Origin of the sequence: Streptomyces sp. 378 (genome assembly GCF_030124145.1) — a bacterium.
GTDB lineage: Bacteria > Actinomycetota > Actinomycetes > Streptomycetales > Streptomycetaceae > Streptomyces.
On sequence record NZ_JASKMS010000007.1, the window covers coordinates 115,344 to 172,787 of the forward strand.

The following is a 57,444-nucleotide window of genomic DNA, read 5'->3' on the forward strand; positions in this document are numbered from 1 at the left end:
AACTGGCCCGTGCCCGCCGGGTCGGCCGGTGTGGCCGGACCGGGCAGGGTGGGCCGGCCGGAGCCGTTGTCCTGGCGCGGCGCGGGGTAGTGGCCGGTCGAGCCGTTGTCCTGGCTGGGTGCCGGGTAGTGGCCGGTCGAGCCGTTGTCCTGCCGCTGAGCCGGGTACTGGCCGGTGGAGCCGTTGTCGTAGGACTGCGGTGCCGGGTACTGGCCGGTGGAGCCGTTGTCGTAGGACTGCGGTGCCGGGTACTGGCCCGTGGAGCCGTTGTCGTAGGACTGCTGAGCCGGGAACTGGCCCGACGTGGACGACGGGTCGGGGCGCCCGCCCGTGGTGCCGAAGACGTCCGGGCGGACGAACTGGCCCGGGCCCTGCGACGCGTTCGCGCCCGGGCCGAACGGGTCCGCGTGCTGCGGAGCGCCGAAGTCGGCCGGCGAGCCGGGACCCTGCCGGTCGTTGTCACGCGGGACGGCCGGCATCTCCGACGTCGAGCCGGGGTTCTGACGGTCGTCGACACGCGGCATGGACGCCGTGCGGGCGACGTCCGGCTCCTCGTGGCCGCGCGGGGCGTCCAGCGAGGCACGCGGCACCGGCGGCTGGGCGTTCTCGTCGCTCCAGCTCGGCACCCGCTGCTGCGCGTCACCCCCGGGCAGCTCGGCCCGCGGACCGCCACGCGGCGGCAGCTGCGGCCGGCGGCCCTTGCCCTGCTCGGAGTTGTTGCCCTGCTTCTTCCGGCTGCGGCCACCGCCGAAGGCGTCCTGGCCCTGCGGCCCGTTGGTGCCCGCGGCCTGCAGACCCTGCGGGGCACCCGGCGCCTGCTGGCCGAATCCGGCCCCGGCACCGGCCGGAGCCTGACGGCCCTGCGGGGCACCACCCTGCTCGAACGCGGAGGTGCCGGGACCCTGTGGTCCGCGCGCTCCGCCCGGACGGCCACCGTCCGCGTCCCGCCCGGGCAGCGCGGCCCGCGGACTCTGGCCGGGAGCGAGCCGGCCACCGCCGGACGCACCGCCGCCGAAGGCACCGCCGGACGCACCGGCCCCGAGGGCACCGGCGTTCTGGCCGGCACCGGCGGCACGCCGGGCCGCGGCCGCACCGGCGGCGGCCTGCGCGGCGGCGGGTCCGCCACCGACCGGCGGCTGACCGGGCTGCTTGGGCTGGGGCTTCCTGCCCCCCTGGGCGACATCGACGGGCAGCATGACCAGCGCGGTCGTACCACCGGAGTCGGACGGGCGCAGCTGGATGCGGATGCCGTGCCGCTGGGACAGCCGGCCGACCACGAACAGACCCATGCGGCGGGAGACGGAGACGTCCACCGTCGGGGGAGAGGCGAGCCGCTCGTTGATCGCGGCGAGGTCCTCGGGGGAGAGGCCGATGCCGGTGTCGTGGATCTCGATCAGCACACGGCCGTCGGGCAGCGCGTGACCGGTGACCTTGACCTTGGTCTGCGGCGAGGAGAACGAGGTCGCGTTCTCCAGCAGCTCGGCGAGCAGGTGCACGAGGTCGTTGACCACACGGCCGGCCACTTCGGTGGTCGGCACGGAGGCCAGCTCGATGCGCTCGTACTGCTCCACCTCGGACGCGGCGGCGCGGAGCACGTCGACCAGCGGCACCGGACGGGTCCAGCGGCGGCCGGGCTCCTCGCCCGCGAGGACGAGGAGGTTCTCGCCGTTACGGCGCATGCGGGTCGCGAGGTGGTCGAGCTTGAAGAGCGAGGACAGCTGGTCCGGGTCGGCCTCGCGGGACTCCAGCTCGGAGATCAGCGACAGCTGGCGCTGGATCAGACCCTGGGAGCGACGCGAGAGGTTGGTGAACATCGCGTTGACGTTGCCCCGCAGGAGGGCCTGCTCGGCGGCGAGGCGGACCGCCTCGCGGTGCACGTCGTCGAAGGCCGAGGCCACTCGGCCGATCTCGTCCCGGGAGTGCACACCGACCGACTCCACGGAGGTGTCGACATCCTGCGGGTCGGACTCGGACAGCTGCTTGACCAGCTCGGGCAGACGGTCGGAGGCGACCTTGGTCGCGGTCTCCTCCAGGCGGCGCAGCGAGCGGATCATGGACCGCGCCACGACGAAGGCGCCGACCAGTGACACACCGAGCACGATCAGGATCAGGGCACCGGAGATGATCGCGTCGCGCTCGGTGGCGCTGCGCAGCTCGCGGGCCTTCTGCTCCATCTCCTCGAGCAGCGTGTGCTCGATGTTCTTCATCTGCTGGATCTTGGTGGAGCTGTCGTCCAGCCAGTCGCGGTAGGACCGCTTGTCCTGCTGGGCGAGACCGCTCGCGGAGACCAGGGCGCGACCCGCGTAGGTGTCGGTCGCCTTGATCGTGGAGTTGCCGCCGTCCTCGATCGGCTTGAGCAGCTCGGCGGCGGCGTCCTCGCCGTAGATGCTCTTGAAGCTGCGGATCTCGGAGTTCTGGCTCTCCAAGGCCGACTCGGCGTAGAGCCGGTCGTTCGGGGAGAGCTTGCCGGTGGTGGTGTTGCTCGCGGGAAGCGCCGCCGCCAGGGCCGCGCGCTGGATCGAGGAGTACTCCTTGGCGGAGGAGAACGCCGCCAGCGCTCGCGTGCGCTGGATCATGTCCGGGTTGCTGGTCGCCTCGGCCATGTCCTGGGAGAGGTCGATCAGGTTCTCGATCAGACGGTGGTAGGCCTCGACCGTCTGCGTGGAGTTGCCCTCGGAGGCGTAGGCGCTCTTGCGGATCTGCTCCAGGTCGCCCAGCTCGCCGGCGAGCTGGACGAGGTACTCGCGGACGCCCTTGAGGTTGCCGTCCTTGCTGGTGTTGTCGATCTCCTCGGAGCTGTCGAGGAAGTTCTTCCGCGCCCGGTCGGTCTTCTCGCGCAGTCCCTTGACCGTGAAGTCGGTCGCCTTGCCGCCGTGGGCCAGCGGGCCGGCCGACTGGTCGCGCTCCTCCTGGAGGGCGGCCGACAGCTCGGTGGCCTGCTTGGTCAGGTCCGTCAGCAGCTTCATGTTGTCCAGCTGCTGGATGTTGTCCATGGAGTCGTTGATACGCAGGGCGCCCAACGACGTGGCGGCGACCACGGGAAGCGCGAGCAGCGAAACCAGACGGGTGGAGATGCGCCAGTTCCGCAGGGCTATTCGCGGGCCGGGGCCCACCGGGCCCGCCGGCGGCTTCAGGCCCTTGGCCGGGCTCGCGGTCCCGGGCGAAGCCGGACCGGAGCGCTCACCGCCGTCGCCGGCCGGGCCCTGGTTCTGGGCGTGCTGGGGCGAGGGGCCGCCATTCATGGGGCCAGTCCCGCCGTGCGGCTCCGGCCCCGCCGAAGCGTTGCCATCCCTCTTGAAACGTCCCTGCACTAGCGTCGCAACCTCTGGACCAGGCACCCCGTCGCCTGAACGGCGGGGCACGGTGTCGGCGTTCTGGGGACGCCCTGAAAAACGCCCCCGTGGTGGTAGAGAGTGACCGGCGCTGGTTCCCCCTTCTCACCGCCGCTCGGCGCGTCTGTGCGCCCCCTGTGCGCCGGCTCGATCCAGCGGCGGTCCGTGAGATTCCAGCACAGCACAGGATCTCCAACAAGGCCCGTAGGCCGAGCCGTGACTTAGGTGACACCACGTGAGTGCCGGATCACCTGACGTAGAAGGCGAGTTCACTCATTTCGGGCGTAAACCCGCGAGTCGCCGAGTCCGGTCAGGTGTCCCAGTCGCCATGATCAGGAGCGGAATGAGGGCTTCAGTGAGTCAATGTCCGTTTCGTTGGGGTGGAGTCCGAGTCCGGATTGACCGATTCGCCCTCTGATTCGTGAGGAAACTCACATGCCGATCGTGGCCTCCGGGCGACCGGGCCGGGGAATCGCATGTTTAGCCTGACGCTTTACAGCGATGGCACAACCGACAACCCGCGCCCGCAGGGGGTTCACACCCCTCCCGGCGCCCGTCACAGGACAGGGCCAAGTAAACAGTGAAGACGACGACGATGTTCCACAAGATCGCCAACCCGCGGCGCACGACGCTGGCGCACCTGCAGGACGCCGACGAACTGCGGACGCCGGAGCAGCCGGAGCACCCCGTCGACCTCCCGGCCCAGACCGCCAACCCCAAGCGCACCGTCCTCATGGAGATCCCCGTCGCGGCCGCCGCGGCCGCGGAATGACACCAGGTAGTACGCGGGCCGGCCGCCGGATGCTCACGGTGGCGGCACATGGATTTCGACGGGGCGCCCCCCGCGACGGGGCGCCCCTTCACCATGCGCGGGGCGGGGGACCTCCCCGCGTTAGCCTGGACCGTCAGACTCCAGCCGCTTCAGTCAAGGGGCCAAGCATCCCGTGCGCATCGCCAGATTCTCCATCGACGGGAACGTCGCCTTCGGTGCCATCGAGGGCGACAAGCAGGACGAACTCGTCCTGGACATCATCAAGGGCATCCCGTTCGCGGACTTCGAGCTCTCCGGCACGAAGGTGCCGGTGAGCAAGGTCAGGCTGCTGCCGCCGGTGCTCCCCAACAAGGTCGTGGCCTTCGGCCGCAACTACGGCGAGCACGCGCGCGAGCTGGGCCACGAGGTCCCCGACGCCCCCTTCGCCTTCTTCAAGCCGTCCACCTCGGTGATCGGCCCCGGCGACGAGATCCAGTACCCCTCCTTCTCCGAGGAGGTGCACCACGAGGCCGAGCTGGCCGTCGTCATCGGCCGGATGTGCCGCGAGGTCCCGCGCGAGCGCGTCAAGGACGTGATCTTCGGATACACCTGCGCCAACGACATCACCGCCCGCGACGTGCAGAGGCGCGAGAAGCAGTGGGCCCGGGCCAAGGGCTTCGACAGCTCCTGCCCGCTCGGCCCCTGGGTGGAGACGGACCTGGACGCGAGCGACCTCACCATCCAGCTCACGGTCAACGGCCAGCAGCGTCAGCTGGGCCGCACCAGCGAGATGATCCACTCGATCGAGGATCTGATCGTCAACATCACCGAGGCCATGACGCTGCTCCCCGGCGACGTGATCCTCACGGGCACCCCGGCTGGGGTCGGCCCCCTGAACGTCGGCGACGAGGTCGCCGTCACCATCGAAGGCATCGGCACTCTCACCAACAAGGTTGTCAAGCGTGGCTAGCGCATCCGGCTCCCCCTCCCCCAAGTCCTCGACTCCGCTCGGACAGGGGGTACCCCCACGCGTCCGTTTCTGTCCCTCGCCCACCGGTAACCCCCACGTGGGCCTGGTCCGCACCGCCCTGTTCAACTGGGCGTTCGCCAAGCACCACCAGGGCACCCTGGTCTTCCGCATCGAGGACACCGACGCGGCCCGCGACTCCGAGGAGTCGTACACCCAGCTGCTCGACTCGATGCGCTGGCTGGGCTTCGACTGGGACGAGGGCCCCGAGGTCGGCGGCCCGCACGCGCCGTACCGCCAGTCGCAGCGCATGGACTTGTACAAGGACGTCGCGGCCAAACTGCTCGACGCCGGCCACGCCTACCGCTGCTACTGCTCCCAGGAGGAGCTGGACACCCGCCGCGAGGCCGCCCGCGCCGCTGGCAAGCCCTCCGGCTACGACGGCCACTGCCGTGAGCTGACCGCCGCGCAGGTCGAGGAGTACCAGGCCCAGGGCCGCGAGCCGATCGTCCGCTTCCGGATGCCCGACGAGACGATCACCTTCACCGACCTGGTCCGCGGCGAGCTGACCTTCACCCCGGAGAACGTCCCGGACTACGGCATCGTCCGCGCCAACGGCGCCCCGCTGTACACGCTGGTCAACCCGGTCGACGACGCCCTGATGGAGATCACCCACGTCCTGCGCGGCGAGGACCTGCTCTCTTCCACCCCGCGCCAGATGGCCCTGTACAAGGCGCTGATGGAGCTGGGCATCGCCAAGGAGATCCCCTCGTTCGGCCACCTGCCGTACGTGATGGGCGAGGGCAACAAGAAGCTCTCCAAGCGCGACCCGCAGGCGTCCCTCAACCTCTACCGGGAGCGCGGCTTCCTCCCCGAGGGCCTGCTCAACTACCTCTCGCTGCTCGGCTGGTCCCTCTCGGCCGACCGGGACGTCTTCTCGATCGACGAGATGGTCGCCGCGTTCGAGCTCTCCGACGTGAACCCGAACCCGGCCCGCTTCGACCTGAAGAAGTGCGAGGCCATCAACGGCGACCACATCCGCCTGCTGGACGTGAAGGACTTCACGGAGCGCTGCCGTCCCTGGCTCCGGGCACCCTTCGCCCCCTGGGCGCCGGAGGCCTTCGACGAGGCGAAGTGGCAGGCCATCGCCCCGTACGCGCAGACCCGCGTCAAGGTCCTCTCCGAGATCACCGACAACGTCGACTTCCTGTTCCTGCCGGAGCCGGTGGAGGACGAGGCCAGCTGGACGAAGGCGATGAAAGAGGGCTCGGACGCCCTGCTGCGCACGGCCCGCGAGAAGCTGGAGGCCGCCGACTGGACCTCCGCCGAGTCGCTCAAGGAGGCCGTCCTGGCCGCCGGCGAGGCCCACGGCCTCAAGCTCGGCAAGGCCCAGGCCCCCGTCCGCGTCGCCGTCACCGGCCGCACGGTCGGTCTGCCGCTGTTCGAGTCCCTGGAGGTCCTGGGCAAGGACACCACCCTGGCCCGGATCGACGCGGCGCTGGCCAAGCTGGCCGCGTAACGCGACACACCCGCACGGTGAGGGCGGCGCCCGGTTCGGGCGCCGCCCTCACCGTCTCCGCACAGCCGTCACCGGGATTTCCACCATTACGGTCAACTCCCGTGCTCACAGGGGATGTTGGCCGCCGCTGCGCGCACGGTGCCCGTGTGCCCCCTGGCACAGGGGGCAGTGTGTGATCCGTTCCCGAAGACTCGTCCCCGCGGCCGTCGGCGGGGCGGTGGTCCTCTCCTGCGCCCTGCCGGCCGCACCCGCGCGGGCGGCGCCCCGGGCCGACGGGCCGGCCGGCACGGTGCGGCTCGTCACCGAGCGACGCGTGACCGTCGACGACCCGTGGGCCGGCGCGTCCGGTTTCCGCACGTACGGCGAGCTGTCGATCGTCCCCATCGGCATCCCCACCGCGCCCGCGGTGCAGACGGAGGCCCGGATCCCCTCGCCGTCCGTGATCGGCGAGGCGCCCCCCCGGCCACCGGCGTGGCAGCTCGACAAGCCCGTCACCCGGACCCTGCCCCTCTCCCACGCCTCCGGCGAAGTCGTCCGCACGCTGACCGGGGCTTCCACTGGCGTCGCCGTACGTCCCGCCCGGGACGGCACCACCGACAGCGGACGAGGCGCCACGGGCGGCCCCCACACCTGGAAGCTGGGCGCCCACCCCGGCGACGGCCGGGGCCCCGGCCTCGCCCTCTCCGGCGGCGCGGCGACACCCTGGGCTGAGAGAACGTCGCGGTGGGTACGGTCGGAGTATGAGCATCCAAGCCGTGGTCTGGGACGTCGACGACACCCTCTTCGACTACACCACCGCAGACCGCCTCGGCATGCGCGCCCACCTCACCGCCGAGGACCTGCTCCACCGCTACGACAGCGTCGAGCAGGCCATCGACCGCTGGCGGGAGGCCACCCACCTCCAGTGGGCCCGCTTCTCGGCCGGCGAGGCCACCTTCGAGGACCAGCGGCGCGAACGGGTACGGGTCTTCCTGGACCGGGACCTCACCGACACCGAGGCCGACGCGTGGTTCCAGCGGTACGTCACCCACTACGAGGCGGTCTGGGCCCTCTTCCCGGACGTCCTGCCCGTCCTCGACGCCCTCTCCGCCACCCACCGGCACGCCGTGCTCTCCAACTCCAGCCTCCACGTCCAGGACCGCAAGCTGCGCGCCCTCGGCGTCCACGACCGCTTCGAGACCATCCTGTGCGCGGCCGAGCTCGGCATCTCCAAGCCCGAGGCCGGAGCGTTCCTCGCGGCCTGTGAATTCCTCGGCCTGCCGCCGCACCAGGTCGCCTACGTCGGTGACCACCCGGAGATCGACGGGAGGGGTGCCGCCGACGCCGGACTGCTGTCGGTGTGGATCGACCGCGGCGGCCTGTACGCCACGATCGACCCGCCCGTCGGGCCGCACCGCATCGCCACGCTGGCCGAACTGCCGTCCCTGCTCGGCTCGGATACTCGTTTTGGAGCCCCGTCCACCTTCGGGTAATGTTCTTCCTGCGCCGCGGGAAGCGGGCCGGAAGGCCGGAACCCGAGGCGCACAGCTAGAACACAACCCCCCGGGGCTTGCGTTCCAGTGGCCTATGGTGTAATTGGCAGCACGACTGATTCTGGTTCAGTTAGTCTTGGTTCGAGTCCAGGTAGGCCAGCTCGCAGAGCTCATCTGCATCGCCCCCGTTGTGTAGCGGCCTAGCACGCTGCCCTCTCAAGGCAGTAGCGCCGGTTCGAATCCGGTCGGGGGTACTGGTTCCAAGTGATCGACGATCATCTCGGGACCGCTAGGGCCCCCGTTGTGTAGCGGCCTAGCACGCCGCCCTCTCAAGGCGGTAGCGCCGGTTCGAATCCGGTCGGGGGTACTGACTGGTCTATACCACATTGGTCTATGGTGTAATTGGCAGCACGACTGATTCTGGTTCAGTTAGTCTTGGTTCGAGTCCAGGTAGACCAGCTCGGACCTGCGGAAACGCAGTGTCCAGGCCCCCGTTGTGTAGCGGCCTAGCACGCCGCCCTCTCAAGGCGGTAGCGCCGGTTCGAATCCGGTCGGGGGTACACAAGAGAAAGGCCCTCCACTTCGGTGGGGGGCCTCTTCCGTAGGTCCGTCCCGGTGATGCGACACCTGCCCGGGAAGGCCTGCCGCGGCGTTGAGGCCGGCCTTCCCGGGAACGCGCCGCCGCTTCAGCCGGTGCGCCGCAAGGCCTCGGAGAGGCGCCCGGCCGCATCGATCACGGCCTGGGCGTGCATCCGGCCGGGATGCCGCGTCAGCCGCTCGATCGGCCCGGACACCGACACCGCCGCCACCACACGGTTCGACGGCCCCCGCACCGGCGCCGAGACGGACGCGACGCCCGGCTCCCGCTCACCGATCGACTGGGCCCAGCCCCGCCGCCGCACACCCGACAGCGCCGTCGCCGTGAAGCGCGCCCCCTGCAGGCCGCGGTGCAGCCGCTCCGGCTCCTCCCAGGCCAGCAGGATCTGCGCCGAGGAGCCGGCCTTCATCGTGAGCGTCGAACCGACCGGGACCGTGTCCCGCAGTCCGGACAGGCGCTCCGCCGCGGCGACGCAGATGCGCATGTCGCCCTGGCGGCGATAGAGCTGCGCGCTCTCGCCCGTGATGTCACGAAGATGCGTGAGCACCGGGCCGGCGGTGGCGAGGAGACGGTCCTCACCCGCGGCCGCGGCCAGCTCTGCCAGCCGAGGGCCGAGAATGAAACGGCCCTGCATGTCGCGCGCCACCATGCGGTGGTGTTCCAGGGCCACGGCCAGGCGGTGGGCCGTGGGCCGAGCCAGTCCGGTGGCAGCGACCAGACCCGCGAGGGTGGCCGGACCGGACTCCAGAGCGCTCAGGACGAGGGCCGCCTTGTCCAGAACGCCGACGCCGCTACTGTTGTCCATGAAACGATACTTGCGTCTCACTCTGTGAAACGCAAGTTCAAATTTCCGTGGAACGCGCCACCCTGGAATCACGAAGTCACAACGGCCCGTGACGTAAGGGCCTGGTGGTGTGTGCCCGGAGTCAGGGGTACGGGCACCGCCTCCTCAAGATCTCTAGTTGGGTCGGCGGATCGTCGCCGTCCGGAGGGAAAAGCGATGGGTAGGACACTCGCGGAGAAAGTCTGGGACGACCATGTCGTCCGGCGCGCGGAGGGCGAGCCCGACCTTCTCTTCATCGATCTGCACCTGCTGCACGAGGTGACCAGCCCGCAGGCCTTCGACGGCCTGCGCAAGAGCGGCCGCAAGGTCCGGCGCCTCGACCTCACCATCGCGACCGAGGACCACAACACCCCCACCCTCGACATCGACAAGCCGATCGCGGACCCGGTCTCCCGGATCCAGCTGGAGACGCTGCGCAAGAACGCCGCCGACTTCGGCGTGCGCCTGCACCCGCTGGGCGACGTCGAGCAGGGCGTCGTGCACGTCGTGGGTCCGCAGCTGGGCCTGACCCAGCCCGGCACCACCGTCGTCTGCGGCGACTCGCACACCTCCACGCACGGCGCCTTCGGCGCGCTGGCGTTCGGCATCGGCACCTCCCAGGTGGAGCACGTGCTGGCCACCCAGACGCTGCCGATGTCCCGTCCCAAGACCATGGCGATCACGGTCGACGGCGAACTGCCCGACGGCGTCACCGCCAAGGACCTGATCCTGGCGATCATCGCGAAGATCGGCACCGGCGGCGGCCAGGGCTACGTCCTGGAGTACCGCGGCGAGGCCATCGAGAAGCTCTCGATGGAAGCCCGCATGACCATCTGCAACATGTCGATCGAAGCCGGCGCCCGCGCGGGCATGATCGCCCCGGACGAGACCACGTTCGCGTACCTCAAGGGCCGCCCGCACGCCCCCGAGGGCGAGGACTGGGACGCGGCCGTCGCGTACTGGAAGACGCTCAGGACCGACGACGACGCCGAGTTCGACGCCGAGGTCGTCATCGACGCCGCCCAACTGTCGCCGTTCGTCACCTGGGGCACCAACCCGGGCCAGGGCGCACCGCTTTCGGCGTCCGTCCCCGATCCTGCTTCGTACGAAGACGCATCGGAGCGCTACGCCGCCGAAAAGGCCCTGGAATACATGGGGTTGGAGGCCGGGCAGCCGCTGCGCTCCATCAAGGTGGACACCGTCTTCGTAGGCTCGTGCACCAACGGCCGCATCGAGGACCTGCGCGCCGCCGCCGAGCTGCTGAAGGACCGCAAAGTCGCCGACGGCGTACGGATGCTGGTCGTCCCGGGCTCCGCGCGGGTCGGTCTGCAGGCCGTCTCCGAGGGGCTGGACGTCGTCTTCAAGGAGGCCGGCGCCGAGTGGCGGCACGCGGGCTGCTCGATGTGCCTGGGCATGAACCCCGACCAGCTGGCCCCGGGCGAGCGCTCCGCGTCCACCTCCAACCGCAACTTCGAGGGCCGGCAGGGCAAGGGCGGCCGGACGCACCTGGTGTCGCCGCAGGTCGCGGCCGCCACGGCCGTCCTCGGCCACCTGGCCTCCCCGGCCGACCTGTCCGACGCCGAGACCCGTACGCCCGCTGGAGTCTGATCAGTCATGGAAGCCTTCACCACCCACACCGGCCGGGCCGTGCCGCTGCGCCGCAGCAACGTCGACACCGACCAGATCATCCCCGCCCACTGGCTCAAGAAGGTCACGCGCGACGGGTTCGAGGACGGGCTGTTCGAGGCCTGGCGCAAGGACACGTCGTTCGTGCTCAACCAGCCCGAGCGGCAGGGCGCGACCGTGCTGGTCGCCGGCCCCGACTTCGGCACCGGCTCCTCCCGTGAGCACGCCGTCTGGGCGCTGCAGAACTACGGCTTCAAGGCCGTGATCTCCTCCCGCTTCGCCGACATCTTCCGCGGCAACTCGCTCAAGAACGGCCTGCTCACGGTGGTTCTGGAGCAGAAGATCGTGGATTCGCTGTGGGAGCTCACCGAGAAGGACCCGCAGGCCGAGATCACCGTCGACCTGGAGAGCCGCGAGGTGCGCGCCGAAGGCATCACCGCCTCCTTCGAGCTCGACGAGAACTCCCGCTGGCGGCTGCTGAACGGCCTCGACGACATCTCGATCACCCTGCGGAACGAGGCGGACATCTCGGCGTACGAGGCGAAGCGCCCGGCGTTCAAGCCGCGGACGCTCCCGGTCTGACCCCAGGCACGCTTCGCCGCCCGGAACAAGGCGACTTTCGGCCACCGCGACATCTCCTCTGTACCCCCGATCAGCCCGATCGGGGGTACAGCCGCGTCTGCACCCGAACGGCCCTGTCCACCCCCTGTTCGGCTGCCAACTTCCCACGTTAAGCCGGTGGTTGCCGGGGTACGCGAGTGGTACAGCCGTGACTTCCACGTGTGCCGGAAAGGCCGTCCGAGGCGGCAGTTGTCCCCTGCGCAGGCGACAACTCGCCCCAGATGGCACAATCTGTGCATGGAACACGACGGCCAACTCGAGCTCTATGCGGCGGTCGCGGACCAACTCAAGGAAGCGCACACAAGAGTGCGCGCACTGCAAGTCCCGGAGGGCGTACGGATGGCGCTGACCCGGAAGCTGCTGGTCATTACGGCCGCGGCCAAGCATGATCTCGCCGACGCGGCAAGGCGGCTGGAGCGGTTCACCGCGGACCTCGACGAGGGACGTCTCCCCGACGAGGAACGCTGAACCCGCCGACACCGTCGAGTTCGTTGCGGCACAAGGGTGATAAGCCCGTTTCGTGTTTGATTTGCGGTATATATCTGCCTAACGTGCGAAAAAGCTTGAACACTTTCGTTCTGGCGATGTCTCCGAAGGGGAAGACGTGAACAAGGCGCAGCTCGTAGAAGCGATTGCCGACAAGATGGGCGGCCGCCAGCAGGCTGCCGACGCTGTCGACCATGTCCTGGACGCCATCGTCCGCGCGGTCGTCTCGGGTGAGCGGGTTTCGGTCACCGGCTTCGGTTCGTTCGAGAAGGTCGACCGTCCGGCGCGGTACGCCCGTAATCCTCAGACGGGCGAGCGGGTTCGGGTCAAGAAGACCTCCGTTCCGCGCTTCCGTGCCGGTCAGGGCTTCAAGGACCTGGTCAGCGGGTCGAAGAAGCTGCCGCGCGGCGGCGAGGTCTCCGTCAAGAAGGCGCCCAAGGGCAGCCTGACCGGCGGTGCCGGCGCGACGGTCAAGAAGGCCGCCGCGAAGAAGGCCACGAAGTCGGCCGCCGCGAAGAAGACCACCGCCAAGAAGACGACGGCGAAGAAGACCACCGCCACGAAGTCGGCGGCCGCGAAGAAGAGCACCGCGAAGCAGGCGCCCGCCAAGAAGACCACGGCGACGTCCAAGACCACCGCCGCGAAGAAGACCACCGCGAAGAAGGCCCCGGCGAAGAAGGCCACGGCCACGAAGGCGCCCGCCAAGAAGTCGACGGCGCGCAAGACCACCGCCAAGAAGACCACCGCCCGCAAGAAGTAAGGGCGCTGGGGTACCCACGCGCCGGGCCGGACTCCGCATGGAGTCCGGCCCGCGGCGTGTTCAGGAAGTGGTCAGAGGGTCTGCAGGGTCACCAGTGTGATCCGCGGGGCGTCTTTCGCGCCCTCCACCTCGATGCGGACCCGCTGGCCCGGGCGCAGCAGCCGCAGGCCCCCCGCGTCGAACGCGGCCGCGTCGAAGGGCACCGGGGTGCCGTCGTCCAGGAGCACCTGCCCGCTGCGGCTTTCGGGGTCGTACGTGTACGCGGTCGCCTGCATGGCGGCAGCCTACTGCCCGGGTATCAGCAACCGCGCGGCGGCCGCGGCCGTATGCGGGCCGACCCCCAGGGCCAGCGCGCTGCGCAGGTCGGCGCCGGTGTCCACGTCCTGGCGCACGGAGTCCACCGCGGTGAGGGGCAGTTCCACGGCCCCGGAGGCACGGTGCCGGGCCCGGGAATCCGCACCGAAGGCCGGGCGCAACGCACAGCCCGGGGCGGCGGTCAGCAACGTCGTGCCGATTCCGGCCGCGTCCGGAAGAAATGCGCGCGGGAATTCGGCGGCGGTTTCGAGAACCCGGGACAATTCCGCGGGACGCAGTGCCGGCAGGTCGGCGTTCAGTGCGGCCACCGCGCCGGACGGGCGGACGGACCGTACGGCCCGCGCCGCGTGTGCGAGAGCGGCGTTGAGGCCACCGCCCGGCTCGTCGGGAATGATCGCGGCGCCCAGTGCGGCCAGCTCACGGCCCGCCCGGGAGTCGTCCGTGACGACTGCCACATCCCGCACCGCGGGGCAGGCCAGCGCGGCCGCCACCGTGTCCTGGGCGAAGGCCAGCGCCAGGTCCGGCCGCAGCCCGTCGTCCGCGGTGTCCGCGAGCCTGCTCTTGGCCTGGGCCAGGGGCTTCAGGGGTACGACCAGGGTCCACTGCACGGATTTTCCGTCCTCTTCTTGTCGCGGTCATTGTCACCCGGGGCATCGGGCGGGCGGCGTGCCGGGGCGTACGGTGTTCTCGACAGACCGGCGGCCTGGGGCGACACTTGTGCGGCCCCCCGTGGCCCCGGCTTCAGGCCCTAGAGGAAGGTGTCCGCGTGCCCCGCCGCAGAATCGGCTTCTGGTACCGCTTCGCCGCGGTGATCTGTAAACCGCCGCTGGTGGTTCTGCTCAAGCGGGACTGGCGCGGAATGGAGCACATTCCGGCTGAGGGTGGATTTATCACCGCGGTGAACCACAATTCGCACATCGACCCCTTCGCTTACGCGCACTTTCAGTACAACACCGGGCGCGTCCCGCGATTCCTCGCGAAGAGCGCTCTTTTCAAGAAGGGATTCGTCGGAGCCGCGATGCGCGGCACCGGGCAGATTCCCGTCTACCGCGAGAGCACGGACGCGCTGAGCGCCTTCCGGGCCGCGATCGAGGCCGTGCACCGCGGGGAATGCGTCGCCTTCTATCCCGAGGGCACCCTCACCCGCGACCCGGACGGCTGGCCCATGACCGGCAAGACCGGCGCCGCGCGCGTGGCCCTGCAGACCAGGTGCCCGGTGATCCCCGTGGCACAGTGGGGCTGCAACGAACTGCTGCCGCCGTACGCGAAGAAGCCGCATCTGCTGCCGCGCAAGACGCACCGCGTGCTCGCCGGGCCGCCGGTCGACCTCGCCCGGTTCTACGACCGTGAGATGACCGCGGACCTGCTGAAGGAGGCCACGGAGGTCATCATGGCCGCCGTCACCGCCCAGCTGGAGCTGATCCGCGGTGAGAAGGCGCCCGAGACGCCGTACGACCCGCGCCGGGAGCGGTTCGAGCAGCGGCGCCGCACCCAGGCGCAGACGAAGACGCACCAGAAGTCCGGGCAGACCGTGCAGGAAGAGGGGCTGGGCAAGTGAGCAAACCGGTCAAGGCGGCGGTCCTGAGCGCCGGTTCGTGGGGTACGGCCTTCGGCATGGTGCTCGCCGACGCGGGGTGCGAGGTCACCCTGTGGGCGCGCCGCCCGGAGGTCGTGGAGGCGATCAACTCCACGCGGACCAATCCCGACTACTTCCCGGGCGTCGAGCTCCCGGAGAACGTACGAGCCACCACCGACCCCGCCGAGGCCGCCGCGGACGCCGACTTCACGGTCCTGTCGGTCCCCTCGCAGACCCTGCGCGACAACCTCGCCGAGTGGAGCCCGCTGCTGGCCCCCGACACGGTCCTCGTGTCGCTGATGAAGGGCGTCGAACTCGGCTCCGCTATGCGGATGAGCGAGGTCATCGACGACGTCGCCAAGGTCGGCCCGGACCGCATCGCCGTGGTCACCGGACCCAACCTCGCCCGGGAGATCGCCGCGCGGATGCCGGCCGCGGCCGTGGTCGCCTGCACCGACGAGGCCGTCGCCCAGCGACTCCAGACCGCCTGCCACACGCCCTACTTCCGCCCGTACACCAACACCGACGTGGTGGGCTGCGAACTGGGCGGAGCCGTGAAGAACGTCATCGGTCTCGCCGTGGGCATCGCGGACGGCATGGGCCTCGGGGACAACGCCAAGGGCTCCCTCATCACCCGCGGCCTCGCCGAGACCACCCGGCTCGGCATGGCGCTCGGCGCCGACCCGCTGACCTTCTCCGGACTCGCGGGCCTGGGCGACCTGGTGGCCACCTGCTCCTCGCCGCTGTCGCGCAACCACACCTTCGGCACCAACCTCGGCAAGGGCATGACCCTGCAGGAGACCATCGCGGTCACCAAGCAGACCGCCGAGGGCGTCAAGTCCTGCGAGTCGGTGCTGGATCTGGCCCGCCGGCACGGCGTCGACATGCCCATCACGGAGACGGTCGTCGGCATCGTGCACGAGGGCAAGCCCCCGGTGGTGGCTCTCAAGGAGCTGATGTCGCGCAGCGCGAAGCCCGAACGACGCTGAGCGACGCGAGGCCGCACGCGCTTACTCGCGGCCCTACCAACGGGTACTCTCAACGCGATATGAGCACCGAGAACCTCCCCCAGAGCCCCGAGCAGCCGCCTCGCAAGCCGCGTGTGGCCGTCGTGTTCGGCGGGCGCAGCTCCGAACACGGGATCTCCGTGGTCACCGCCGGCGCCGTCCTCAAAGCCATCGACCGGACGCGGTACGACGTCCTGCCGATCGGCATCACGCAGGACGGGCGTTGGGCCCTCACGGCGGACGAACCGGAGCGGATGGCGATCGTCGACCGGCGTCCGCCCAGTGTCGACCTGCTTGCCGAGTCCACCGAGGGTGCGGTGATCCTCCCCGTCGACCCCGCCAGCCGCGAAGTCGTCTACAGCGAGCCGGGTTCGGTGCCCAAGGCCCTCGGCGAGGTCGACGTGGTCTTCCCGGTGCTGCACGGCCCGTACGGCGAGGACGGCACCCTCCAGGGCCTGCTGGAGCTCTCCGGCGTCCCGTACGTGGGTTCGGGTGTGCTCGCCTCGGCCGTCGGCCAGGACAAGGAGTACATGAAGCGGGTGTTCACCTCGTTCGGGCTGAAGGTGGGCCCGTACGTGGTGATCCGCCCGCGCGAGTGGGAGCAGGACGAGGCTGCCGCCCGCAAGAGGATCGTCGACTTCGCCGGCGAGCACGGCTGGCCGCTGTTCGTGAAGCCCTCGCGGGCCGGTTCGTCGATCGGCATCACCAAGGTCGACGACCTCTCCGGCCTCGACGAGGCGATCGCCGAGGCCCGGCGGCACGACCCCAAGATCCTCGTGGAGGCCGCGCTGCGCGGCCGTGAGATCGAGTGCGGTGTCCTGGAGTTCGAGGACGGCCCCCGGGCCTCCCTGCCCGCGGAGATCCCCCCGCCCGAGGCGCAGGCGTACTACGACTTCGAGGCCAAGTACATCGACTCCACCCCGGGTCTCGTCCCGGCGCCCCTCACCCCCGAGGAGACGGCCGAGGTCCAGCGCCTGGCGGTCGACGCGTTCGAGGCGGCGTCCTGCGAGGGCCTGGTCCGCGCGGACTTCTTCCTCACCGAGGACGGCGAGTTCGTGATCAACGAGATCAACACGATGCCCGGCTTCACGCCCATCTCGATGTATCCGCAGATGTGGCAGGCGAGCGGGGTGAGCTACCCGGAGCTGATCGACCGGCTGGTGCAGGCGGCCCTGCGGCGCTCGACGGGCCTGCGCTGACGCGACCCGCAAGGGGCGCGGGGAACTGCGCGATCAGCCACGAACGGCCCGCGGACTCAGGGCGGGAGCACCGGCGCGGCGCTCAGGAGGCGATCCCCTGGGGGATCGCCTTCTTCACGGCCGGGGCCAGGTCGATCAGCACGCCGGAGCCGTCCGGGCCCTCGGGCACCCGCACCTCCACGTAGGCCTCCCGGTTGGCGGTCGTGAAGACGTGCCCCCCGCCGTCCCGGCTCTCCATCAGCCAGTCGACGCCGTTCACACCCCCGGGGACCGCGTCCGGATCCCGTCCGTCCGCCACCTTCGGGTCGATCATCTTCGGCGGCTGCGGCACACCGCAGCGAAGTATGATCGCCGGGCTGCCCCAGCCCGCCGTCAGCGCCGACGCGGGCTCGGGATCCTCACGGCGCTCACCGTCCACCGTCGCGGGCAGTACCTTGTCCAGGTTCCGGCACAGTTCCGCGACCTTCGGGTCCGGACTGGGAACCGCCGCCGACGCGCTGTCGTCTGCTGAGGAGCAGCCCGCAGCAGTGATCAACAGCGCGAGAGCGGGCAGCCGGAACACGCGGAAGACACAACGGTGCCGGTGACGGAAAGAGTTCACCGGCACAGGGTAGACGGGGGCTACAGATGGACGACCGGACAGGTCAGGGTGCGGGTGATGCCGTCCACCTGCTGGACCTTGGCGACCACCATGCGGCCGAGATCGTCGACGGTGTCGGCCTGCGCCCGCACGATCACGTCGTACGGTCCCGTCACGTCCTCGGCCTGGATGACCCCAGGGATCTTGCTGATCGTCTCGGCGACGGTCGACGCCTTACCGACCTCCGTCTGGATCAGGATGTACGCCTGTACCACGGAACCTCCAGGGCGGCCACGAGGATCATGTGGGGAAAAGGAACGCCACGGTATCGCGTCGCCGCTCGCCGCGGGGAGACCTGCGGGGACCGGGTCTTGCGCGCCGGGGTGCAGGTCCGGCAGAACTTGACGGTCACCTCGACCGTAGCGAGGACTGAGATGCCTCGCGACCGGTCACGGACAGGGACAGAAGGGGCGAAAGGGCAATGAAGGGCACTGTTGGTGAGCTCGGTGAGTTCGGGCTCATCAGGGAGCTCACCTCCCGTCTGACCACCACCCCGGCGGTCCGGGTCGGCCCCGGCGACGACGCCGCCGTGGTGGCCGCGCCCGACCGCAGGGTCGTGGCGAGCACCGACATCCTGGTGGAGGGCCGGCACTTCCGCCGCGACTGGTCGACGGCCTACGACGTGGGTCGCAAGGCGGCCGCGCAGAACCTCGCCGACATCGCCGCCATGGGCGCCGTACCGACCGCGCTGCTGCTCGGCCTGGTCGTCCCGGCCGAGCTGCCGGTGACCTGGCCGAGCGAACTGATGGACGGCCTGCGCGACGAATGTCAGGTGGCGGGCGCCGCCGTGGTCGGTGGAGACGTCGTACGCGGCGACTCGATCATGGTGTCGATCACCGCGCTCGGTGATCTGCGCAACCAGGAGCCGGTGACGCGGGCGGGCGCCCAGCCCGGCGATCTCGTCGCCGTGACGGGCTGGCTGGGCTGGTCCGCGGCCGGGTACGCGGTGCTGTCCCGGGGGTTCCGTTCGCCGCGGGCGTTCGTGGAGGCCCACCGGCGGCCCGAGCCGCCGTACCACGCGGGTCCCGCCGCCGCCGGGCTCGGGGCGACCGCGATGTGCGACGTGAGCGACGGGCTGATCGCCGACCTCGGGCACATCGCGGAGGCCAGCAAGGTCCGCATCGACATCCGCTCCGGGGCGATCGACATCCCGTCCCAGATGAACGACATCGGGCAGGCCGTCGGGGTCGACCCCATGCAGTGGGTGCTGACCGGGGGAGAGGACCACGCGATCGTGGCGACCTTCCCGCCGGACGTGAAGCTGCCCGCCCGTTGGAAGGTCATCGGCGAGGTCCTCAACCCCTCGGCGCTGCCGCAGGTGACGGTCGACGGGGCGCCGTGGACCAGCAAGGGCGGCTGGGACCACTTCGGGGACATAGAGTCATGATCCCGAATGTTCTGACGGTGGCGGGCTCCGACTCGGGCGGCGGCGCGGGCATTCAGGCCGACCTCAAGACGATGCTCGCGCTCGGCGTGCACGGCATGAGCGTGGTCACGGCGGTGACCGCGCAGAACTCCCTCGGTGTGCAGGGGGCTTGGGAACTGCCCGTGGAGGCCGTGCGGGCCCAGTACCGCAGTGTCGTCGACGACATCGGCGTCCAGGCGGTCAAGACCGGCATGCTGGCCTCCGCGGAACTGGTGGAGGCGGTGGCGGCGTTGATCGCGGGGACGGACGCCCCGGCCGTCGTCGACCCGGTGGGCGTCTCCAAGCACGGCGACGCCCTGCTCGCCGCCTCGGCGCTGGACTCCGTCCGTACGAAGCTGCTGCCGGTGGCGACGGTCGCCACACCGAACCTCGACGAGGTGGCCCAGCTCACGGGCGTACGGGTCGAGTCGGAGGCGGAGATGCGGCAGGCCGCCTCGGCCGTCCTCGGGTACGGGCCGCGCTGGGTGCTGATCAAGGGCGGGCACCTGCCCGGTGACGCCGTCGACCTGCTCACCGACGGCTCCGAGGAGCACTGGCTGCGGGCGCCGAGGCATGACAACCGCCACACCCACGGCACCGGATGCACGCTCGCGTCCGCGATCGCCTCCGAGATCGCCAAGGGGCGGTCCGTGCCGGAGGCGGTGGCGGCGGCGAAGCGGTACGTCACCGGGGCGGTCGCGGCCGGGTTCGCGCTCGGTGGGGGAATCGGGCCCGTGGATCACGGCTGGCGCTTCCGCGGGGGCGTGTAGCCGCCGAGGCGCGGTGCCGAACTGCGACGCTCCGGCGTCAGGGCACCGTGCCGCCCGGGCCCGCCGGGCCGTGGGCCCGCGGGGGACTGCCGGTGCATGGGCCCGCGGGGAACGCTTGACTCGCCCGGGCAACGTCTGAGGAACGTCGTGAGGAACGTCTCGGGAACGGCAAAGAGCCGGCCCACCAGAAGGTGGACCGGCTTTGCAGCGAACCAGCAGTGGCCGCGCGCTAGCTGAGCGTCAGCGCGAGACCTTGCCGGCCTTGATGCACGAGGTGCAAGCGTTCACGCGCTTCGGCGTCCCGCCCACCACGGTACGCACACGCTGGATGTTCGGGTTCCAGCGGCGGGACGTACGGCGGTGCGAGTGCGAGATGTTGTTGCCGAAGCCCGGCCCCTTGCCGCAGACGTCGCAGTTGGCAGCCACGGGTCACTCCAAAGACTTCAGATGCACTTACGGTTGATCCCGGCAGGCCGGGATCGAGATTCTCGGGCTCCAGGAGCCCGCGAGATCTGAGTGGCGTTGCCAGGGGGAAGGCCCGATCGGATCGGGCAACCGGAGCAGCATACAACGGCTGCACCCGTGGAACGAAACTACCACGGCAGCTCAGGGGCCCGGTCCCCTCCCTCTTCCGGTGAAGACCGCCCCGGGGTCTACGCTGCGTGCCACGTCCAGCAGCTCAGGGAGGCGCGGTGGCGCAGGTGCCGCAGACATTCTTCGATGCTCTCGCGGTGCGCACCTGGTGCGGTCTCGCGCTGGAGACCCTGGGGCGGGCGCGTGAGGAGATCGACGCGATCAACGTCTATCCGGTCGCGGACGGGGACACCGGCACGAACCTGTATCTGACCGTGGAGTCGGCCGTCGCGGCCGTCGAGGCGGTCTTCACCGGGCACGCGGCGGCGTCCGGCCCGGACGGCCCGACGCTCGCCGACGCGACCCGGGCGATGGCGCACGGCGCCCTCATCGGTGCCCGCGGGAACTCCGGGACGATCCTCGCCCAGCTCCTGCGCGGCATGGCCCAGGTGCTGGCCGGCGACGGCGCCGCCCGAGCCGACGGGCAGGGCCTGCGGCTCGCCCTGCGGCACGCGGCCGACTCCGCCCGCCGGGCCGTGGCCCACCCCGTCGAGGGCACCGTCCTCACCGTCGCCTCGGCCGCCGCCGACGCCGCGGACAGCGCGGAGGGCGACTGCGGGGCGGTGGCCCGGGCGGCCTACGACGGGGCCACGGCGGCCCTCGCCGCGACCCCGGCCCAGCTGCCCGTCCTGGAACGCGCCGGAGTGGTCGACGCCGGGGGACGGGGACTGGTGGCGGTGCTCGGGGCGCTGGTGGAGACGCTCACGAGGGAGAAGCCGGGGGCGCTCGGGGGGAGTGCGCGCACCGGCCCCTTTTCGGTTCCCCACGCGCGCGTGGGACCGGGAGCGTGCCCCGCCGTGCCGGTCGAGGGCGAACCGGAAGCGCCGGAGCGTCCGGACGAGTGCGCCGACAGTGCCGCCGCACCGGGCCGGGACGGACCGGCGTTCGAGGTGATCTACCTCCTGGAGGCCGAAGACCGGGCCGTGGAGCGGCTGCGCGAGCGGCTCGACGCCCTCGGCGACTCCCTCGTCGTGGTCGGCGGCGACGGACTGTGGAACGTCCACGTGCATGTGGACGACGCGGGTGCCGCCGTCGAGGCGGGCATCGAGGCCGGGCGGCCCCACCGGATCCGCATCACGCACTTCGGCGCGGGCGACGTGCACACCACCGGCGCCGAGCGGCCGCCCCGGGAACGCGCCCAGCGGGCCGTCGTGGCCGTCGTGCCCGGCGAGGGCCTGGCCGGTCTGTACACCGAGGCCGGGGCGACGACCGTGCTCGCCCGCCCCGGGGAGCCGCCCGCGAGCGGCGAGCTCGTCCAGGCGCTACGGCGGGCCCACGCGCGCGAGGTCGTGCTGCTGCCGAACGACGCCGACCTGCGCCACACGGCCGCGGCGGCCGCCGAGCAGGTCCGCACGGAGGGCATCCGCGTGGCGCTGATCCCCACCCGCTCGGCGGTCCAGGGCATCGCGGCGCTGGCCGTGCACGAGCCGGACCGCCGCTTCGACGAGGACGTCGTCTCGATGACGTCGGCCGCCGGGGCCACCCGCTACGCCGAGGTCACCGTCGCCGAGCACCAGTCCTGGACGATGGCCGGCATCTGCCAGGCCGGCGATGTCCTGGGGCTCATCGACGGGGACGTGGCCGTGATCGGCGCGGACGTCGCCGAGACCGCCGAGACCGTCCTGGACCGGATGCTCTCGGCCGGGGGCGAGATGGTCACCCTGGTCCTCGGCGACGAGGCTCCCGACAGCGTCGCCGAGCATCTGGAGGGCCGGGTCCGCGAGAGGTACCTCGCCGTCGACACCGTTGTGTACCGGGGCGGACGGCAGGGGGCCCTGCTCCTCATCGGCGTGGAGTAGGCCCGGCCGCCTCAGTCCGGCCCCTCAGACCGGCCCCCTCAGTCCGGCCGCCGCCTCGGCAGACGGAGCAGCTCCTCCGCCTCCAGCCGCCGGGCCCGCACCACATCGTCCTCACCGGCACCGCGCCCCTCGTAGGCGGCCAGCACCGCACGCGCGCGTGCCATCGCGTCGGCCGTGCGGCCCAGGTCGGCCTCCAGCCGGCCCGCCGCGAGTTCCGCTCCGGTGCGGCTGTGCAGGGCGTCGTCCCCGAGAGAGGCGAACACCTCGGCCGATCGCGCCACCTGAGCCAGTGCCTCCTCGAACACGGCTCGATCCACGGGGCCTTCCGCGTCCTCGGAGACGGAGCGGACCAGCAGATCGCCGAACTGTCCGTGGGTATGACCCAGTTCGGCGACGAGCTGCTGCCGGGACTCCCCGTCGGACGCCGCGTCCCGGGCCGCCTCGCACTCCCGCACCGCGTCCGCCATCAGGTTCCGTGCCACTCCCGGCCTGTCCTCCGCGTCCAGCGCCAGCCAGGCGCGGGCCCGCAGGGAGCGGACCAGGCCGGTCGTGTCGCCGAGGTCGCGCCACAGGTCGCCCGCGCGCGCGTAGGCCCGGTCCGCCTCCGCGGGCAGCCCGGCCTGCCCGAGGGACTCCCCGGCCAGGTGGGCGAGGGTCGCGTGGTCGTGCTGCTCGGGCCAGTGGCGGGCGATCTCGGCGGCCCGCAGGCGCCGTTCGGCGGCCGCGCGGTGCTCGCCGAGCTCGCTCAGGCAGTCACCGAGCCACCACTGCGTCTGCACGACGGCCCCGTCGCCGTGAGTCTCCGCTGTCAGGTCCGGCAGCGCCGACTCCAGCACCTCCGCGGCCTCGGCCCACCGCCCCTGCCGCAGCAGATGGCCGCCGAGCTGCTGTCGCGCCCAGGCGCCCAGCGTCGCCGTCTCGCCCGCCTCGTCGGCCCAGTGCGCCGCCTCCAGGGCGTGCCGGGCGGCCTCCACGGCATCGCCCCGGCCACCGACGACCTCGGCGAGCTGGAGGTGCAGCTGGGCCCGTCCCGGCGCCTCCAGCTCCGCTCCGCCGTGCTCCAGGGCCGCCCGCAGCGCCCGCTCCGCCTCCGCCGTGTCGCCGAGATGGTGGGCCAGGGAGGCCAGCCGGGCCTCGTACTCCACCGCGAACCACGGCAGCCCCGCCGCGACGAACGCCGCCGCGCCCCGGGCGAACAGCTCCGCGGCCCTCTCCAGGTCCCCCGAGAGCCCCGCCAGCTCCCCGAGCATCGCCCGGGCCTCGGCGGCCCGCGCGGCCAGCCGCACGTCCTCCCCGGCCCGGCCGTCGACCAGCGCGAGGACCTCCCGCACGGCCGCCTCGGCCGCGGCCCGCACCGCGCTGTCGCCCTCGCCGGCGTGCGCCCGCCGCGTCAGGATCCGCGCCCGGCTCATCACGACGGCCGCGGTCTGCCGTATCCCCGTGCCGTCGGCGGCGTACAGCGCGCGGACCTCGTCGTACGGACCCGCCACCGCCTCGACGGCCCCGTCCACGTCGCCCGCGAGCGCGCGGACGTACGCCCCACGCGCGCGTGCCGCGAGGGCCTCACCCGGATCGCCCGCCTCCGAGTAGAGATCCGCGGCCCGTTCGAAGAGGGCGACGCCCTCGGGGCCGAGGGACATCGCCTCGTGGTCGGCCATCTCCGCACGGTCACGCGGATCCAGTTCGACACCCCGAGCGGTCTCGGCGACCGCCGCCCAGGCCTCCACGGCTCCCGGCCGCAGGGTGTCCGACAGCCGCCGCGCCTCGGCCAGGAGGACGGGCAGATCCGGCTGCCCGGTGACGGCGGCCGGAGCCGCGGGGGGAGCGGGCAGGGGCGACCGCCGCACCGACCGCAGCCCCAGCGGCAGCCGTTCCACCAGCGGTCGCCGCGCCATCCGCGCGCGTGCCCGTTCGCTCACGTGCGGGGTGCCGTTGCGCTCGTCGAAGCGCGCCGCCAGGGCAAGGGCCTCCCCGCGCGCGTGCGCGGCGAGTTCGCGGGCGGTCCACTCCCGGCCGGCCGGGCCCGGCACCTGCCGCTCGCCCAGCTCGAGCCCGGTGAGGCGGTCCATGAGCAGGGCCACCACGCTCATGAAGTCCAGCCTGCTCTGCGGATGCCCGTCACCGGTGAAGTACGCCGGCCGCTCCGCGAGCAGTTCGAGGCCCCGAGCCTCGTTGCCGGTCAGCGCGCAGAACTCCACGTGCTCCGCGTATGCCCCGCGCATGCTCTCCATCGCCCGGACGAGCCGGAAGCCCCGCAGGTGGTGGGCGCGGGCCTCGTCGAAGCGGCCCAGCCGCAGCAGCGGCACCAGGGACGACGCGAGGGCCGAGTGCGGTTCGTGGGCGCAGGCGTACTCGCCCTCCAGCACCGGCCGCCACAGCTCAAGGGCCTGCGCGTCCCGCCCCCGCTCCGCCTGCCACCAGCCCTGACCGTGCAGCTCGCAGGCATGGCAGTCCGCCATGCTGTCCCGGTCGGCGGCCAGCCACGCCGCGTACGCCCGCTCGGCCCGCGCCACGTCCCCGACATGCGCGGCCACACTGTGCTCGGCGCTGCGCACCGCCCGCTCGGAGTGCCCGGCCAGTCGGTAGCGGTGCTCCATCTCGCCGAGCCACTTCTCGATCGACGCGAGCGGGATGTGCGGCTGGTCCAGCATGCCGGCCGAGACCCATTTGAAGACCCAGTGCAGCGAGTGGGTCTCGTACGCGTCGAAGTCCTCGGGCCGTTCGTCCCACATGCGCAGCAGCCGGGCGAAAGGGACGAACATCTTCCCCTTCTCGGAGCTGTAGTTGTAGACCTTCAGCTGATGGCCGAGCGCCTCGATCACGGCGAGCGGGATGTTCAGCTTCTCGGCCGCCGTCAGCAGCTGCTCCGCGCGCGCGTTGCGGGCCGGCCCCTCCGGCCGCCCGGCGTTCTCCGCCATCGCCTCGCGCAACGCGTCGAAGTCCGGGATCTCGCTCATGCCCGACCGTCCTCGCTGTGTGTGGCCCACTCCAGGAGGCCGACGAACGCGCGGTTGAGCAGCGCCGAGTCGGCCGGCCTCAGCGGCCGCTGTGCCATCAGCAGTGCCTGCCCGTACAGCGACTCCGTGGCGGTGCCGATCAGCTCCGGGTCGGGCAGCGCGGCGATCCGCCGCACGAGCGGGTTGAGATGGTTCAGCACCAGACGCGCGCGGGGGGCGCTGCCGCGCAGGGAGCCGAGGATGCCCGCCCACAGGTCGTCGGCCTGCGCCTCGGCGTCCGCCCTGGCCTGCTCGTGCCGGGCGTCCCGGTCGTCGAGGTGCAGCGCGGGCAGGGACAGCGGGTGGAAGGCCCGCAGGACGACGTCACAGCCGAGCGGGTCGAGCCGGGCCCGGGCCGCCGCCAGGAAGCCGGACAGGCGCAGTTCCTCGGCCGGGTCGACCGCGTCCAGGTGCGAGGTCACCGTCTCCGCGTCCAGTTCGGCGACCACCGTGCCCGGCCGCACCGACGGCAGCGCCTGGATCAGCTCGCCGTCGTACGTGTAACCGCCGTTGATCACGCCGATGCCCTGCGCGGACGCGATCGGCGCGACCTGCCGGTATTCCTCGACGGTCCGCGTGAAGTGCACCACCGCGTACCGCTGCGCGAACTCCTCCAGGGACAGCCGCCCGCCGGTCGTCTCGAACGGAAGCCACGGCAGCATCGTGCGCAGCATCTCCCGGTCGTGCCGGGCCAGCGACTTCACACCCAGGTGGTGCACCGACAGGAACGCGGCCAACCGCTCCGGGTCACCGGCCGCCAGCCCCGTCAGCCAGGCCCGGATCCGCTCGCCCAGTGCCTCCCGCACACCGGCCAGCGTCTCGTCCTCGTACAGCGCCTCGCGTGACGCCGTGGGCCGCAGGCTGTCCGTGTCGAGCACGCAGCGCACGAAGAACGCCCAGTCGGGCAGCAGCTGTTCGGCCCGCTCGGTCAGCAGCATGCCCTTCAGATGCACGCGGTGACCCGCGCGCTGGGCCGGGTTCACCGCTGAGGGCAGCACGAAGGCCACCCCGCGGATGCCTGCCAGCGGCACGGACAGGTCGATCGTGTCCAGCGGGGTGAAGCCGAACAGCTCGTGGCAGTGCCGGGCGAGGGCGACGCGGCGGGCGGCCGGACCCGGGTACGGACGGTCCCACGGGGCCGGAAGATCGGTGACCGCCTCGTCTCCCACCCGCACGTCGTACGGCAGCAGCGAGCCGAAGTCCCGGGCCAGCGTCTCGACCCGCCCGGGCGCGAACCACTCCGCGGCGCCCGCCCGGGCCACCAGATGCACGGTGGTGCCCGGTTCGGGCCGCTCGGCGTCCGGCAGCGTCCGCACGGTGTACGAACCGTCCTCGGACGCCGTCCACTCCACCGGCGGCGCCCCGGGCGTACGGGCGCTGCGGCTGACGACCCGGATCCGCTCGGCGACGACGAAACAGGCCAGCAGCCCGATCCCGAACTGCCCGAGGAAGCCGGACCGGACCTCCTGAAGCCCCTCGGCGCGCTTCGAACTGCGCCCGATGGTGGCCAGCAGGCTGTGCACGTCCGCCTCGGTGAGCCCCACGCCGGTGTCCTCGACGCGCAGGGCGCCGCCCTCCGCGTACAGCCGGACCCGGGCAGGGGCGCCGGGCTCGTCCGCGCGTCTGGCCGTGATGGCGTCCACGGCGTTCTGCAGCAGCTCGCGCAGATAGACCTTCGGACTGGAGTAGAGGTGCTGGGAGAGCAGGTCCACCAGACCACGCAGGTCGACCTGGAACGTATGAGGTGGAGGGGACGGCGGGGAGGGCTGGGATGCCGGTGAGCTCTGGGAGTCCATCATCACGGCGCCGGTGGGGGACTCGCGACGGCGCGGGGTCGGGCGGTCCCGGTGGGGCGGTGACCGCGAAGAAGGGCCGGGAGCGCGTCATCCTAGGGCCCGAACGAGCCGCCTGACCAGGGGTTTCCGGGATCTTTACGGCGATCCGCCGCGGCCTGGAAGCCATTGTCAGTGCCGTGGTGTGCAATGGATCTCGTGCCCGCACTGGAAGAACCCCTGCGCCAACCGCTGAAGTCGGTGCTCGGCCCCGCCACCGCGAAGGTGATGGCCGAGCACCTCGGCCTGCTCACCGTCGGCGACCTCCTCCACCACTACCCGCGCAGATACGAGGAGCGTGGCCAGCTCACCCACCTCGCCGACCTTCCGATGGACGAGCACGTCACGGTGGTCGCGCAGGTCGCCGACGCCCGCCTGCACACCTTCGCCTCCGCCAAGGCCCCGCGCGGCAAGGGCCAGCGCCTGGAGGTCACGATCACGGACGGCAGCGGCCGGCTCCAACTGGTCTTCTTCGGCGCCGGAGTCCACAAGCCCCACAAGGAACTCCTGCCGGGCACCCGCGCGATGTTCGCCGGCAAGGTCTCCGTCTTCAACCGCCGCCTCCAACTCGCGCACCCGGCCTACGAGTTGCTGCGCGGTGACCCGGAGGAGTCCGTCGAGACCTGGGCGGGCGCCCTGATCCCGATCTACCCCGCCACCGCCAAGCTGGAGTCCTGGAAGATCGGCAAGGCGATCCAGACGGTCCTGCCCACCGCCCAGGAGGCCGTCGACCCGCTCCCCGACACCCTGCGTCAGGGCCGCGGCCTGGTGCCCCTCCCCGAGGCCCTCCTCAAGATCCACCGCCCGCACACCAAGGCGGACATCGAGGACGCCCGCTCCCGCCTCAAGTGGGACGAGGCCTTCGTCCTCCAGGTCGCCCTGGCCCGCCGCCGCCACGCGGACGCCCTACTCCCCGCCGTCCCCCGCAAGCCCGCCCCCGACGGCCTCCTCACCGCCTTCGACGCCCGCCTCCCCTTCACCCTCACCGACGGCCAGCAGCGCGTCTCCCGCGAGATTTTCGACGACCTGGCCACGAGCCATCCGATGCACCGGCTGTTGCAGGGGGAGGTCGGTTCGGGCAAGGCCCAGCCCCTCGACGCGCAGGTGCTCACGCCTTTGGGCTTCCGCCGCATGGGAGATCTGCGGGTGGGTGACGAGGTGGTGGTGCCGGACGGAGACATCGGGCTGATCGATGGCGTCTTCCCGCAGGGTGAGCGCGATGTGTGGCGCTTGGTCCTGTCCGACGGGAGTTCCGTCGAGTGCGACGACGAGCATCTCTGGATCGTCGGCACGAGCTGTGGTTGGCACCGTGGCCAGACTCCCAAGGTCATGACGACCCGGGAGATCCGTCTCGACACGTTCAAGGCCAACGGGTCCTCGAAGTGGTACATCCCGCCTGCGAAGCCGGTCGACCTCGGTCGCGACGCCGGGCTGCCCCTCGACCCTTATCTGATCGGGCTGCTGCTGGGAGATGGTTCATTCCGCCACAATCTCCGTCTTTCCACCATCGACGACGAGATCCGTGAGGCGGTGGCGGCGGCAGTGGCACCCGATTGCCTGCTGGTACCGGTGAAGGGCTCACACTGTGACTACACGATCCAGCTCAAGCAACGTGCCGGAGGTGTGCGCAACCCGGTGATCCAGGTCCTGCGCGAGTTGGGCCTCTGGGGAAGGACGTCCCACGACAAGTTCGTCCCTCCGGCTTTCAAGAACGCTTCGATCAAGGACCGTCTCGCCGTCCTGCAAGGGCTTCTGGACACGGACGGCACCGTCCAGGCCGATGGCATGAGCATCTCCCTCTGCTCGGCTTCACGCCGGCTCGCGGAGGACGTCGCATGGCTCGTGCGCTCTTTGGGTGGCCGGGCACGCGTGCTGCCGAAGAAGGCCGCGTACAACGTGCAGGTGTCCCTACCGGACGCGCACGCCCCGTTCCGGCTCACCCGCAAAGCCGAACGTGTATGCCCAAGGCCGAAGTACAACACGTTCCGGCGCGGCATCCGGGCGGTCGAGTACGTGGGGCGGAAGCCCGTCCAGTGCATCAGCGTCGCCCACCCCAGCCGTGCCTACGTCACGGACAACTTCACTGTCACCCACAACACCATGGTCGCGCTGCGCGCCATGCTCGCCGTGGTCGACGCGGGCGGCCAGGCCGCCATGCTCGCGCCCACCGAAGTGCTCGCTCAGCAGCATCACCGGTCCATCGTCGAGATGATGGGCGAGCTGGCCGAGGGCGGCATGCTGGGCGGGTCCGAGCAGGCCACGAAGGTGGTGCTGCTCACCGGTTCCATGGGGACGGCCGCCCGGCGGCACGCCCTGCTCGACCTCACCACCGGCGAGGCCGGCATCGTCATCGGCACGCACGCGCTGATCGAGGACAAGGTGCAGTTCCACGACCTGGGCCTGGTCGTGGTCGACGAACAGCACCGCTTCGGCGTCGAGCAGCGCGACGCCCTGCGCGGCAAGGGCAAACAGCCCCCGCACCTCCTGGTCATGACGGCCACCCCCATCCCGCGCACGGTCGCCATGACCGTCTTCGGCGATCTGGAGACCTCCGTCCTGGACCAGCTCCCAGCCGGACGCTCGCCGATCGCCAGCCATGTCGTCCCGGCCGCCGACAAGCCCCACTTCCTGTCCCGCGCGTGGGAGCGGGTCCGTGAGGAGGTGGAGAACGGCCATCAGGCCTATGTCGTCTGCCCCCGCATCGGCGACGAGGAGGACGACCCGAAGAAGGCCGGCCGGAAGAAGGCTCCGCAGCCCCCGGAGGACGCCGCGGAGAAGCGCCCGCCGCTCGCCGTCCTCGAGGTGGCCGACCAACTGTCCAAGGGCCCCCTCCAGGGCCTCCGGGTGGAGGTCCTGCACGGCAGGATGCACCCTGACGACAAGGACGCCGTCATGCGCCGCTTCGCCGCCGGCGAGACCCACGTCCTGGTCGCCACGACGGTCATCGAGGTCGGCGTCAACGTCCCCAACGCCACCGCCATGGTGATCATGGACGCCGACCGCTTCGGCGTTTCCCAGCTCCACCAGCTCCGCGGTCGCGTGGGCCGTGGGTCGGCCCCCGGCCTGTGCCTCCTGGTCACCGAGATGCCCGAGGCGAGCCCGGCACGCCAGCGCCTGGGCGCGGTCGCCGCCACCCTCGACGGCTTCGAACTGTCCCGCATCGACCTCGAACAACGCCGCGAGGGCGACGTCCTCGGCCAGGCCCAGTCGGGCGCCCGCACCTCCCTGAGGATGCTCGCGGTCATCGAGGACGAGGAGATCATCGCCGAGGCGAGGCAGGAGGCGACCGCGGTGGTGGCGGCCGACCCGGAGCTGACCGGCCTGCCCGGCCTGCGCACGGCGCTCGACGCCCTGCTGGACGAGGAGAGGGAGCAGTACCTGGACAAGGGGTGAGGGTGACCCACTCGCCTTCAGGGGCGCGGGGAACCGCGCGACCAACGACACTGATACGAAAGCCGCCCACGATCAAGGACCGAAAATGACCCGCGTGATCGCCGGCACAGCCGGCGGACGTCGACTCGCCGTGCCCCCGGGCACCGGCACCCGTCCCACCTCCGACCGCGCACGCGAAGGTCTCTTCTCCACCTGGCAGTCGCTCCTCGGCGGCCCCCTGGAAGGCGAACGCGTCCTCGACCTCTACGCCGGTTCGGGGGCCGTGGGCCTGGAGGCCCTGTCCCGGGGCGCCGGTCACGCCCTCCTCGTGGAGACCGACGCCAAAGCCGTCCGCACGCTCCGCGAGAACGTGAAGAGCCTCGGGCTCCCCGGTGCGGAGGTCAGACCAGGCAAAGCGGAACAGATCATCCGCACGCCACCCCCCGGTGACCCGTACGACCTCGTCTTCCTCGACCCGCCGTACGCCGTCCCGGACGACGATCTTCGGGAGATCCTCCTCACACTCCGCATGGAGGGCTGGCTCACCGGGGAAGCCCTCGTCACCGTGGAGCGCAGCACCAGAGGCGGTGCGTTCCGGTGGCCCGAGGGTTTCGAACCCCTCCGGGCCCGTCGCTACGGCGAGGGAACGTTTTGGTACGGTCGCGCCGCCTCTACGTGCGAAGACGCACGATGACCGGACCGGAGAGCGAGGGATCACAAGTGCGCCGCGCCGTCTGTCCCGGGTCGTTCGACCCGATCACCAACGGACACCTCGACATCATCTCCCGCGCCTCCAGGCTCTACGACGAGGTCTACGTCGCGGTGATGATCAACCAGGCCAAGAAGGGCCTGTTCGAGATCGAGGAGCGGATCGACCTGATCCGCCGGGTCACCACCGAGTACGGCAACGTCCGCGTGGAGGCATTCCACGGCCTGCTCGTCGACTTCTGCAAGCAGCGCGACATCCCCGCCATCGTCAAGGGCCTGCGCGCCGTCAGCGACTTCGACTACGAGCTGCAGATGGCCCAGATGAACAACGGCCTCTCGGGCGTGGAGACCCTCTTCATCCCCACCAACCCCACCTACAGCTTCCTGTCGTCCTCCCTGGTCAAGGAGGTCGCGACCTGGGGCGGTGACGTCTCCCACCTGGTCCCGGCGGAGGTCCTCCAGGAGCTCACCGAGCGCCTGCGGAAGGACTGAGGGCGCCCCGGCCCTCCCTCGGGGTCCTGACTGCCCGTCACCCGGTGTCCCGAGGCGGCCTCAGGGCCGTACAGTCGTCCCGTCCGTCTCCAACGCATCTGTAGAGAGTGGCGAGCACACGGTGGACGTGCAGAAGAAGCTCGACGAGATCGTCTCCGCGGTCTCCGGCGCCCGGTCCATGCCCATGTCGGCCTCATGCGTGGTCAACCGCGCCGACCTGCTCGCGATGCTGGAAGAGGTGCGCGCGGCCCTGCCCGACTCCCTCGCCCAGGCGCAGGAGCTGATCGGCGGCCGTGAGCAGATGGTCGAGCAGGCCCGCCAGGAGGCTCAGCGGATCATCGAGAGCGCGCACGCCGAGCGCGGTTCGTTGATCTCCGGCACCGAGATCGCCCGCCGCTCCCAGGCCGAGGCCGACCGGATCCTCGCCGAGGCCCGCCAGGAGGCCGAGGAGATCCGCGCCGAGGCCGACGAGTACGTCGACTCCAAGCTCGCCAACTTCGAGGTCGTCCTCACCAAGACCCTGGGCTCCGTCGGCCGTGGCCGCGAGAAGCTCCTGGGCACCGGCCCCGGCACCGACGAGCAGGGCTACGAGGACGAGGACGCCCCCGAGCGCAGCCACGACCCGGAGACCCAGCGCCGCAGCGCCGACGAGTACGTCGACGTCAAGCTCGGCGCCTTCGAGGCGGTCCTCGCCAAGACCCTGGAGGCGGTCGGCCGTGGCCGGCAGAAGCTGCACGGCCGGATCGCCACCGACGACCTCGGCGCCCTCGACACGAGCACCGTCCAGCACTCCAGCGACGCCGACTACCTCGCCGACCTGGCCGGACTCACGGAGAAGCCCCCGGCCGAGCGGCCCGCGCCGCAGGAGGACTACGCGCAGCCGCAGCCGGCGTACGGTTACCAGGACCAGCAGCAGGAGCCCGACCCGTACGCGGGTTACCCGCAGCAGGCCTACGCCGCGCAGCAGGACCAGTACGGCTACCCGCAGGCCGATCCCTACGCCTACCAGGGCTACGACCCCCAGCAGGCCGCCTACGACCCGCACCAGGCCCAGCAGGCCCAGCAACAGGCCCAGCAGCAGGCGCAGCAGGCCCAGCAGGGGTACGCCCTCGACGAGACCAGCCTCTTCGACACCGGCATGATCAGCGCCGAGCAGCTGCGCGCCTACGAGCAGGGCCGCGGCCAGGGCTGAGCACCGGATTGGGCCGACAGCGAATGGTCCAGTATCCTGGCTCTTCGGTCGCGCGTACGTCCGCGATCAAAGCTGCCCGGAACACCGAAGGGCGGCGGTTCCCCGAGTTTCACGGATCGAAAGCAGGAATGGCTCTGAACGCCCGCCTCGACCACCGCAACCCCCTCGTGTTCGACACACACGAGCTGGGCCGGCGGCCTGGTGCGCTGCAGCGCCTGACCCGCACGGTCGACGCCCCCAGCGACCTCGGTCTCAAGGGAGTCATCGGAGTGCCGGAAGGCGCCCCGGTGGAGCTCGAACTCCGCCTGGAGTCGGTCATGGAAGGGGTGCTCGTCACAGGCACCGCCCGTGCCGCGGCCGAAGGGGAGTGCGTAAGGTGTCTGGAGCCGCTCGAGCAGCAGCTCGAAGCGGATTTCCAGGAGATGTTCTCGTACCCTGACGCCGACGACCGGGGCCGCGTGATCGCGGAACCGGGCGACGACGCCGAGGACGACGAGGACATGCTCTTCCTCGAGGACGGCTTGTTCGACCTCGAGCCCGTGCTGCGTGATGCGGTGGTGCTCGCACTGCCGATGCAGCCGGTGTGCCGGGAAGACTGCCCCGGTCTGTGCGCCGAATGCGGCGCGCGGCTGGCGGACGACCCGGACCACCACCACGACGCCGTCGACATTCGTTGGGCGGCATTGCAGGGACTCGCCGGCACCATGAAGGACGGCGAGAAGGACGAGATGAGCGGCGCCGAAGCGGGCGTCGACGAGAAGCAGGAGAAGTAGCCGTGGCTGTTCCGAAGCGGAAGATGTCGCGCAGCAACACGCGCCACCGCCGGTCGCAGTGGAAGGCTGCGGTCCCCACCCTGGTTGCGTGCGAGCGCTGCCACGAGCCCAAGCTGCAGCACATCGCGTGCCCGTCGTGCGGCACCTACAACAAGCGCCAGGTCCTCGAGGTCTGAGCGGCTGGTGAGAGGCACTGTGTCCACGCCTAAGAACAAGTCTTCCCGTGTGAGCGGGAGTGCTCCGGCGGACAACAACCAGGCCTCGTCCCACACGCTTCTGGAAGGGCGGCTCGGCTACAAGCTCGAGTCCGCCCTTCTGGTGCGCGCACTGACCCACCGGTCGTACGCATACGAGAACGGCGGTCTGCCGACCAACGAGCGCCTGGAGTTCCTCGGGGACTCCGTCCTCGGCCTCGTGGTCACGGACACGCTGTACCGCACCCACCCCGACCTGCCGGAAGGCCAACTGGCCAAACTGCGGGCCGCGGTGGTCAACTCGCGTGCACTCGCCGAAGTGGGCCGCGGGCTCGACCTGGGCTCCTTCATCCGGCTCGGCCGGGGTGAAGAGGGCACGGGCGGCCGGGACAAGGCGTCCATCCTCGCCGACACCCTCGAAGCGGTGATCGGCGCGGTCTACCTCGACCAGGGCCTGGACTCGGCGGCGGAGCTCGTGCACCGCCTGTTCGATCCCCTGATCGAGAAGTCCTCGAATCTCGGAGCCGGCCTGGACTGGAAGACCAGTCTCCAGGAGCTCACCGCGACCGAGGGGCTCGGCGTTCCCGAGTACCTGGTCACGGAGACCGGACCCGACCACGAGAAGACCTTCACTGCTGCCGCCCGCGTCGGAGGCGTCTCGTACGGCACCGGCACCGGCCGCAGCAAGAAGGAGGCGGAGCAGCAAGCCGCCGAGTCCGCATGGCGGTCCATCCGGGCCGCGGCGGACGAGCGCGCCAAGGCGGCGAAAGCCGCGGAGGCGACGCAGGCGGCAGCCGCTCAGGCCGCCCACGAAGCCGTCGACGCCGCCGTCGACGGCTGACCCCGCCGCCCCGCACCGGGCGGCAGGTGTACAGCGCACCCGAGCGCCCGCCCCTGCCCGGGGCGGGCGCTCGCGTCATCCGCAGGCTTGTGACGGGGGACCCCATGCCCGAGTTGCCCGAGGTCGAGGTCGTACGGCGCGGTCTCGAGCGGTGGGTCGCCCACCGGACCGTCGCCGAGGCCGAGGTGCTGCACCCGCGCGCGGTGCGCCGCCACCTCGCGGGCGCCGACGACTTCGCGCACCGCCTGAAGGGCCACCGCATCGGCGTCCCCAGCCGTCGCGGCAAGTACCTGTGGCTGCCCCTGGAGGACACGGACCAGTCGATCCTCGCCCACCTCGGCATGAGCGGCCAGCTCCTGGTCCAGCCGCACACGGCCCCGGACGAGAAGCACCTGCGCATCCGGGTCCGTTTCACCGACGCCCTGGGCACCGAACTCCGCTTCGTAGACCAGCGGACCTTCGGCGGTCTGTCGCTGCACGAGAACACCCCCGAGGGCCTGCCCGACGTCATCGCGCACATCGCCCGCGACCCGCTCGACGAGCTCTTCGACGACGAGGCCTTTCACCAGGCGCTGCGCCGCAAGCGGACCACGATCAAGCGCGCCCTGCTCGACCAGTCGCTGATCAGCGGCGTCGGCAACATCTACGCGGACGAGGCGCTGTGGCGCGCCCGCATCCACTACGAGCGCCCGACCGCGACCTTCACCCGCCCGCGCACCCTGCTGCTCCTGGGCCATGTGCGGGACGTGATGAACGCCGCCCTCGCGGTGGGCGGCACCAGCTTCGACAGCCTGTACGTCAACGTCAACGGCGAGTCCGGCTACTTCGACCGGTCGCTCGACGCGTACGGCCGTGCGGGCCTGCCCTGCCGGCGCTGCGGCACGCCCATGCGGCGGCGGCCCTGGATGAACCGGTCGAGCTACTTCTGCCCGAGGTGCCAGCGGCCGCCGCGGGTCATGCCCTAGCGGAGTCGTACCGCTCGCGCGCGGCCAGGACGTCGTCCATGTTGCCCTCCACGAAGTGGATGAGGGCGAGCAGGCGTTCGGCCACGGCGCGTCCCAGCGGCGTCAGTTCGTAGTCCACGCGGGGCGGGTTCGTGGGCTGGGCCTCGCGGTGGACCAGCCCGTCGCGCTCCAGGGCGTGCAGGGTCTGGGACAGCATCTTCTCGCTCACCCCGTCGACGCGGCGGCGCAGCTCGTTGAAGCGCAGCGAGCCCTCGTACAGGGCGCCGAGCGTGAGGCCGCCCCAGCGGCCCGTGATGTGCTCCAGCGTGCCGCGCGACGGGCAGGCCTTGGCGAACACGTTGTACGGGAGGTCGTCGAGTCCTTCGGCGAGCTCCTGGGTGGTGGTCATATGCCCAGCCTACGCCAACACAGCGCTAACCAACAGGTTGCACTAACTAGAAGTTAGTGCTTCCCTTTGGTTGTTGTCAGCGACCTGCCTCTTTCAGGAGTTCTCACGTGACCACCCCCGTTGTCTCCCTCGCCTACCACTCCGGCTACGGCCACACCGTCGTGATCGCCGAGGCCGTCCGCGCCGGTGCCGTCGAGGCCGGTGCCGAGGTCCATCTGATCAAGGTCGACGAGATCACCGAGGAACAGTGGGCGATCCTCGACCGCTCGGACGTCATCGTGTTCGGATCGCCGACGTACATGGGCACCGCGTCCGGTGCCTTCCACACCTTCGCGGAGGCCACCTCCAAGCGCTGGGCCACTCAGGCCTGGAAGGACAAGCTGGCCGCGGGCTTCACCAACTCCGCGTCCAAGAGCGGCGACAAGCTGCACACCCTGCAGTACTTCCAGATCCTCGCCGCGCAGCTCGGCATGCACTGGGTCAGCCTCGGGCTGCTCCCGGGCTGGAACAGCAGCACCGGCTCCGAGCACGACCTGAACCGTCTCGGCGTCTTCCTGGGCGCAGCCGCTCAGACCAACGCCGACGAGGGCCCGGAGGCCGTCCACAAGGCCGACATCGCCACCGCCGAGCACCTGGGCCGCCGCGTGGCGGAGACGGCCGGCGTCTTCCTCAAGGGCCTGGCCGCCGCCTGAGCGTCGTCGCGGGACCTAGTAGCCGAAGTTCTGGGTCCACCAGGGGCCGCCCGAGCCGAGCTCGACTCCGACGCCCAGCGTCTTGAAGTCGCAGTTCAGTATGTTCGCGCGGTGGCCGGGGCTGTTCATCCAGGCGTCCATCACGGCCGCGGCGTCGGCCTGGCCGCGGGCGATGTTCTCACCGCCCAGGTTGGATATCCCGGCCTTCCCGGCCCGGTCCCAGGGCGTGCGCCCGTCCGGGTCGGTGTGGTCGAAGAAGCCCCGCGCGGCCATGTCCTCGCTGTAGCTCTGGGCCAGGTCGGTCAGGGCGCTGTTGGCGGCGACCGGGCTGCAGCCGACCTTGGCCCGCTCCTCGTTCACCAGGCTGAGGACCTGGGCCGCGGCGGCGGATTCGCCGGACAGGGCGGCGGAAGCGCTGGGCTTCCTCGGCGCCTTCGTGGCCGTGCGCGAGGGGGTGTCGTCCGGCTTCTCGCTCGGGGTGGCCGCCGGCTTCTTCTTCTCCGGAGTCTTCTCCCGCGACTTCTCCGGCTTCTCCGGCGTCTTCGTCGGCGCGGCCGACGACTTGGATGAGGACGGCGACGGCGAGCCGGACCGCTCGGCGTTCCGGCTGGTCGACGCCTCGTCGCGGCTTTCCGCGCTGCCGGAGGTGCCGCCCTGCTCGATCGGGGTGTTCGTCGGCGTGTCCCCGGCCTGCACCTTGTCGGCCCCGCTGTTGCCGCCGAGCTGGTAGTTCTCGAGGCCGGGCACGGCGCCCGTGGCGACCGCGACCGTGCCGAGGGCGACGGCGGCGGAGACACCGAGCAGTCCGGTGCGCACGGGCCGGGCGGTCTTCTTGGGGCGGCGGTGCGAACCCGCGCGCCGGGCGCCGCCGTCGGGCGCGAAGCCGTCGCTCGCGAACACGGCCGTGTCCTCGTGGCGGTCATCCGCGGCGGCCGCCTCCGCCCCGAACAGGTAGGCCTCGCTCCTCGCGTGGCTGTGGGCGTACGCCTCCGGGTTCAGATAGGGCGCGATGCCCATCGTCGGGGCGTCGTCCGTGCCGGAGTACAGCGGATCCTGGCCCTCCGCGAAGCCGTCGGCGTGGGTGGTTCCCGTGGCGCGGCCCGTGGCGGCGCGGCCGGCGTCGGAGCGTCGGTGGCGTCCCATGTCCTGGCCTTCCTCGTCCTGGCGGTCGACTCGTCCTCGAGATCAACACCAAACTCACTCGATCGTGTGAGTTTCATATGAGATTCGTTGAGGGGGGACGGTACCGCATGGCGCAAGGGGAGGAAGTGCCCGGAGGGAGAATGGGCGGTTAGGTTGCAGTCATGAGCGAGGATGTGCGATTGGTCGCCTGGGTACGCGGACGTGTCCAAGGTGTGGGTTTCCGCTGGTTCACGCGGGCCAAGGCGTTGGAGATCGGCGGCCTGAGTGGTTTTGCTCTCAATTTGGGCGACGGACGGGTCCAGGTGGTCGCCGAGGGCGGGCGCGAGGGCTGTGAAGGGCTGCTGGAGTGGCTCCGGAGTGACGACACGCCCGGCCGCGTGGACGGCGTCACCGAGATCTGGGACACACCTCGCGGCGGTTATGACGGCTTCGCCATCCGGTGATCACCCGCAGCGGACGGTTGCCGAGACCGCCCGTGAACGGCTCGCACACGACCGCCCCGGAGCGAAACTCCCTGGTGATTGCCAGAACCGCTTGCCTTGGCCCGCTCCACACGCAAGGATGATCGCCACGCCCCGAGGGCCCCGCAGAAGCCGCAGTACGGCCGTTCCAGGCCGCACGCGCCCGGGTCGCCCCCAATACGGGGCGTGATCGTGTTGACCGTCAAACTTTTTGGTGAGACGCTGAAAGCCCCGCGCACCTTAGCTGTTTGGCATGGCTGAACGGCAGTACAACTCCAGGCCCTGCCAAGACCGCGGGTGCGAATCCCTCACGACCCACACCGCAGCGGTCGGTCACGCATTGTGGAGGACCATCCATCATGGCAAAGGCGCTTCTCGGTTACGTCGGCGGCTCCGACCCGCGACTCCTCGCCGAGATGCGACGGCTCCAGCAGCGCGTCCAGGACCTGGAATCCGAGCTCGGACGAATCCAGGCCGAGAACGAAGCGCTGACGGCTGCCGCTTCTCACGACAGGATCATGGAGAGCGTTGACGCACACCAGGCGGAGCCTGCGCTCACCTGATCACTGCATCGCTCCACAACAGCACAGCAGTGGTTGGGCCGCCCGTCACAACCGCCTAGTTGTCAGAAGTGCAAGGGACGCCCTGTCGGCGTCCCTTCTTTCTTGCCCCCGCATCCTTTTACCGTCTTCAACGTCTGATGTGCCCTGCGTGTTCAACGGCGAAACCGCGGGTTCATGGAGTGAGACCGACCCGGGCGGTAGAGTCCGGCGGCGTGCACCTCAAGGCCCTGACCCTCCGCGGGTTCAAGTCGTTCGCCTCTGCGACCACCCTCCGGTTCGAGCCGGGGATCACGTGCGTCGTCGGACCGAACGGCTCGGGCAAGTCCAACGTCGTCGACGCGCTCAGCTGGGTCATGGGCGAGCAGGGCGCCAAGTCGCTGCGCGGCGGCAAGATGGAGGACGTCATCTTCGCCGGCACCACCGGCCGCCCCCCGCTGGGCCGTGCCGAGGTGTCCCTGACCATCGACAACTCCGACGGGGCCCTGCCCATCGAGTACGCCGAGGTCACCATCACGCGGATCATGTTCCGCAACGGCGGCAGCGAGTACCAGATCAACGGGGACACCTGCCGTCTCCTCGACATCCAGGAACTCCTCTCCGACTCCGGCATCGGCCGCGAGATGCACGTGATCGTCGGGCAGGGCCAGCTCGACTCCGTGCTGCACGCCGACCCCATGGGCCGCCGCGCCTTCATCGAGGAGGCCGCCGGGGTCCTCAAGCACCGCAAGCGCAAGGAGAAGGCGCTGCGGAAGCTGGACGCGATGCAGGCCAACCTCGCGCGTGTGCAGGACCTCACCGACGAACTCCGACGCCAGCTCAAGCCGCTCGGCCGCCAGGCCGCCGTCGCCCGCAGGGCCGCCGTCATCCAGGCCGACCTGCGCGACGCCCGCCTGCGCCTCCTCGCCGACGACCTCGTACGGCTCCGGGAAGCCCTGGACGCCGAGGTCGCCGACGAGGCCGCGCTGAAGGAGCGCAAGGAGTCCGCGGAGCAGGAGCTGCGCAAGGCGCTCCAGCGCGAGGCCCTGCTGGAGGACGAGGTCCGGCAGCTCACACCGCGCCTCCAGCGGGCCCAGCAGACCTGGTACGAGCTCTCCCAGCTCGCCGAACGGGTGCGCGGCACGATCTCGCTGGCCGACGCCCGGGTGAAGAGTGCCACCTCCGCGCCCCCCGAGGAGCGGCGCGGACGTGACCCCGAGGACATGGAGCGTGAGGCCGCTCGCATCCGTGAGCAGGAGGCCGAGCTGGAAGCGGCTCTGGAGGCGGCCGAACGCGCCCTGGAGGACACGGTCGCCCACCGCGCCGAGCTGGAACGCGCGCTCACCCAGGAGGAACGGCGTCTGAAGGACGCCGCCCGTGCCATCGCCGACCGGCGCGAGGGGCTGGCCCGGCTCGGCGGCCAGGTCAACGCCGCCCGCTCGCGCGCGGCCTCCGCCCAGGCCGAGATCGAACGCCTGGCCGCCACGCGCGACGAGGCGCAGGAACGTGCCGTCGCCGCCCAGGAGGAGTACGAGGCACTCAAGGCCGAGGTCGACGGCCTCGACGCCGGCGACGCGGAGCTCGCCGAGCTGCACGAGGCGGCGAAGCAGCGCCTGGCCGAGGCGGAGGCCGCCCTCACGGCAGCGCGCGAGGACGCCACGGCGGCCGAACGCAAGCGGGCCGCCACCCAGGCCCGTCACGAAACCCTGGCACTCGGTCTGCGCCGCAAGGACGGCACCGGGATACTGCTCGCGGCGAAGGACCGCCTCTCCGGCCTGCTCGGCCCGGCGGCGGAACTGCTCACGGTGACCCCGGGGCACGAGGTCGCCCTGGCCGCGGCGTTCGGGGCGGCGGCGGACGCCATCGCGGTGACGAGCCCGGCATCGGCGGCGGACGCGATCAGACTCCTGCGCAAACAGGACGGAGGCCGGGCGGCACTGCTCCTGGCGGGAGACGCTCACCCCGGAGGTGCGGCGGACCCCGACGGGCCCGCGGACGCCGGCCACCTCTTCGCCGCGGAACTGGTCCGCGGCCCTTCCGACCTCATGCCGGCCGTCCGCCGCCTCCTGCACGGCATCGTCGTCGTCGGCACCCTCGAAGACGCCGAAGACCTCGTCTACGCCCATCCAGGCCTCACCGCCGTCACCGCCGAGGGCGACCTCCTGGGCGCGCACTTCGCCCACGGCGGCTCGGCCGGCGCCCCCAGCCTCCTGGAGGTCCAGGCCTCCGTCGACGAGGCCGCCGCCGAGCTCGAAGAGCTGGCGGTCCGCTGCGAGGAGCTCACCGAGGCCCAGCACACGGCCGTCGAGCGGCGCGCGGAGTGTGCGGCGCGGGTCGAGGAACTGGGGGAGCGGCGCCGGGCCGCCGACCGGGAGAAGTCGTCCGTTGCCCAGCAGCTCGGCCGGCTCGCCGGACAGGCGCGCGGAGCGGCGGGAGAGGCCGAGCGGTCCGCCGCCGCCGCGGCCCGGGCGCAGGAGGCCCTCGACAGGGCGCTCCAGGAGGTGGAGGAACTCGCCGAGCGGCTCGCCGTCGCCGAGGAGATGCCGATCGAGGAGGAGCCCGACACCTCCGCACGGGACCGGCTCGCGGCCGATGGTGCCAACGCCCGCCAGACCGAGATGGAGGCACGCCTCCAGGTCCGTACGCACGAGGAACGTGTCAAGGGCCTGGCGGGCCGGGCCGACTCCCTGGACCGGGCCGCCCGTGCGGAGCGCGAGGCACGCGCGCGTGCCGAGCAGCGGCGGGCCCGGCTGCGGCACGAGGCGGCCGTCGCCGAGGCCGTCGGCTCGGGCGCCCGGCAGCTGCTCGCGCACATCGAGGTCTCCCTGGCCCGGGCCGACGAGGAGCGCACCGCCGCCGAGGCGGCCAAGGCCCGCCGGGAGCAGGAACTCGTCCGCGCCCGCACGGAGGGACGCGACCTCAAGGCCGAGCTCGACAAGTTGACGGATTCGGTCCACCGCGGCGAGGTACTCGGCGCCGAGAAGCGGCTGCGCATCGAGCAGCTGGAGACCAAGGCGCTGGAGGAGCTGGGTGTCGAACCGGCCGGACTGGTGGCGGAGTACGGGCCGCGCCAGCTCGTGCCGCCCTCGCCCCCCGCCGAGGGCGAGGAGCTGCCGGAGGACCCGGAGCACCCGCGCAACCGCCCCCGGCCGTATCTGCGGGCCGAGCAGGAGAAGCGTCTCAAGGCCGCCGAGCGGGCCTACCAGCAGCTCGGCAAGGTGAATCCGCTCGCCCTGGAGGAGTTCGCGGCGCTGGAGGAACGCCACCAGTTCCTCAGCGAGCAGCTCGAGGACCTGAAGAAGACGCGAGCGGACCTCCTGCAGGTGGTGAAAGAGGTCGACGAGCGTGTCGAGCAGGTCTTCACCGAGGCCTACCGCGACACGGCCCGGGAGTTCGAGGGCGTCTTCAGCCGGCTGTTCCCCGGTGGTGAGGGGCGGCTGGTGCTGACCGACCCCGGCAACATGCTCACCACGGGCGTGGACGTCGAGGCGCGGCCGCCGGGCAAGAAGGTCAAGCGGCTGTCCCTGCTCTCGGGCGGGGAGCGGTCGCTGACGGCGGTGGCGATGCTCGTGTCGATCTTCAAGGCGCGGCCCAGCCCGTTCTACGTCATGGACGAGGTCGAGGCCGCCCTCGACGACACCAACCTCCAGCGGCTCATCCGGATCATGCAGGAGCTCCAGGAAGCCTCCCAGCTGATCGTGATCACCCACCAGAAGCGCACGATGGAGGTCGCCGACGCGCTCTACGGCGTCTCCATGCAGGGCGACGGTGTGTCGAAGGTCATCAGCCAGCGCCTGCGCTAGATGTGTGGGCCGTACACCTGTCTCACCTGCGGCTCCGCGGTGGCTTCATTTCTTGAACACATACCTGACACACTCTTGCGCCTTTTTCACAGAGATCGACTATTGACTTCGAAACTTGAAGGCATAGTCTCGGCAACGTTCCTTTTACCTTCAGGTACCTTCAGGTGGCACCTCGAAGGGCTGATCCCCTCCGGCAGCGTTGCCGGTGGCCGAGGAGTACACGTGACCAGCACAGCGCAGGCATCCAAGTCAGGAGCCGGGACGGCTCACCCCGATCATCTCGGGCACGTCATCTTCATCGCCGCGGCGGCCGCCATGGGTGGTTTCCTCTTCGGCTACGACAGCTCCGTGATCAACGGTGCCGTCGAGGCCATCCGCGACCGTTACGACGTCGGCTCAGCAGCCCTGGCCCAGGTCATCGCCATCGCTCTCATCGGCTGCGCCATCGGCGCCGCCACCGCCGGCCGCATAGCCGACCGCATCGGCCGTATCCGGTGCATGCAGATCGCCGCGGTCCTCTTCACCGTCAGCGCCGTCGGCTCCGCGCTGCCCTTCGCGCTGTGGGACCTCGCCTTCTGGCGCGTCGTCGGCGGCTTCGCCATCGGCATGGCCTCCGTGATCGGCCCGGCCTACATCGCCGAGGTCGCCCCGCCCGCCTACCGCGGCCGGCTCGGCTCCTTCCAGCAGGCCGCGATCGTCATCGGCATCGCCGTCTCGCAGCTGGTCAACTGGGGTCTGCTGCACGCCGCCGACGGTGACCAGCGCGGCAAGCTGATGGGCTTGGAGGCCTGGCAGGTCATGCTCGGCGTCATGGTCGTCCCGGCCGTCCTCTACGGGCTGCTCTCCTTCGCCATCCCCGAGTCCCCGCGCTTCCTGATCTCCGTCGGCAAGCATGAGCGCGCCCGGGAGATCCTCGTCGAGGTCGAGGGCAAGGACGTGGACCTCGACGCCCGGGTCGCCGAGATCGAGGGCGCCATGAAGAGCGAGCACAGGTCGAGCTTCAAGGACCTGCTGGGCGGCAGCTTCTTCTTCAAGCCGATCGTCTGGATCGGTATCGGCCTGTCGGTCTTCCAGCAGTTCGTCGGCATCAACGTCGCCTTCTACTACTCCGCGACGCTGTGGCAGTCGGTGGGTGTCGACCCGACGGCCTCGTTCTTCTACTCCTTCACGACGTCGATCATCAACATCCTCGGCACCGTCATCGCGATGATCTTCGTCGACCGCATCGGACGCAGGCCGCTCGCGATCGTCGGCTCGGTCGGCATGGTCGTCGGCCTCGCGCTGGAGGCCTGGGCGTTCTCGTACCACCTCGTCGACGGCAAGCTGCCGGCCGCGCAGGGCTGGATCGCCCTGATCGCCGCGCACATCTTCGTCCTCTTCTTCGCCCTGTCCTGGGGTGTGGTCGTCTGGGTCATGCTCGGTGAGATGTTCCCGAACCGGATCCGTGCCGCCGCGCTGGGCGTGGCCGCCGCCGCCCAGTGGATCGCCAACTGGGCCATCACCGCGAGCTTCCCGTCACTGGCCGACTGGAACCTCTCCGCGACCTACGTGATCTACACCGCCTTCGCCGCGCTCTCGATCCCGTTCGTGCTGAAGTTCGTCAAGGAGACGAAGGGCAAGACCCTGGAGGAGATGGGCTGACCCGTTCCCCCGACTCGGGGAGAAGGGCCAAGTCCCCGCTGCCCCTCTCCCCGTAACCCGCCACCGCCCCGGTTCGGCCACTGCCCGAGCCGGGGCGGTGGTCCGTCGGGTCACCAGACGAGGACGCCGCCCCCGATCACCCCGGCGTGCAGGGCGGCCACCTCCAGATTGCGCAGGCGACGCACCAGCCCCTCCCGGTGATCGTCGCGCCCCCGCGGGCGGCGTGTGGTCGCGGCGACGGCATCGAGGTGATCACGCAGCAGCGTCACCTCGCGCAGGAACTCCGCCACGTCCCCGGCCTCGACCTCCAGGTCGTGGTCGGCGAGCACCGGCAGGAACCGGGCCCCCAGCGCGCGCACCGGCGGCGATCCCCACACCGTTTCGCGCCAGGACTCGAACCCGGCCGAGTCGTCGCGCCCCTCGGGGACGTCGAGTATCCGCCGTTGTCCGTCCGGTTCGCGCAGGAACACGTCGACCGAGAGACTCACGGCGTCAGTGCATCACCGGAGCATCCGGGCCGGCCACCGGATATCCGTGGGCGTCAGCTCCCCACCCGCGGCAGCACCTGCTCGCAGAAGAGCCGCAGACTGCGCCACCCCTCCTCCACCGGCATCCCGCCCGCCAGCGGATGCAGCACATAGGAGTCCAGTCCCAGCGCCACACACGCGTCCGGGGTGAGGATCCGGTAGACGCCCTCCGCGCGCAGGTCCTCCACGGTCGTGGCGGCCGACTTCACGGCGGAGCGCACCGCGCCCGACTGCCAGGAGGCGTACGTCCGCGCCTCGTGCAGGAAATGCCGGCCGTACCGCGCCCAGGCCCGGTCCGGATCCTCGGCCACGTGCAGCAGCGGAGTCTCGGCGGCGGGCATCATGACCCAGCCCTCGGTGCCGTACTCGACGAGCAGCTCCTTGTAGTACGTCTCCAGCTCCGGCAGATGCGCGCTCGGGAAGAAGGGCAGACCGAGCCGAGCGGCCCGGCGCGCGGCGGCCCTGGAGGAGCCGCCGACCAGGAGCAGCGGGTGCGGTTCGGTGAAGGGGCGCGGGGTGATGCGCACCGTGCGGCCCCGGTAGGAGAAGGGTTCGCCGGTCCACGCCTTCAGCAGGGTCTCCAGCAGCTCGTCCTGGAGCGCGCCGCGCCGGGCGAAGTCCACGCCGAACAGGTCGTACTCCTGCGGCCGGTACCCGATGCCGGCGACCGTCACCAGCCGGCCGTTGCTCAGCAGGTCCAGCACGGCCATCTCCTCGGCCAGCCGCAGCGGGTCGTGCAGCGGGCCGATGATCGCCGAAACGGTGACCGCGACGCGCCGGGTGGCGCCGAAGACGGCCCCCGCGAAGGCGAACGGCGACGGCAGCCAGTTGTTGTCCGCCCCGTGGTGCTCCTCCGTCTGCACCGTCGTGACGCCCCGGTCGTCGGCGTACGCGGCCATCTCCAGGGCCGCCCGGTACCGGGCGCCGAGCTCGGCGGGGCCGGCCCCGGGAGCGACGAGGTTGAAGCGTGCGACCGTGACGGGCATGGGGCGTCTCCCTCCGCCGGGCGGGTGTCCGGGGGACGTTAGCTGACGATGCGTCAGACATCCAGGGCTGTGGAGATCCGGCGGCCCGCGGCGTCCCGGGGCGGTGCGAGCAGGGTGACCCGGGGTCCCATGACTGATACTGGACGCGTTATGGACATCGTCATCCTTGCTGTAGTCATCGCCGTGGTCGTGCTCGGCGCGCTCGGCGGGCTCATCGTCGGCAGCCGGCGCAAGAAGCAGCTGCCCCCGCCCCCGCCCGCAGCGCCCGACATCACCGCCCCACCGGCCGAGCCGCACGTCGGCGAAGAGGCCGAGACGCCGCGGGAGGAACCGCGGCGCACGATAGAGGAGGTGGATCTCCCGGACGGCTCGGCTCCGGTCGTAGTCGAGGAGCCGCCCGCCGAAGCTCCCGCGATCGAGATCCCGGAACCGACCGCCGGCCGCCTGGTCCGGCTGCGGACCCGGCTCTCCCGCTCGCAGAACGCCCTCGGCAAGGGACTGCTCGTCCTGCTGTCGCGCGAGCACCTCGACGAGGACACCTGGGAGGAGATCGAGGACACGCTGCTCACCGCCGACGTCGGCGTGCAGCCCACCCAGGAGCTGGTCGAGCGGCTGCGCGAGCGGGTGAAGGTGCTCGGTACCCGCACCACCGAGGAACTGCGCACCCTGCTCCGCGAGGAACTGATCACGCTGGTCGGCCGTGACCTGGACCGCGCGGTCAAGACCGAGCCGGAGGACCGCAAGCCGGGCATCGTCATGGTCGTCGGTGTCAACGGCACCGGCAAGACCACCACCACCGGCAAGCTCGCCCGTGTCCTGGTGGCCGACGGCCAGAGCGTCGTCCTCGGGGCCGCCGACACCTTCCGGGCCGCCGCGGCCGACCAGCTGCAGACCTGGGGCGAGCGCGTCGGCGCCCATACCGTGCGCGGACCCGAGGGCGGCGACCCGGCCTCCGTGGCGTTCGACGCGGTCAAGGAGGGCAAGGAGATGGGTGCGAACGTCGTGCTCATCGACACCGCCGGCCGCCTGCACACCAAGACCGGGCTCATGGACGAGCTCGGCAAGGTCAAGCGGGTCGTGGAGAAGCAGGCCCCGGTCGACGAGGTGCTGCTCGTCCTGGACGCCACCACCGGCCAGAACGGCCTGGTCCAGGCGCGGGTCTTCTCCGAGGTCGTCAACATCACCGGCATCGTGCTCACCAAGCTCGACGGCACGGCCAAGGGCGGCATCGTGGTCGCGGTCCAGCGCGAGCTGGGCGTCCCGGTCAAGCTCATCGGGCTCGGCGAGGGCGCGGACGACCTGGCGCCGTTCGAGCCGGAGGCCTTCGTTGACGCCCTTATCGGGGAGTGACCTCCCCTCGGCCGTACCACGCGATCCGCGCGTCGCAAAGGCGCCCGTCCCCAGACGCGGTCGGGGACGGGCGCTTCGCTGTGTACGTTCGCGGCGTGGTCAGGCCCGCGACCGGTGGGCCACATACGCCAGGGTGCCCAGCACCAGGCGGGCCTCCGGCGGGTGGGACGCCGAGTCCAGGGCGGGGGAGCGCAGCCAGCGCACCGGGCCCAGACCGCCGCGGTCGGACGGCGGTGCCGTGATGTGCGTGCCGGGACCGAGGCCGCGCAGGTCGAGGGAGTCCGGGTCGTCCCAGCCCATGCGGTAGAGCAGGCCGGGCAGATCGGCGGCGGCGCCGGGGGCGACGAAGAAGTGCGCGCGGCCGTCCGGGGTCGCCGCGACCGGGCCGACAGGCAGGCCCATGCGCTCCAGCCGGGTCAGCGCACGGCAGCCGGCGGGCTCCGCCACCTCGATGACGTCGAACGCCCGGCCCACCGGCAGCATCACCGAGGCGCCGGGGAACTCGCCCCAGATCTCGGTCACGTCGTCCAGCGTGGCGCCGGCGGCGAGCATCGGCGCGAAGTCCAGCGGGTGCGCGCCCGGCGCCGGGCAGTCGCCCCGGCCGCAGGAACAGGCGCCCGCCGAGGCCCGGGCCCCCGGCACCACGTCCCAGCCCCACAGTCCTGTGTACTCGGCCACGGCCGTGCCGTCCGACGCGCGGCCGCGGCGGCGTGAGCCGGACCGGATGTCGCGCATGCCCCGGCTGATGCCGATCGTGAAGCCCATGCCCCCTCCAACGGGTCCGACGCACCGGTGGTTACGCTGCGGACGCGATGCGTGACTCTCCGTTTCCGCCTTCCCGGTGGCGGTCGGTTCATTCAGCGCCCGGATGCGTCCGGGGTGGCGCGCCCGGCGACGCGCGCCCCTGAGTGCGTCGCTGCACCCGCTCCCGGTTGTGCTGTGTCAAGTGAATCGCGCCCAGGCGTACAGGAGTTCATTCGATGGGGTGGCGAATGGTGGCGTTTCCGTGTGAGCCGTGGCCGGACGGGTGATCGTAGGATTACTTTGTGTGCACGAGGCCTGGGGGCATCTGCGCTCGCGGGTATGCCGGAGGCAAGTCGTCATTCCGTTCGAAGGGTGACAAGGGCCGGACGGACGGCAGTGCGAACCGGCATGCTGATAGGGCTTGGCGCACTCGGCGACAAGTGGTCTCAGGGATGGGGGCGTTCCAGTGAGCGGCAACGGCGGAAGCGGAACGAACGCTGCGAGCGCGACGCACGCTGACAAGCGCCCGAACGAGCTGCTCACCTCCTGGTTCGCGCGCAGCGGCTGGTCCAAGGGCGAGCTCGCCCGCCAGGTCAACCGCAGGGCACGGCAGTTGGGCGCCAACCACATCTCCACGGACACCTCCCGTGTACGTCGCTGGCTCGACGGCGAGAACCCCCGCGAACCGATCCCCAGGATCCTGTCCGAGCTGTTCTCGGAGCGCTTCGGCGTCGTCGTCTCCGTCGAGGACCTGGGGCTGCGCACCGCGCGCCAGTCACCGTCCGCGACCGGCGTCGACCTGCCCTGGACGGGCCCGCAGACCGTGGCCCTGCTCAGCGAGTTCTCGCGCAGCGACCTGATGCTGGCGCGGCGCGGCTTCCTCGGGAGCTCGCTGGTCCTGGCTGCGGGCCCGACCCTCATCGAACCCATGCAGCGCTGGCTCGTCCCCTCGCCGCCGGCCCCCCGTTCCGAGCCCGACGCCGGTTCCGGGCGGGCCCGCGGCCGGCTCTCCAAGCCGGAGCTGGACCTGCTGGAGTCCACCACGGTGATGTTCCGGCAGTGGGACGCCCAGTGCGGCGGCGGCCTGCGCCGCAAGGCGGTCGTCGGGCAGCTGCACGAGGTGACGGACCTCCTCCAGGAACCCCAGCCCGAGGCCACGACCCGGCGGCTGTTCAAGGTCGCCGCCGAACTCGCCGAACTGGCCGGCTGGATGTCGTACGACATCGGGCTCCAGCCGACCGCGCAGAAGTACTTCGTCCTCGCGCTGCACGCCGCCAAGGAGGCCGGTGACCGGCCCCTCGGCTCGTACGTGCTGTCCAGCATGAGCCGCCAGATGATCCACCTCGGGCGGCCCGACGACGCGCTGGAACTGATCCACCTCGCGCAGTACGGCAGCCGGGACTGCGCGAGCCCGCGCACCCAGTCGATGCTGTATGCGATGGAGGCCCGCGCCTACGCCAACATGGGGCAGCCCGGCAAGTGCAAGCGGGCGGTCCGGATGGCCGAGGACACCTACTCCGAGGCCGACGAGTGGGACGAGCCCGACCCCGACTGGATCCGCTTCTTCTCCGAGGCCGAGCTGTACGGCGAGAACTCCCACTCCTACCGCGACCTGGCCTACGTCGCCGGGCGCAGCCCCGCCTACGCCTCACTGGCCGAGCCGCTGATGCAGCGAGCGGTGGAGCTCTTCGCCGAGGACGGTGAGCACCAGCGGTCGTACGCACTGAACCTCATCGGCATGGCCACGGTGCACCTCCTGCAGCGCGAGCCCGAGCGGAGCACGGTCTTCGCAGCCGAGGCCATGCAGGTCGCCAAGAAGGTCCGCTCCGAGCGCGTCAACACCCGCATCCGCAAGACGGTGGACACGGCCGCCCGCGACTTCGGCGACCTCGGTGAGGTCGTCGACCTCACCGAGCGGCTCGCCGCCGAACTGCCCGAGACCGCCGCCGAAGCGGTCTGATCAAGCCGCACGACCCACCCCGGAACCCCGGCCGCGGCCGGCCCTCCCGAACTGCCCGACTCGGCTCCCCCATGCCAGGTCATCGGAAGGCCGACCGCGGCCGGTCTGTGTGCCCACGGCTGCCTGGAACCGAAGGTTGCGCCACGATAACGATCGGCGCGCTCGCAATCCGGCAGTTCATCGACGCGTAACACAGCAGGCGCCTTCGTCACGGCCGCGAAACAACGAGGGGCTTCCACCGAAACCGCGCTGCGCCAATCTCGTGGCGCATAACCGGCCCACCCCTCATACCGCTCGAGGCTTCGCCCGCACGGGGCCGTACCAATGACGAGGAGACGCCGATGGCACCAGCCATCACCCTTGCCGCAGAAGCGCCCAAGCTCTCTGCCGCGAACACAGGGTTCATGCTCATCTGTTCCGCCCTGGTGATGCTCATGACGCCGGGTCTGGCCTTCTTCTACGGAGGCATGGTCCGCGTCAAGAGCACCCTGAACATGCTGATGATGAGCTTCATCAGCCTCGGGATCGTCACCATCCTGTGGGTGCTGTACGGCTTTTCCATGGCGTTCGGCACCGACTCCGGCAGCCTCATCGGCTGGAACTCCGACTGGGTCGGCCTCGGCAACATCGGCCTGACGGAGCTGTGGCCCGGCTACACGATCCCGGTGTTCGTGTTCCTGGTCTTCCAGCTGATGTTCGCGATCATCACGCCCGCCCTGATCAGCGGTGCCCTCGCGGACCGCGTCAAGTTCAGCGCCTGGGCGCTGTTCATCGCCCTGTGGGCCACCGTCGTCTACTTCCCGGTCGCGCACTGGGTGTGGGGCGCCGGCGGCTGGGCCTTCGAACTGGGCGTCATCGACTTCGCCGGTGGTACGGCGGTGCACATCAACGCCGGTGCCGCGGCGCTCGGCGTGATCCTCGTCATCGGCAAGCGCATCGGCTTCAAGCGGGACCCGATGCGCCCGCACAGCCTGCCGCTGGTCATGCTCGGCGCCGGTCTGCTGTGGTTCGGCTGGTTCGGCTTCAACGCCGGCTCCTGGCTCGGCAACGACGACGGCGTCGGCGCGCTGATGTTCGTCAACACGCAGGTCGCCACCGCCGCCGCTGTCCTGGGCTGGCTCGCCTACGAGAAGATCCGCCACGGCGCCTTCACCACTCTGGGCGCCGCCTCCGGCGCGGTCGCGGGCCTGGTGGCCATCACCCCGGCCGGCGGCTCGATCTCCCCGCTCGGCGCCATCGCCGTCGGTGTCATCGCCGGCGTGCTGTGCGCCATGGCCGTCGGGCTGAAGTACAAGTTCGGCTACGACGACTCCCTCGACGTGGTCGGCGTCCACCTGGTGGGCGGCATCCTCGGCTCCCTGCTCATCGGCTTCTTCGCGACCGGCAAGGGCCAGTCCGACGTCGCGGGCCTGTTCTACGGGGGCGGCCTGGAGCAGTTCTGGAAGCAGTGCGCCGGAGTCTTCGGTGTCCTCGCCTACTCCCTGATCGTCTCCGCGATCCTCGCCTTCATCCTCGACAAGACCATGGGCATGCGGGTCCCCGAGGACGACGAGGTCGCCGGCATCGACCAGGCCGAGCACGCCGAGACCGCATACGACTTCAGCGGCGCCGGTGGCGGTGCCGCCAAGACCGCCGCCACGGCCCCGGTCGCCGCAGCCGCGAGCAAGAAGGTGGACGCATGAAGCTCATCACCGCCGTCGTGAAGCCGCACCGGCTCGACGAGATCAAGGAGGCCCTGCAGGCCTTCGGAGTACACGGCCTGACGGTCACCGAGGCCAGCGGCTACGGTCGTCAGCGGGGCCACACCGAGGTCTACCGCGGTGCCGAGTACACCGTCGACCTGGTCCCCAAGATCCGCATCGAGGTCCTGGTCGAGGACGACGACGCCGAGCAGCTGATCGACGTGGTGGTCAAGGCGGCCCGCACCGGCAAGATCGGTGACGGCAAGGTCTGGTCCATCCCGGTCGACACGGCCGTACGGGTGAGGACCGGCGAGCGCGGTCCCGACGCGCTCTGAAGGCCCTTGAGGCAGGCGAACAGAACAGGAGCCACTGGGTGACGGGTACGGACGTGCAGAAGGAAGCAGAGGACTCGGGACCCAGCGGCTACGCGGCGGCCCGGCTGCGTCTCCTCACCGAGGAGACGCGGTCCGGGCCGCCGCGCCGTGCGGCCCTCGCCGAACTGACGGACGACTGGCTGACCGGTCTGTTCAGCGCGGGCGCGGAGGGGCTGCGGGGGGCCTCCCTGGTCGCCGTCGGCGGCTACGGGCGCGGAGAGCTGTCCCCGCGCAGCGACCTCGACCTGCTCCTGCTGCACGACGGCAGCGACGCCAAGGCGGTCGCCGCCCTGGCCGACCGGCTCTGGTACCCCGTCTGGGACCTGGGCCTGGACCTCGACCACTCCGTCCGCACACCCGCCGAGGCCCGCAGGACCGCGGGTGAGGACCTCAAGGTGCAGCTGGGCCTGCTCGACGCCAGGCACATCGCCGGCGACCTCGGGCTCACCGCGGGACTGCGCACCGCCGTCCTGGCCGACTGGCGCAACCAGGCGCCCAAACGCCTCCCCGAACTCCAGGAACTGTGCGCCGAGCGTGCCGAACGCCAGGGCGAGCTGCAGTACCTGCTGGAGCCCGACCTGAAGGAGGCCCGCGGCGGGCTGCGGGACGCCACCGCCCTTCGGGCCGTCGCCGCCTCCTGGCTGGCCGACGCCCCGCGTGAGGGCCTCGCCGACGCCCGGCGCCGACTGCTCGACGTCCGGGACGCCCTGCACCTGGCCACCGGGCGCGCGACCGACCGGCTCGCCCTCCAGGAGCAGGACCAGGTGGCCGCCGAGCTCGGCCTGCTCGACGCCGACACCCTGCTGCGGCAGGTGTACGAGGCGGCGCGGCTCGTGTCGTACGCCAGTGATGTCACCTGGCGCGAGGTGGGGCGCGTCCTGCGGTCGCGCGCCGTGCGGCCCCGGCTGCGCGCCATGCTGGGCGGCGGGAAGCCGACCGCCGAGCGGTCCCCGCTGGCCGAGGGCGTCGTCGAGCAGGACGGCGAGGTGGTGCTCGCCCGGGCCGCGCGCCCCGAGCGCGACCCGGTGCTGCCCCTGCGCGCCGCGGCCGCCGCCGCACAGGCCGGACTCCCGCTCTCGCTGCACGCCGTACGGCGCCTGGCGGCCACCGTGCGCCCGCTGCCCGCGCCCTGGCCCGCCGAGGGCCGCGAACAGCTCGTCACCCTGCTCGGCTCCGGCCGCCCCACCATCGAGGTGTGGGAGGCGCTGGAGGCGGAAGGGCTGATCACTCAGCTGCTGCCCGACTGGGAGCGGGTCCGCTGCCGCCCGCAGCGCAACGCCGTGCACCTGTGGACCGTCGACCGGCACCTGATCGAGACGGCGGTGCGCGCCTCCGAGTTCACCCGCCGGGTCAGCCGCCCCGACCTGCTGCTGGTCGCCGCGCTGCTGCACGACATCGGCAAGGGCTGGCCCGGCGACCACTCGGTCGCCGGCGAGATCATCGCCAAGGACGTCGCCGCCCGCATCGGCTTCGACCGCCACGACGTGACCGTCATCGCCACCCTCGTACGGCACCACCTCACGCTCATCGACACCGCCACCCGGCGCGACCTGGAGGACCCGGCCACCGTGCGCGCGGTCGCCGAGGCCGTCGGCTCCCAGGGCACCCTGGAGCTGCTGCACGCGCTCACCGAGGCCGACGCCCTGGCCACCGGCCCGGCCGCCTGGTCGTCCTGGCGCGGTTCCCTCGTCGCCGACCTGGTCAAAAGGGTCTCGGCGGTGTTCGCCGGAGACGCCCCGGACGACCCCGAGGAGGCCGCGCCGACCGCCGAGCAGGAGCGTCTCGCCCTGGAGGCGGCCGCGACGGGCAGCCCGGTGCTCGCCCTGCGGGCGCAGACCGAGCCACCCGCCGGGCAGGAACCGTCCGGCGACCCCGAGCCGCTCGGTGTGGAGCTGCTCATCGCCGTTCCCGACCAGCCCGGAGTGCTGCCCGCGGTGGCCGGTGTCCTCGCCATGCACCGGCTGACCGTACGGACCGCGGAACTGCGCTCCCTGCACCTCCCGGACGGTGTCGAGGGCTCCGTCCTCCTGCTGGACTGGCGGGTCGCCGCCGAGTACGGCTCCCTGCCGCAGGCCGCCCGGCTGCGCGCGGACCTCGTCCGTGCCCTGGACGGCTCCCTGGACATCGCCGGCCGCCTCGGGGAACGGGACGCGGCCTATCCGCGCCGCCGGGGCGTGATCGCGCCGCCGGCCCGGGTATCGGTCCACCCGGCCGCCTCCCGGCTGGCCACGGTCATCGAGGTCCGCTCCCAGGATGCCCCGGGCCTGCTGTTCCGCATCGGCCGCGCCCTGGAGGACGCGAGCGTGCGGGTACGCAGCGCGCACGTCTCCACCCTCGGCGCCAACGCCGTCGACGCCTTCTACGTGACCGGCCCGGAAGGCGCGCCCCTGCCCGGGGAGGAGGCGGCGTCCGTGGCGCGGAAGCTGGAGGAGACACTGCGGGGGTGAGGCCGACCCGGCGACTTGTCACGCCGGGATACCCTGGAGGGCGATTCCCTGTAGCCACCGACCCCGAGGACCGCGAGCGCCGTGTTCGATACTCTTTCCGATCGCCTCTCAGCGACCTTCAAGAACCTGCGCGGCAAGGGACGGCTCTCCGAGGCGGACATCGACGCCACGGCGCGCGAGATCCGGATCGCGCTCCTCGAGGCGGACGTGGCGCTTCCCGTCGTCCGGACGTTCATCAAGAACGTCAAGGAGCGCGCCCTCGGCGCCGAGGTCAGCAAGGCGCTGAACCCCGCACAGCAGGTCCTCAAGATCGTCAACGACGAACTCGTCACCATCCTCGGCGGCGAGACCCGGCGCCTGCGCTTCGCCAAGCAGCCGCCCACCGTGATCATGCTGGCGGGTCTGCAGGGTGCCGGTAAGACGACCCTCGCGGGCAAGCTCGGCCGCTGGCTCAAGGAGCAGGGCCACTCGCCGCTGCTGGTCGCCTGTGACCTCCAGCGCCCCAACGCCGTCAACCAGCTCAGCGTCGTCGCCGAGCGCGCCGGTGTCGCGGTCTACGCCCCCGAGCCGGGCAACGGCGTCGGTGACCCGGTCAAGGTCGCCAAGGACTCCATCGAGCACGCCAAGTCGAAGGTCCACGACATCGTGATCGTGGACACCGCCGGCCGCCTCGGCATCGACCAGGAGATGATGCAGCAGGCCGCGGACATCCGCGACGCCGTCTCCCCGGACGAGATCCTGTTCGTCGTCGACGCGATGATCGGCCAGGACGCCGTCAACACCGCCGAGTCCTTCCGCGACGGTGTCGGCTTCGACGGCGTGGTGCTCTCCAAGCTCGACGGTGACGCGCGCGGTGGTGCCGCCCTGTCGATCCGGCAGATCACCGGCAAGCCGATCATGTTCGCCTCGAACGGCGAGAAGCTCGACGACTTCGACGCGTTCCACCCTGACCGGATGGCCTCCCGCATCCTCGACATGGGTGACCTGCTCACCCTGATCGAGCAGGCGGAGAAGACGTTCAGCCAGGAAGAGGCCGAGAAGATGGCCTCCAAGCTGGCGTCCAAGAAGGGCCAGGACTTCACCCTGGACGACTTCCTGGCCCAGATGGAGCAGGTCCGCAAGATGGGCTCCCTCTCCAAGCTGCTCGGCATGCTGCCGGGCATGGGCCAGATGAAGGACCAGATCAACAACCTGGACGAGCGGGACGTCGACCGCACGGCCGCCATCATCAAGTCGATGACCCCGGCCGAGCGCCAGGAGCCGACGATCATCAACGGCTCGCGCCGCGCCCGTATCGCCAAGGGCTCCGGCGTCGAGGTCAGCGCGGTCAAGAACCTGGTCGAGCGGTTCTTCGAGGCCCGCAAGATGATGTCCCGCATGGCCCAGGGCGGCGGCATGCCCGGGATGCCGGGGATGCCCGGCATGGGCGGCGGCCCCGGCCGGACGAAGAAGAAGCAGAAGCAGGCCAAGGGCAAGCAGCGCTCCGGCAACCCGATGAAGCGCAAGCAGCAGGAGCAGGAGGAGGCCGCCCGCCGGGCCGCCGCGGCCGAGGGCGGCAACGCCTTCGGACTGCCGCAGCAGGGCGGCAAGGACTTCGAACTCCCCGACGAGTTCAAGAAGTTCATGGGCTGACGACCCGCCCGGAACCGCGGTGAGGGGCGCCCTCCTTCCTCAAGGAGGGCGCCCTTCACCTTCACTGCCTCCGCATCGGTGTCCGCCTCGCCCTTCCGCGCCGGGCCTCCGGTGCGTTCCCCGCGCCCTTCACACCCGCATCGGAAGCTTGTCCGTCAGGCGTCCGGGCGTCAGGGCGTCCGGGCGATCAGATACCGGAACACGTTCGGCATCCACACCGTCCCGTCCTGGCGCTGGTGCGGATGCAGGGCCTCGACCAGTTCCTTGTCCACCTGCACCTGGTCCGTCGCCGTCATCGCCGGGTCGAACAGCCCCGTCGACTTCAGGCCGCGTACCGCGCTGTCCACATCGGCGTAGCCGAAGGGGCATGCCACCCGCCCCGACCCGTCCGGCTCGAGCCCGGCCCGCTGGGCGACGTCCTCCAGGTCGTCCCGGCAGGCGGGACGCCAGCTGCCCGAGGTGCGCAACGGCTCCGCCAGCTTCGTGGCCACCCGCATCACGGACGCCGTCGCGCAGCGCTCCGGCGGGCCCCAGCCGGCCAGCACCACGGCCGCACCGCGCTGGGCGAGCGGCGTGGCCTCCGCGAGCAGTCCGCCCAGGCCCTCCGAGTCGCCCGCGAGGCACCCGATCGGCTCGAAGGCGGTCACCAGGGTGTACCCGGGAGCGCCCGGCTCCGCGGTGTCCCGGGGCGAGCCGTCGACCAGCCGGGTGTGCGGCCACGGACGTGCGCCCGGCGCTTCGGGGAGCAGCCGCTCCCGCGCCAGGGCCATTCTTTCGGGAGATGCGTCGACACCGGTGACCGTCGCTCCCCGGGCGGCGGCCATCAGCAGGGAGAGTCCGGAACCGCAGCCGAGGCCGAGCAGCCGCGTGGCGGGACCCACTTCCAGTCGCTCGTAGACGGCCTCGTAGAGCGGTACGAGCATCCGCTCCTGGATCTCGGACCAGTCACGCGCGCGTGCACGCACATCGACGCGGGGTGCGGTCCCCGCGTGAGGCAGGTGCTGCCGCACGAGCGTAGGTGTCATAAGTAAGCGCCCCAATCCGCCGAGAGTTGCCTCTTGCCCGATTCCATGGCCCCCGTGACAGTGCGCTCGCACTACCCCCGTATGCCAGGAAACTCCCCCCTCGACCTGTCGTCCAGTGGGATGCGGCCCGGTTCGTGAGTTGTCATGTGCCTATGGCGAGATTTCACATTCCGGCAACCTGGGCCCGCCGATCGCGCGGTGACCCTACGGTCTCCGGCCGCCAGGGGCGCGTCGGTGCCGGGCGCCGGCGACGCAACGGGTAACGTCGCGGTCGTCGCACGCGCTTGCCGAGTGGTGCCCGCGCCGACCGAACGGGGCGCGAGGTGACCGAAACGCCTCTTGCGCATCGGCGGAACCCCGGCGCACCGGCGCGCGGACGCGCTCTA

General features: G+C 71.3%; 48 protein-coding genes and 5 tRNA genes (1 of these 53 cut by a window edge). 38 read left to right on the plus strand and 15 right to left on the minus strand.

The features are described from left to right. Positions 1 to 3,311, minus strand: partial view of a sensor histidine kinase gene (locus QNO09_RS12445; RefSeq protein ID WP_283970198.1) — the 5' portion only. Its footprint begins 565 nt before the window's first position; only the first 3,311 of its 3,876 coding nucleotides appear in the window; its start codon is at positions 3,309 to 3,311; its stop codon lies off the left edge, out of view. A gap of 601 nt (positions 3,312 to 3,912) precedes the next feature. Here QNO09_RS12445 and QNO09_RS12450 point away from each other — a divergent pair. The 9 genes from QNO09_RS12450 (at position 3,913) to QNO09_RS12490 (ending at position 8,601) form a co-directional block, all read left to right on the plus strand. Further along, on the plus strand, positions 3,913 to 4,104 hold the full coding sequence (locus tag QNO09_RS12450; protein WP_283970199.1) for a hypothetical protein: 192 nt from the start codon (positions 3,913 to 3,915) through the stop codon (positions 4,102 to 4,104). Between the two features lie 172 nt (positions 4,105 to 4,276). Continuing rightward, entirely contained in the window at positions 4,277 to 5,053 is a 777-nt protein-coding gene (locus QNO09_RS12455; RefSeq protein WP_283970200.1) for a fumarylacetoacetate hydrolase family protein, read from the plus strand. Beyond that, the gene (gene gltX / locus QNO09_RS12460; protein ID WP_283970201.1) at positions 5,046 to 6,569 is read left to right on the plus strand and encodes a glutamate--tRNA ligase; all 1,524 of its coding nucleotides are present in this window, start codon (positions 5,046 to 5,048) and stop codon (positions 6,567 to 6,569) included. The genes QNO09_RS12455 and gltX overlap by 8 nt, the downstream gene beginning before the upstream one ends. Positions 6,570 to 7,309: 740 nt before the next feature. Continuing rightward, on the plus strand, positions 7,310 to 8,041 hold the full coding sequence (locus QNO09_RS12465; RefSeq protein ID WP_283970202.1) for an HAD family hydrolase: 732 nt from the start codon (positions 7,310 to 7,312) through the stop codon (positions 8,039 to 8,041). 88 nt (positions 8,042 to 8,129) lie between these two features. After that, a tRNA-Gln gene (locus tag QNO09_RS12470) sits at positions 8,130 to 8,201 on the plus strand. A 21-nt stretch (positions 8,202 to 8,222) separates the two neighbouring features. Continuing rightward, positions 8,223 to 8,295: transfer RNA gene (locus QNO09_RS12475), tRNA-Glu, on the plus strand. A gap of 40 nt (positions 8,296 to 8,335) precedes the next feature. Further along, positions 8,336 to 8,408: transfer RNA gene (locus QNO09_RS12480), tRNA-Glu, on the plus strand. A gap of 20 nt (positions 8,409 to 8,428) precedes the next feature. Then, a tRNA-Gln gene (locus QNO09_RS12485) sits at positions 8,429 to 8,500 on the plus strand. A 28-nt stretch (positions 8,501 to 8,528) separates the two neighbouring features. Further along, positions 8,529 to 8,601 (plus strand) — tRNA-Glu (locus tag QNO09_RS12490). A gap of 126 nt (positions 8,602 to 8,727) precedes the next feature. On the opposite strand, the gene ndgR is transcribed toward QNO09_RS12490, so the two are convergent. Beyond that, positions 8,728 to 9,444, minus strand: a complete 717-nt coding sequence (ndgR, locus tag QNO09_RS12495) for an IclR family transcriptional regulator NdgR (protein ID WP_283970203.1) — start codon at positions 9,442 to 9,444, stop codon at positions 8,728 to 8,730. A gap of 195 nt (positions 9,445 to 9,639) precedes the next feature. Here ndgR and leuC point away from each other — a divergent pair, with 195 nt between their 5' ends. The 4 genes from leuC to QNO09_RS12515 all read left to right on the plus strand — a co-directional run bounded on the left by leuC (position 9,640) and on the right by QNO09_RS12515 (position 12,955). Beyond that, positions 9,640 to 11,070 (plus strand): 3-isopropylmalate dehydratase large subunit, encoded by a 1,431-nt coding sequence (leuC, locus tag QNO09_RS12500; RefSeq protein ID WP_283970204.1) that lies wholly within the window; start codon positions 9,640 to 9,642, stop codon positions 11,068 to 11,070. 6 nt (positions 11,071 to 11,076) lie between these two features. Continuing rightward, complete coding sequence (leuD, locus tag QNO09_RS12505; protein WP_283970205.1) at positions 11,077 to 11,670, plus strand: 3-isopropylmalate dehydratase small subunit; 594 nt, start codon at positions 11,077 to 11,079, stop codon at positions 11,668 to 11,670. A 276-nt stretch (positions 11,671 to 11,946) separates the two neighbouring features. Beyond that, positions 11,947 to 12,177: an SCO5555 family protein gene (locus QNO09_RS12510; RefSeq protein ID WP_030851947.1), complete on the plus strand. Its 231-nt coding sequence runs from the start codon at positions 11,947 to 11,949 to the stop codon at positions 12,175 to 12,177. A gap of 136 nt (positions 12,178 to 12,313) precedes the next feature. Further along, positions 12,314 to 12,955: an HU family DNA-binding protein gene (locus QNO09_RS12515; protein ID WP_283970206.1), complete on the plus strand. Its 642-nt coding sequence runs from the start codon at positions 12,314 to 12,316 to the stop codon at positions 12,953 to 12,955. Between the two features lie 71 nt (positions 12,956 to 13,026). On the opposite strand, the gene QNO09_RS12520 is transcribed toward QNO09_RS12515, so the two are convergent. Both QNO09_RS12520 and cofC read right to left on the minus strand, forming a co-directional pair. Continuing rightward, entirely contained in the window at positions 13,027 to 13,230 is a 204-nt protein-coding gene (locus QNO09_RS12520) for a hypothetical protein (protein WP_033313194.1), read from the minus strand. A gap of 9 nt (positions 13,231 to 13,239) precedes the next feature. Further along, positions 13,240 to 13,878, minus strand: a complete 639-nt coding sequence (cofC, locus tag QNO09_RS12525) for a 2-phospho-L-lactate guanylyltransferase (protein WP_283970207.1) — start codon at positions 13,876 to 13,878, stop codon at positions 13,240 to 13,242. Positions 13,879 to 14,036: 158 nt separating this feature from the next. Between cofC and QNO09_RS12530 the strand changes: the two genes are divergently transcribed. Genes QNO09_RS12530 through QNO09_RS12540 form a run of 3 tightly spaced genes read left to right on the plus strand, consistent with a single transcriptional unit; the run spans position 14,037 to position 17,052 of the window. Next, positions 14,037 to 14,828 (plus strand): lysophospholipid acyltransferase family protein, encoded by a 792-nt coding sequence (locus tag QNO09_RS12530; RefSeq protein WP_283970208.1) that lies wholly within the window; start codon positions 14,037 to 14,039, stop codon positions 14,826 to 14,828. Further along, positions 14,825 to 15,835, plus strand: a complete 1,011-nt coding sequence (locus tag QNO09_RS12535) for an NAD(P)H-dependent glycerol-3-phosphate dehydrogenase (RefSeq protein ID WP_283970209.1) — start codon at positions 14,825 to 14,827, stop codon at positions 15,833 to 15,835. The genes QNO09_RS12530 and QNO09_RS12535 overlap by 4 nt, the downstream gene beginning before the upstream one ends. A gap of 59 nt (positions 15,836 to 15,894) precedes the next feature. Then, positions 15,895 to 17,052, plus strand: coding sequence for a D-alanine--D-alanine ligase family protein (locus QNO09_RS12540; RefSeq protein WP_283970210.1), 1,158 nt, complete (start codon positions 15,895 to 15,897; stop codon positions 17,050 to 17,052). 82 nt (positions 17,053 to 17,134) lie between these two features. Here QNO09_RS12540 and QNO09_RS12545 read toward each other — a convergent pair whose 3' ends face one another. Together QNO09_RS12545 and QNO09_RS12550 are read right to left on the minus strand one after the other, a co-directional pair. Beyond that, a complete protein-coding gene (locus QNO09_RS12545; RefSeq protein WP_283970211.1) occupies positions 17,135 to 17,653 on the minus strand; it encodes a DUF3515 domain-containing protein in 519 nt (172 codons plus the stop codon). 20 nt (positions 17,654 to 17,673) lie between these two features. Then, a complete protein-coding gene (locus QNO09_RS12550) occupies positions 17,674 to 17,907 on the minus strand; it encodes an Lrp/AsnC family transcriptional regulator (protein ID WP_003997603.1) in 234 nt (77 codons plus the stop codon). Between the two features lie 206 nt (positions 17,908 to 18,113). Between QNO09_RS12550 and QNO09_RS12555 the strand changes: the two genes are divergently transcribed. Together QNO09_RS12555 and thiD are read left to right on the plus strand one after the other, a co-directional pair. Then, positions 18,114 to 19,079 (plus strand): thiamine-phosphate kinase, encoded by a 966-nt coding sequence (locus QNO09_RS12555; RefSeq protein ID WP_031106940.1) that lies wholly within the window; start codon positions 18,114 to 18,116, stop codon positions 19,077 to 19,079. Further along, on the plus strand, positions 19,076 to 19,867 hold the full coding sequence (gene thiD / locus QNO09_RS12560) for a bifunctional hydroxymethylpyrimidine kinase/phosphomethylpyrimidine kinase (protein WP_283970212.1): 792 nt from the start codon (positions 19,076 to 19,078) through the stop codon (positions 19,865 to 19,867). Before QNO09_RS12555 ends, thiD begins: the two co-directional genes overlap by 4 nt. Before the next feature lie 240 nt (positions 19,868 to 20,107). Here thiD and rpmB read toward each other — a convergent pair whose 3' ends face one another. Beyond that, positions 20,108 to 20,293, minus strand: coding sequence for a 50S ribosomal protein L28 (gene rpmB / locus QNO09_RS12565; RefSeq protein WP_003993230.1), 186 nt, complete (start codon positions 20,291 to 20,293; stop codon positions 20,108 to 20,110). A gap of 266 nt (positions 20,294 to 20,559) precedes the next feature. Between rpmB and QNO09_RS12570 the strand changes: the two genes are divergently transcribed. Next, on the plus strand, positions 20,560 to 22,299 hold the full coding sequence (locus QNO09_RS12570) for a DAK2 domain-containing protein (protein WP_283970213.1): 1,740 nt from the start codon (positions 20,560 to 20,562) through the stop codon (positions 22,297 to 22,299). 38 nt (positions 22,300 to 22,337) lie between these two features. Here the strand turns inward: QNO09_RS12570 and QNO09_RS12575 are convergent, their stop codons facing one another. Together QNO09_RS12575 and QNO09_RS12580 are read right to left on the minus strand one after the other, a co-directional pair. After that, the gene (locus QNO09_RS12575; protein WP_283970214.1) at positions 22,338 to 25,256 is read right to left on the minus strand and encodes a tetratricopeptide repeat protein; all 2,919 of its coding nucleotides are present in this window, start codon (positions 25,254 to 25,256) and stop codon (positions 22,338 to 22,340) included. After that, positions 25,253 to 27,091, minus strand: coding sequence for an HSP90 family protein (locus tag QNO09_RS12580; protein WP_283970360.1), 1,839 nt, complete (start codon positions 27,089 to 27,091; stop codon positions 25,253 to 25,255). The genes QNO09_RS12575 and QNO09_RS12580 overlap by 4 nt, the downstream gene beginning before the upstream one ends. Before the next feature lie 186 nt (positions 27,092 to 27,277). On the opposite strand from QNO09_RS12580, the gene QNO09_RS12585 reads away from it, so the two are divergent. The 8 genes from QNO09_RS12585 (at position 27,278) to mutM (ending at position 35,664) form a co-directional block, all read left to right on the plus strand. Continuing rightward, on the plus strand, positions 27,278 to 30,520 hold the full coding sequence (locus tag QNO09_RS12585) for a helicase-related protein (RefSeq protein WP_283970215.1): 3,243 nt from the start codon (positions 27,278 to 27,280) through the stop codon (positions 30,518 to 30,520). 85 nt (positions 30,521 to 30,605) lie between these two features. Continuing rightward, on the plus strand, positions 30,606 to 31,193 hold the full coding sequence (rsmD, locus tag QNO09_RS12590) for a 16S rRNA (guanine(966)-N(2))-methyltransferase RsmD (protein WP_283970216.1): 588 nt from the start codon (positions 30,606 to 30,608) through the stop codon (positions 31,191 to 31,193). A gap of 26 nt (positions 31,194 to 31,219) precedes the next feature. Continuing rightward, positions 31,220 to 31,699, plus strand: coding sequence for a pantetheine-phosphate adenylyltransferase (coaD, locus tag QNO09_RS12595; RefSeq protein ID WP_283970217.1), 480 nt, complete (start codon positions 31,220 to 31,222; stop codon positions 31,697 to 31,699). A gap of 121 nt (positions 31,700 to 31,820) precedes the next feature. Further along, entirely contained in the window at positions 31,821 to 32,891 is a 1,071-nt protein-coding gene (locus QNO09_RS12600) for a F0F1 ATP synthase subunit B (RefSeq protein WP_283970218.1), read from the plus strand. Positions 32,892 to 33,019: 128 nt separating this feature from the next. Then, positions 33,020 to 33,664 carry a YceD family protein gene (locus tag QNO09_RS12605; RefSeq protein WP_283970219.1) on the plus strand — a complete coding sequence of 215 codons (645 nt, stop codon included), beginning with the start codon at positions 33,020 to 33,022 and terminating at the stop codon, positions 33,662 to 33,664. 2 nt (positions 33,665 to 33,666) lie between these two features. Then, complete coding sequence (gene rpmF / locus QNO09_RS12610) at positions 33,667 to 33,840, plus strand: 50S ribosomal protein L32 (RefSeq protein ID WP_007493396.1); 174 nt, start codon at positions 33,667 to 33,669, stop codon at positions 33,838 to 33,840. 7 nt (positions 33,841 to 33,847) lie between these two features. Further along, the gene (rnc, locus tag QNO09_RS12615) at positions 33,848 to 34,699 is read left to right on the plus strand and encodes a ribonuclease III (protein WP_502962286.1); all 852 of its coding nucleotides are present in this window, start codon (positions 33,848 to 33,850) and stop codon (positions 34,697 to 34,699) included. A gap of 104 nt (positions 34,700 to 34,803) precedes the next feature. Then, positions 34,804 to 35,664 (plus strand): bifunctional DNA-formamidopyrimidine glycosylase/DNA-(apurinic or apyrimidinic site) lyase, encoded by an 861-nt coding sequence (gene mutM, locus QNO09_RS12620; protein ID WP_283970221.1) that lies wholly within the window; start codon positions 34,804 to 34,806, stop codon positions 35,662 to 35,664. Here the strand turns inward: mutM and QNO09_RS12625 are convergent. Then, positions 35,654 to 36,052, minus strand: coding sequence for a winged helix-turn-helix transcriptional regulator (locus QNO09_RS12625; RefSeq protein WP_283970222.1), 399 nt, complete (start codon positions 36,050 to 36,052; stop codon positions 35,654 to 35,656). The genes mutM and QNO09_RS12625 overlap by 11 nt on opposite strands. A 107-nt stretch (positions 36,053 to 36,159) precedes the next feature. Between QNO09_RS12625 and QNO09_RS12630 the strand changes: the two genes are divergently transcribed. Beyond that, positions 36,160 to 36,744, plus strand: a complete 585-nt coding sequence (locus tag QNO09_RS12630) for a flavodoxin family protein (protein WP_283970223.1) — start codon at positions 36,160 to 36,162, stop codon at positions 36,742 to 36,744. 15 nt (positions 36,745 to 36,759) lie between these two features. On the opposite strand, the gene QNO09_RS12635 is transcribed toward QNO09_RS12630, so the two are convergent. Next, on the minus strand, positions 36,760 to 37,887 hold the full coding sequence (locus QNO09_RS12635) for a CAP domain-containing protein (RefSeq protein ID WP_283970224.1): 1,128 nt from the start codon (positions 37,885 to 37,887) through the stop codon (positions 36,760 to 36,762). Between the two features lie 161 nt (positions 37,888 to 38,048). Between QNO09_RS12635 and QNO09_RS12640 the strand changes: the two genes are divergently transcribed. The 4 genes from QNO09_RS12640 (at position 38,049) to QNO09_RS12655 (ending at position 44,331) form a co-directional block, all read left to right on the plus strand. Next, positions 38,049 to 38,330 carry an acylphosphatase gene (locus tag QNO09_RS12640; protein ID WP_283970225.1) on the plus strand — a complete coding sequence of 94 codons (282 nt, stop codon included), beginning with the start codon at positions 38,049 to 38,051 and terminating at the stop codon, positions 38,328 to 38,330. 377 nt (positions 38,331 to 38,707) lie between these two features. Then, positions 38,708 to 38,911: a hypothetical protein gene (locus tag QNO09_RS12645; protein WP_030852030.1), complete on the plus strand. Its 204-nt coding sequence runs from the start codon at positions 38,708 to 38,710 to the stop codon at positions 38,909 to 38,911. Positions 38,912 to 39,123: 212 nt separating this feature from the next. After that, a complete protein-coding gene (gene smc / locus QNO09_RS12650) occupies positions 39,124 to 42,690 on the plus strand; it encodes a chromosome segregation protein SMC (protein ID WP_283970226.1) in 3,567 nt (1,188 codons plus the stop codon). Positions 42,691 to 42,912: 222 nt separating this feature from the next. Beyond that, complete coding sequence (locus tag QNO09_RS12655; RefSeq protein WP_283970227.1) at positions 42,913 to 44,331, plus strand: sugar porter family MFS transporter; 1,419 nt, start codon at positions 42,913 to 42,915, stop codon at positions 44,329 to 44,331. Positions 44,332 to 44,441: 110 nt separating this feature from the next. On the opposite strand, the gene QNO09_RS12660 is transcribed toward QNO09_RS12655, so the two are convergent. Continuing rightward, on the minus strand, positions 44,442 to 44,819 hold the full coding sequence (locus tag QNO09_RS12660) for a hypothetical protein (RefSeq protein ID WP_283970228.1): 378 nt from the start codon (positions 44,817 to 44,819) through the stop codon (positions 44,442 to 44,444). A gap of 53 nt (positions 44,820 to 44,872) precedes the next feature. Beyond that, positions 44,873 to 45,844 (minus strand): LLM class flavin-dependent oxidoreductase, encoded by a 972-nt coding sequence (locus QNO09_RS12665; protein WP_283970229.1) that lies wholly within the window; start codon positions 45,842 to 45,844, stop codon positions 44,873 to 44,875. 150 nt (positions 45,845 to 45,994) lie between these two features. Between QNO09_RS12665 and ftsY the strand changes: the two genes are divergently transcribed. Further along, positions 45,995 to 47,194, plus strand: a complete 1,200-nt coding sequence (gene ftsY / locus QNO09_RS12670; RefSeq protein ID WP_283970230.1) for a signal recognition particle-docking protein FtsY — start codon at positions 45,995 to 45,997, stop codon at positions 47,192 to 47,194. Between the two features lie 99 nt (positions 47,195 to 47,293). Here the strand turns inward: ftsY and QNO09_RS12675 are convergent, their stop codons facing one another. Next, a complete protein-coding gene (locus QNO09_RS12675) occupies positions 47,294 to 47,959 on the minus strand; it encodes a bifunctional DNA primase/polymerase (RefSeq protein ID WP_283970231.1) in 666 nt (221 codons plus the stop codon). A gap of 445 nt (positions 47,960 to 48,404) precedes the next feature. Between QNO09_RS12675 and nsdA the strand changes: the two genes are divergently transcribed. From nsdA to ffh, 5 genes are all read left to right on the plus strand, one after another. Then, a complete protein-coding gene (gene nsdA / locus QNO09_RS12680) occupies positions 48,405 to 49,898 on the plus strand; it encodes a transcriptional repressor NsdA (RefSeq protein WP_283970232.1) in 1,494 nt (497 codons plus the stop codon). Positions 49,899 to 50,239: 341 nt separating this feature from the next. Beyond that, entirely contained in the window at positions 50,240 to 51,580 is a 1,341-nt protein-coding gene (locus QNO09_RS12685) for an ammonium transporter (protein WP_283970233.1), read from the plus strand. Continuing rightward, a complete protein-coding gene (locus QNO09_RS12690; protein ID WP_003993253.1) occupies positions 51,577 to 51,915 on the plus strand; it encodes a P-II family nitrogen regulator in 339 nt (112 codons plus the stop codon). The genes QNO09_RS12685 and QNO09_RS12690 overlap by 4 nt, the downstream gene beginning before the upstream one ends. Before the next feature lie 38 nt (positions 51,916 to 51,953). Further along, the gene (locus QNO09_RS12695) at positions 51,954 to 54,401 is read left to right on the plus strand and encodes a [protein-PII] uridylyltransferase (protein ID WP_283970234.1); all 2,448 of its coding nucleotides are present in this window, start codon (positions 51,954 to 51,956) and stop codon (positions 54,399 to 54,401) included. Positions 54,402 to 54,482: 81 nt separating this feature from the next. Continuing rightward, positions 54,483 to 56,033 (plus strand): signal recognition particle protein, encoded by a 1,551-nt coding sequence (gene ffh / locus QNO09_RS12700; protein ID WP_283970235.1) that lies wholly within the window; start codon positions 54,483 to 54,485, stop codon positions 56,031 to 56,033. Positions 56,034 to 56,203: 170 nt separating this feature from the next. Here the strand turns inward: ffh and QNO09_RS12705 are convergent, their stop codons facing one another. Continuing rightward, positions 56,204 to 57,058 carry a methyltransferase domain-containing protein gene (locus QNO09_RS12705; RefSeq protein WP_283970236.1) on the minus strand — a complete coding sequence of 285 codons (855 nt, stop codon included), beginning with the start codon at positions 57,056 to 57,058 and terminating at the stop codon, positions 56,204 to 56,206. Positions 57,059 to 57,444: the final 386 nt, after the last annotated feature.

Excerpts from the sequence above, each read along its gene's own strand:
- QNO09_RS12465 (WP_283970202.1), top strand. The coding sequence starts at position 7,310 with ATGAGCATCCAAGCCGTGGTCTGGGACGTCGACGACACCCTCTTCGAC.
- ndgR (WP_283970203.1), bottom strand. The coding sequence starts at position 9,444 with ATGGACAACAGTAGCGGCGTCGGCGTTCTGGACAAGGCGGCCCTCGTC.
- leuC (WP_283970204.1), top strand. The coding sequence starts at position 9,640 with ATGGGTAGGACACTCGCGGAGAAAGTCTGGGACGACCATGTCGTCCGG.
- leuD (WP_283970205.1), top strand. The coding sequence starts at position 11,077 with ATGGAAGCCTTCACCACCCACACCGGCCGGGCCGTGCCGCTGCGCCGC.
- QNO09_RS12510 (WP_030851947.1), top strand. The coding sequence starts at position 11,947 with ATGGAACACGACGGCCAACTCGAGCTCTATGCGGCGGTCGCGGACCAA.
- QNO09_RS12520 (WP_033313194.1), bottom strand. The coding sequence starts at position 13,230 with ATGCAGGCGACCGCGTACACGTACGACCCCGAAAGCCGCAGCGGGCAG.
- QNO09_RS12540 (WP_283970210.1), top strand. The coding sequence starts at position 15,895 with ATGAGCACCGAGAACCTCCCCCAGAGCCCCGAGCAGCCGCCTCGCAAG.
- QNO09_RS12555 (WP_031106940.1), top strand. The coding sequence starts at position 18,114 with ATGAAGGGCACTGTTGGTGAGCTCGGTGAGTTCGGGCTCATCAGGGAG.
- thiD (WP_283970212.1), top strand. The coding sequence starts at position 19,076 with ATGATCCCGAATGTTCTGACGGTGGCGGGCTCCGACTCGGGCGGCGGC.
- QNO09_RS12575 (WP_283970214.1), bottom strand. The coding sequence starts at position 25,256 with ATGAGCGAGATCCCGGACTTCGACGCGTTGCGCGAGGCGATGGCGGAG.
- QNO09_RS12580 (WP_283970360.1), bottom strand. The coding sequence starts at position 27,091 with ATGGACTCCCAGAGCTCACCGGCATCCCAGCCCTCCCCGCCGTCCCCT.
- QNO09_RS12585 (WP_283970215.1), top strand. The coding sequence starts at position 27,278 with ATGGATCTCGTGCCCGCACTGGAAGAACCCCTGCGCCAACCGCTGAAG.
- rsmD (WP_283970216.1), top strand. The coding sequence starts at position 30,606 with ATGACCCGCGTGATCGCCGGCACAGCCGGCGGACGTCGACTCGCCGTG.
- QNO09_RS12605 (WP_283970219.1), top strand. The coding sequence starts at position 33,020 with ATGGCTCTGAACGCCCGCCTCGACCACCGCAACCCCCTCGTGTTCGAC.
- mutM (WP_283970221.1), top strand. The coding sequence starts at position 34,804 with ATGCCCGAGTTGCCCGAGGTCGAGGTCGTACGGCGCGGTCTCGAGCGG.
- QNO09_RS12625 (WP_283970222.1), bottom strand. The coding sequence starts at position 36,052 with ATGACCACCACCCAGGAGCTCGCCGAAGGACTCGACGACCTCCCGTAC.
- QNO09_RS12635 (WP_283970224.1), bottom strand. The coding sequence starts at position 37,887 with ATGGGACGCCACCGACGCTCCGACGCCGGCCGCGCCGCCACGGGCCGC.
- QNO09_RS12640 (WP_283970225.1), top strand. The coding sequence starts at position 38,049 with ATGAGCGAGGATGTGCGATTGGTCGCCTGGGTACGCGGACGTGTCCAA.
- QNO09_RS12645 (WP_030852030.1), top strand. The coding sequence starts at position 38,708 with ATGGCAAAGGCGCTTCTCGGTTACGTCGGCGGCTCCGACCCGCGACTC.
- QNO09_RS12665 (WP_283970229.1), bottom strand. The coding sequence starts at position 45,844 with ATGCCCGTCACGGTCGCACGCTTCAACCTCGTCGCTCCCGGGGCCGGC.
- ftsY (WP_283970230.1), top strand. The coding sequence starts at position 45,995 with ATGGACATCGTCATCCTTGCTGTAGTCATCGCCGTGGTCGTGCTCGGC.
- QNO09_RS12675 (WP_283970231.1), bottom strand. The coding sequence starts at position 47,959 with ATGGGCTTCACGATCGGCATCAGCCGGGGCATGCGCGACATCCGGTCC.
- QNO09_RS12685 (WP_283970233.1), top strand. The coding sequence starts at position 50,240 with ATGGCACCAGCCATCACCCTTGCCGCAGAAGCGCCCAAGCTCTCTGCC.
- QNO09_RS12690 (WP_003993253.1), top strand. The coding sequence starts at position 51,577 with ATGAAGCTCATCACCGCCGTCGTGAAGCCGCACCGGCTCGACGAGATC.
- QNO09_RS12705 (WP_283970236.1), bottom strand. The coding sequence starts at position 57,058 with ATGACACCTACGCTCGTGCGGCAGCACCTGCCTCACGCGGGGACCGCA.